Source organism: Leptospira interrogans, assembly GCF_900156205.1.
GTDB lineage: Bacteria > Spirochaetota > Leptospiria > Leptospirales > Leptospiraceae > Leptospira > Leptospira interrogans.
On the sequence record NZ_FTNA01000005.1, the window covers coordinates 115,343 to 173,013 of the forward strand.

Annotated in this window: 43 protein-coding genes and 3 tRNA genes (2 of these 46 running past the window's edge); 29 read left to right on the forward strand and 17 right to left on the reverse strand. The window is 34.6% G+C overall.

Annotated features, from left to right (window positions below; translation table 11 throughout):
• The 3 genes from BW942_RS06100 to BW942_RS06110 form a co-directional block, all read left to right on the forward strand.
• Nucleotides 1–1,194, forward strand: partial view of an apolipoprotein N-acyltransferase gene (locus tag BW942_RS06100; RefSeq protein WP_000499626.1) — the 3' portion only. 537 nt of this gene lie to the left of the window's left edge; 1,194 of the gene's 1,731 nt are visible here — the last part of the coding sequence; its start codon lies off the left edge, out of view; it ends in the stop codon at nt 1,192–1,194.
• The gene (locus BW942_RS06105) at nt 1,194–1,964 is read left to right on the forward strand and encodes a ribonuclease H-like domain-containing protein (protein ID WP_000944038.1); all 771 of its coding nucleotides are present in this window, start codon (nt 1,194–1,196) and stop codon (nt 1,962–1,964) included. Before BW942_RS06100 ends, BW942_RS06105 begins: the two co-directional genes overlap by 1 nt.
• Nucleotides 1,965–2,454: 490 nt before the next feature.
• On the forward strand, nt 2,455–3,186 hold the full coding sequence (locus BW942_RS06110; RefSeq protein ID WP_000576674.1) for a hypothetical protein: 732 nt from the start codon (nt 2,455–2,457) through the stop codon (nt 3,184–3,186).
• A 460-nt stretch (nt 3,187–3,646) separates the two neighbouring features.
• Here BW942_RS06110 and BW942_RS06115 read toward each other — a convergent pair whose 3' ends face one another.
• Nucleotides 3,647–4,168, reverse strand: a complete 522-nt coding sequence (locus BW942_RS06115; RefSeq protein ID WP_000353680.1) for a DUF1564 domain-containing protein — start codon at nt 4,166–4,168, stop codon at nt 3,647–3,649.
• A gap of 1,543 nt (nt 4,169–5,711) precedes the next feature.
• Nucleotides 5,712–6,149 carry a dUTP diphosphatase gene (gene dut / locus BW942_RS06120; RefSeq protein WP_000689546.1) on the reverse strand — a complete coding sequence of 146 codons (438 nt, stop codon included), beginning with the start codon at nt 6,147–6,149 and terminating at the stop codon, nt 5,712–5,714.
• A 402-nt stretch (nt 6,150–6,551) separates the two neighbouring features.
• Between dut and BW942_RS06125 the strand changes: the two genes are divergently transcribed.
• Nucleotides 6,552–7,502: a hypothetical protein gene (locus tag BW942_RS06125; RefSeq protein WP_000682355.1), complete on the forward strand. Its 951-nt coding sequence runs from the start codon at nt 6,552–6,554 to the stop codon at nt 7,500–7,502.
• Nucleotides 7,503–8,924: 1,422 nt separating this feature from the next.
• On the opposite strand, the gene BW942_RS06130 is transcribed toward BW942_RS06125, so the two are convergent.
• Nucleotides 8,925–10,058, reverse strand: a complete 1,134-nt coding sequence (locus tag BW942_RS06130) for an aromatic ring-hydroxylating oxygenase subunit alpha (protein ID WP_000036619.1) — start codon at nt 10,056–10,058, stop codon at nt 8,925–8,927.
• Between the two features lie 605 nt (nt 10,059–10,663).
• Nucleotides 10,664–12,673 (reverse strand): 1-acyl-sn-glycerol-3-phosphate acyltransferase, encoded by a 2,010-nt coding sequence (locus BW942_RS06135; protein ID WP_002970210.1) that lies wholly within the window; start codon nt 12,671–12,673, stop codon nt 10,664–10,666.
• Between the two features lie 306 nt (nt 12,674–12,979).
• Here BW942_RS06135 and BW942_RS06140 point away from each other — a divergent pair, with 306 nt between their 5' ends.
• From BW942_RS06140 to BW942_RS06155, 4 genes are all read left to right on the forward strand, one after another.
• The gene (locus BW942_RS06140; protein WP_001075198.1) at nt 12,980–14,014 is read left to right on the forward strand and encodes an ATP phosphoribosyltransferase regulatory subunit; all 1,035 of its coding nucleotides are present in this window, start codon (nt 12,980–12,982) and stop codon (nt 14,012–14,014) included.
• 37 nt (nt 14,015–14,051) lie between these two features.
• Nucleotides 14,052–15,329, forward strand: coding sequence for an adenylosuccinate synthase (locus tag BW942_RS06145; protein ID WP_001111751.1), 1,278 nt, complete (start codon nt 14,052–14,054; stop codon nt 15,327–15,329).
• Between the two features lie 73 nt (nt 15,330–15,402).
• Nucleotides 15,403–15,475, forward strand: a tRNA-Lys gene (locus BW942_RS06150).
• A gap of 17 nt (nt 15,476–15,492) precedes the next feature.
• Nucleotides 15,493–15,567: transfer RNA gene (locus BW942_RS06155), tRNA-Glu, on the forward strand.
• A gap of 1,413 nt (nt 15,568–16,980) precedes the next feature.
• Here the strand turns inward: BW942_RS06155 and BW942_RS06165 are convergent.
• The 3 genes from BW942_RS06165 to miaB are packed head-to-tail and all read right to left on the reverse strand — an operon-like array spanning nt 16,981 to nt 21,090.
• Nucleotides 16,981–17,808, reverse strand: a complete 828-nt coding sequence (locus BW942_RS06165; protein WP_000078824.1) for a hypothetical protein — start codon at nt 17,806–17,808, stop codon at nt 16,981–16,983.
• Between the two features lie 40 nt (nt 17,809–17,848).
• Nucleotides 17,849–19,744, reverse strand: a complete 1,896-nt coding sequence (locus BW942_RS06170; protein WP_000651423.1) for an LptF/LptG family permease — start codon at nt 19,742–19,744, stop codon at nt 17,849–17,851.
• Nucleotides 19,741–21,090 (reverse strand): tRNA (N6-isopentenyl adenosine(37)-C2)-methylthiotransferase MiaB, encoded by a 1,350-nt coding sequence (miaB, locus tag BW942_RS06175; RefSeq protein WP_000114512.1) that lies wholly within the window; start codon nt 21,088–21,090, stop codon nt 19,741–19,743. Before miaB ends, BW942_RS06170 begins: the two co-directional genes overlap by 4 nt.
• Nucleotides 21,091–21,189: 99 nt before the next feature.
• Here miaB and BW942_RS06180 point away from each other — a divergent pair, with 99 nt between their 5' ends.
• From BW942_RS06180 to BW942_RS06225, 10 genes are all read left to right on the forward strand, one after another.
• The gene (locus BW942_RS06180; protein ID WP_000290363.1) at nt 21,190–21,819 is read left to right on the forward strand and encodes a molecular chaperone DnaJ; all 630 of its coding nucleotides are present in this window, start codon (nt 21,190–21,192) and stop codon (nt 21,817–21,819) included.
• Complete coding sequence (locus BW942_RS06185; RefSeq protein WP_000849664.1) at nt 21,788–22,432, forward strand: hypothetical protein; 645 nt, start codon at nt 21,788–21,790, stop codon at nt 22,430–22,432. The genes BW942_RS06180 and BW942_RS06185 overlap by 32 nt, the downstream gene beginning before the upstream one ends.
• A 1,208-nt stretch (nt 22,433–23,640) precedes the next feature.
• Nucleotides 23,641–24,813, forward strand: a complete 1,173-nt coding sequence (gene sucC / locus BW942_RS06190) for an ADP-forming succinate--CoA ligase subunit beta (RefSeq protein WP_000690686.1) — start codon at nt 23,641–23,643, stop codon at nt 24,811–24,813.
• Nucleotides 24,814–24,825: 12 nt separating this feature from the next.
• Nucleotides 24,826–25,701, forward strand: coding sequence for a succinate--CoA ligase subunit alpha (sucD, locus tag BW942_RS06195; protein ID WP_000279904.1), 876 nt, complete (start codon nt 24,826–24,828; stop codon nt 25,699–25,701).
• Nucleotides 25,702–25,987: 286 nt separating this feature from the next.
• Nucleotides 25,988–27,565, forward strand: coding sequence for a TolC family protein (locus BW942_RS06200; protein WP_000428155.1), 1,578 nt, complete (start codon nt 25,988–25,990; stop codon nt 27,563–27,565).
• Nucleotides 27,566–27,586: 21 nt separating this feature from the next.
• A complete protein-coding gene (locus BW942_RS06205; protein ID WP_001231967.1) occupies nt 27,587–29,020 on the forward strand; it encodes an SH3 domain-containing protein in 1,434 nt (477 codons plus the stop codon).
• A gap of 38 nt (nt 29,021–29,058) precedes the next feature.
• A complete protein-coding gene (locus tag BW942_RS06210) occupies nt 29,059–29,301 on the forward strand; it encodes an FmdB family zinc ribbon protein (protein WP_001143646.1) in 243 nt (80 codons plus the stop codon).
• A 12-nt stretch (nt 29,302–29,313) separates the two neighbouring features.
• Nucleotides 29,314–30,162 carry an LpxI family protein gene (locus BW942_RS06215; RefSeq protein WP_000517126.1) on the forward strand — a complete coding sequence of 283 codons (849 nt, stop codon included), beginning with the start codon at nt 29,314–29,316 and terminating at the stop codon, nt 30,160–30,162.
• On the forward strand, nt 30,116–31,411 hold the full coding sequence (gene lpxB, locus BW942_RS06220) for a lipid-A-disaccharide synthase (RefSeq protein WP_000212586.1): 1,296 nt from the start codon (nt 30,116–30,118) through the stop codon (nt 31,409–31,411). The genes BW942_RS06215 and lpxB overlap by 47 nt, the downstream gene beginning before the upstream one ends.
• Before the next feature lie 587 nt (nt 31,412–31,998).
• Nucleotides 31,999–32,205 (forward strand): hypothetical protein, encoded by a 207-nt coding sequence (locus tag BW942_RS06225; RefSeq protein ID WP_000828866.1) that lies wholly within the window; start codon nt 31,999–32,001, stop codon nt 32,203–32,205.
• 37 nt (nt 32,206–32,242) lie between these two features.
• On the opposite strand, the gene BW942_RS06230 is transcribed toward BW942_RS06225, so the two are convergent.
• Complete coding sequence (locus BW942_RS06230; protein ID WP_001049451.1) at nt 32,243–32,725, reverse strand: SRPBCC family protein; 483 nt, start codon at nt 32,723–32,725, stop codon at nt 32,243–32,245.
• A gap of 50 nt (nt 32,726–32,775) precedes the next feature.
• On the opposite strand from BW942_RS06230, the gene BW942_RS06235 reads away from it, so the two are divergent.
• Nucleotides 32,776–33,108 carry an ArsR/SmtB family transcription factor gene (locus BW942_RS06235; protein ID WP_000915472.1) on the forward strand — a complete coding sequence of 111 codons (333 nt, stop codon included), beginning with the start codon at nt 32,776–32,778 and terminating at the stop codon, nt 33,106–33,108.
• Between the two features lie 308 nt (nt 33,109–33,416).
• Here the strand turns inward: BW942_RS06235 and BW942_RS21670 are convergent, their stop codons facing one another.
• From BW942_RS21670 to BW942_RS06260, 5 genes are all read right to left on the reverse strand, one after another.
• Nucleotides 33,417–33,626, reverse strand: coding sequence for a hypothetical protein (locus BW942_RS21670; RefSeq protein WP_001982247.1), 210 nt, complete (start codon nt 33,624–33,626; stop codon nt 33,417–33,419).
• 573 nt (nt 33,627–34,199) lie between these two features.
• Nucleotides 34,200–34,604 (reverse strand): hypothetical protein, encoded by a 405-nt coding sequence (locus BW942_RS06245; protein ID WP_001193047.1) that lies wholly within the window; start codon nt 34,602–34,604, stop codon nt 34,200–34,202.
• Nucleotides 34,574–36,766 carry an LIC_12586 family protein gene (locus BW942_RS06250; protein WP_000124996.1) on the reverse strand — a complete coding sequence of 731 codons (2,193 nt, stop codon included), beginning with the start codon at nt 36,764–36,766 and terminating at the stop codon, nt 34,574–34,576. Before BW942_RS06250 ends, BW942_RS06245 begins: the two co-directional genes overlap by 31 nt.
• 17 nt (nt 36,767–36,783) lie before the next feature.
• Nucleotides 36,784–37,434, reverse strand: a complete 651-nt coding sequence (locus tag BW942_RS06255) for a tetratricopeptide repeat protein (RefSeq protein WP_000143803.1) — start codon at nt 37,432–37,434, stop codon at nt 36,784–36,786.
• Between the two features lie 2 nt (nt 37,435–37,436).
• On the reverse strand, nt 37,437–39,461 hold the full coding sequence (locus BW942_RS06260; protein WP_000777808.1) for an ATP-dependent helicase: 2,025 nt from the start codon (nt 39,459–39,461) through the stop codon (nt 37,437–37,439).
• A 505-nt stretch (nt 39,462–39,966) separates the two neighbouring features.
• Between BW942_RS06260 and BW942_RS06265 the strand changes: the two genes are divergently transcribed.
• The 4 genes from BW942_RS06265 to BW942_RS06280 all read left to right on the forward strand — a co-directional run bounded on the left by BW942_RS06265 (nt 39,967) and on the right by BW942_RS06280 (nt 45,325).
• On the forward strand, nt 39,967–40,545 hold the full coding sequence (locus BW942_RS06265; protein WP_000808789.1) for an NUDIX hydrolase: 579 nt from the start codon (nt 39,967–39,969) through the stop codon (nt 40,543–40,545).
• A 1-nt stretch (nt 40,546) separates the two neighbouring features.
• The gene (locus BW942_RS06270) at nt 40,547–41,803 is read left to right on the forward strand and encodes an MFS transporter (protein WP_000195122.1); all 1,257 of its coding nucleotides are present in this window, start codon (nt 40,547–40,549) and stop codon (nt 41,801–41,803) included.
• A gap of 139 nt (nt 41,804–41,942) precedes the next feature.
• Nucleotides 41,943–44,597, forward strand: a complete 2,655-nt coding sequence (locus tag BW942_RS06275; RefSeq protein WP_000339879.1) for a M1 family metallopeptidase — start codon at nt 41,943–41,945, stop codon at nt 44,595–44,597.
• The gene (locus BW942_RS06280) at nt 44,594–45,325 is read left to right on the forward strand and encodes a hypothetical protein (RefSeq protein WP_000635866.1); all 732 of its coding nucleotides are present in this window, start codon (nt 44,594–44,596) and stop codon (nt 45,323–45,325) included. Before BW942_RS06275 ends, BW942_RS06280 begins: the two co-directional genes overlap by 4 nt.
• A 331-nt stretch (nt 45,326–45,656) precedes the next feature.
• On the opposite strand, the gene BW942_RS06285 is transcribed toward BW942_RS06280, so the two are convergent.
• Nucleotides 45,657–45,738, reverse strand: a tRNA-Leu gene (locus BW942_RS06285).
• Nucleotides 45,739–46,284: 546 nt separating this feature from the next.
• On the opposite strand from BW942_RS06285, the gene BW942_RS21410 reads away from it, so the two are divergent.
• From BW942_RS21410 to BW942_RS06320, 6 genes are all read left to right on the forward strand, one after another.
• Nucleotides 46,285–46,572, forward strand: a complete 288-nt coding sequence (locus tag BW942_RS21410; protein WP_001068366.1) for a hypothetical protein — start codon at nt 46,285–46,287, stop codon at nt 46,570–46,572.
• 1,502 nt (nt 46,573–48,074) lie between these two features.
• Complete coding sequence (locus BW942_RS06295; RefSeq protein ID WP_000224794.1) at nt 48,075–49,025, forward strand: fumarylacetoacetate hydrolase family protein; 951 nt, start codon at nt 48,075–48,077, stop codon at nt 49,023–49,025.
• Nucleotides 49,026–49,765: 740 nt separating this feature from the next.
• Nucleotides 49,766–50,290: a hypothetical protein gene (locus BW942_RS06300; protein WP_000953879.1), complete on the forward strand. Its 525-nt coding sequence runs from the start codon at nt 49,766–49,768 to the stop codon at nt 50,288–50,290.
• A gap of 111 nt (nt 50,291–50,401) precedes the next feature.
• Entirely contained in the window at nt 50,402–51,487 is a 1,086-nt protein-coding gene (locus BW942_RS06305) for a carboxylate--amine ligase (protein WP_000827077.1), read from the forward strand.
• Between the two features lie 628 nt (nt 51,488–52,115).
• Complete coding sequence (locus BW942_RS06315) at nt 52,116–53,450, forward strand: adenylate/guanylate cyclase domain-containing protein (protein WP_001022333.1); 1,335 nt, start codon at nt 52,116–52,118, stop codon at nt 53,448–53,450.
• A gap of 125 nt (nt 53,451–53,575) precedes the next feature.
• On the forward strand, nt 53,576–54,439 hold the full coding sequence (locus BW942_RS06320; RefSeq protein ID WP_000286976.1) for an alpha/beta fold hydrolase: 864 nt from the start codon (nt 53,576–53,578) through the stop codon (nt 54,437–54,439).
• A gap of 1,007 nt (nt 54,440–55,446) precedes the next feature.
• Here BW942_RS06320 and BW942_RS06325 read toward each other — a convergent pair.
• From BW942_RS06325 to BW942_RS06335, 3 genes are all read right to left on the reverse strand, one after another.
• On the reverse strand, nt 55,447–56,178 hold the full coding sequence (locus BW942_RS06325; RefSeq protein ID WP_001106690.1) for a hypothetical protein: 732 nt from the start codon (nt 56,176–56,178) through the stop codon (nt 55,447–55,449).
• The gene (locus tag BW942_RS06330; RefSeq protein WP_001173226.1) at nt 56,178–57,068 is read right to left on the reverse strand and encodes a hypothetical protein; all 891 of its coding nucleotides are present in this window, start codon (nt 57,066–57,068) and stop codon (nt 56,178–56,180) included. Before BW942_RS06330 ends, BW942_RS06325 begins: the two co-directional genes overlap by 1 nt.
• A 144-nt stretch (nt 57,069–57,212) precedes the next feature.
• Nucleotides 57,213–57,671, reverse strand: partial view of a hypothetical protein gene (locus BW942_RS06335; protein ID WP_000257955.1) — the 3' portion only. Its footprint extends 411 nt past the window's final position; 459 of the gene's 870 nt are visible here — the last part of the coding sequence; the start codon falls outside the window, past its right edge — the gene reads right to left on this strand; it ends in the stop codon at nt 57,213–57,215.

A 57,671-nucleotide genomic window follows, 5' to 3' on the forward strand; every position in this document is an offset into this window, starting at 1 on the left:
TTCATATCATCCACTTTTTTAATATTAGTAAATTATTATAAATATAAAAATTCAAAAGAATTCAAAACTTCGATCGCAAGTTTGATCTGTATCGCGTTTATATATAGATTCGGTCTTTATCGGATTGGATATATAAACCAATCACAAAATGAATTAAAACCTAAAAATCTCTCCGTGCTTATGATTCAACCGGACACCTCTCCAGGCACAAAGGACTTAAAAGCAGACGCCTCTTATTTAAGCGCTACAATGAGTAAGGTATTTTCCTTAGCCATACCTACTTTCGAAAATTCACCTTCTTTGATCGTAATTCCGGAATCCGCGATTCCGTTTCACGGTACAATCGATTCCGAAGAAAATCGGAAAGAAAAAATATATTCTTCTACAATGGAAGGTATCATTTTATATCTTTCAAAACATACAGGAGCCGACGTTCTATTTAACGAATTAAATCTGGATGAAAACAAACTCAGAAATCAGGTTAGTCTTTTTAAAAACTTAGACGGCAAAACCGAGAGATACAATAAAAGAAGGTTACTTCCTTTTGGAGAATATCTACCGATGGAAAAAAATTTTCCTTTTTTACGTTCTATCTTTCAAGAAACTTCCAGATATGTGCCGGGAGAATTTCCAAAACTTTTAATCGGAAATAAGATCCAAAATCAAAGATCGTTCTTACCTCCCGAAATTTCTAAATTGAACGAACCAAAAACGTATAGATACGAATTTTCATCCATTGTAGAACATACAAATAAAATTAGAAATTTAGAATATTCTTATTCGATCCTTCCTTTACTTTGTTACGAAGCTATGTTTACAGAACTTGTTTTGGATTATTTTCAAAACGAACAAAAACCGGAAGTTCTAATCAACATCACTAATGATTCTTGGTTCGATTCTGAATTAGAAGCCTATCAACATTCCGGGGCCGTTAGACTCAGGGCGATCGAAACCGGCTTACCTCTGATTCGCTCCGCAGTCTCTGGAATTTCGGAAGTTTGGGACGCACGCGGAATTCCAATGATCGTTCCAATCGGTTTTCACGAAACCGGAACCAGGGCGTTTTCTATCCGATTAGATGCTATCGAATCTACGATTTATACCAGATTTGGAAATTCTTTTCTATGGATCTTCTGTATTTTAATTCTGATTTCTCGTCTTATTTTCGTGTCACGAATAGAAAGGAAAAGTTAATGTTGAGACATACCTTCTGTCATCTTCCCGGAATCGATTCCAAGGAAGAAAAAAATCTTTGGGAAAAAGGGATCTACGACTGGAAGGATCTGGAAATATATCTGAAAACCGAACCGGCCCCTATCCGAAATTTGATCTTAGACGCATTAGAATTTTCTAAAAAAGAATTAGAGAGAGAAAATTTTTTTTACTTCTTTCACGTATTTTCCCCAAAACACCACTGGAGACTTTTTCCAACAATTCGGAAAAAACTTCTCTACATGGATATAGAAACCACTGGCTTAGGAAACGACGATAGAACTACAGTCATTGGTACTTTTGATGGATACGAATATCGTTCTTATATTCGAGGTTTTAATCTAGATTTTTTTTTGGAGAATCTAAGTCAGGATCAAATTTTTGTTTCTTATAACGGAATTGCATTCGACGTTCCTTTTTTAGAAAGGGAATTTAACGTACGTTTCCGAAATAACCATATTGATATTATGTTTTTCTTAAGATCCTTAGGAATCAGAGGGGGACTCAAAGGGTGCGAGAAAACGTTAGGTGTTCATAGACCAGAAACCGCTGCAATCACTGGAATAGAAGCAGTAAATCTTTGGAAACAATACGTAGATTATGATGATATGGACGCGCTTAAAATTTTAGAAGAATACAATCGGGAAGACACTGTAAACCTTGAAATCTTATTTATAAAAGGATACAACTTAAAAATCAAAGAAACTCCTTTTTATGGGGAAGTAATTCAAGAGCCCTTACAGCTTCGATAAGTTTATATTCTTATTATAAACTGAAATCTTTATAAAGACTTAAGTTCGGTAACTCCAATGCGTAAGGAATCGATGCGAAAAAACTCAGCAGAAATGCTCCCTCAAACTAAAGACGATTGTTGCATCCTATTCCCTGTATGCAATTTATTGACCAGAGCGGAAAAGCCTGGTCCGGCTGCTATAGCAGCTGGATTCGCTCTGATTTTTTTACGTCCCTGCCCACATTATTGAGTAGACTATACAAATAGAATTGTCTGAAATTCTGTCTCTTAAAACGGGATTCGTTTTAACTTTTATGGTATTTTATTGTGTAGAAATCAGTAACAAACAATTTTGGTGAACAACAAAAAGAGCCATTTACCTTATAATTGATAAACGACATCTAAATCAAAATTCAAAAAACAGAAAGTATCTAGAATAACTGGACTCTAAAGAAAAAAACATAGCCAGCCTTGAGGCTTTTTCCAATTTAGTATTTTCAAAAATTAATTTGATTTTTTTACTCTCTACCTCTATGATAAACTCAATTCAAAGCGTAAATATCTTTCTTCGAAAAATGTTTTACATTTTTATTTTTTGTATTTTTCCCTTCGCCGCGTTCTCTCAAACTAAAAACGCTGATAAACAAGAAGCCATCCCATTTGCACAAATCAATCCAGAAACTAAAACAGATCTAAGTTCAAAACAAACACCTAGAAGAGTTGATCAAAGGAAAGGTTCTTGGAGTTTTCAATGGGGTTATAATCGAGATTCTTATACACAAAGCGATATTTCTTTTCATGGCCCTGGATACCACTTTACTTTAAAAGACGTGGTAGCAAGAGATAAACCGGAAAAATTCAATCCATCCGTTTATCTAAATCCTAGCCTTTGGGAAATTCCACAATACAACTTCCGTTTAACTTATTATTTTTCGGATAAATTTTTTATAGCGTTTGGTCAAGATCACATGAAATATGTAATGAGTCGAGGACAGGCCGCCAATATCTACGGTTATATAGATCCACTCGTAATTCAAAAAGCTCATCTTGCAACTTCTCCCGAATCTTCGGTTTATCTTTATTTATTTCCAGACGCGTATAAAAAATGGGAAGGTTATCACAATGGAGAAACCGTCAATATAACTCCTGACTTTTTAAAATTCGAACATACGGACGGATTAAATTTTCTTTATTTAGATGTAGGTATGATTCAACCTATATGGGTTTCGTCTAACGGATAAAATGCACTCAGTTTTGTTTCATCTATTGGTGGTGGGCCGATTGTTTGCAGAAGCGATGTTCGTCTTTTTGGAGAAGGAAAAAATAACCATTTTCATACCTCCGGTTACGGGGTTTCAGGTTACGTAGCTGCTCGTGCAGATATATTTCGATCCGTTTTTTTCGAATTCGGTGGTAAAGGAGGATATATAGATCTTCCTAATATTTTTACGAACGGGCATTCCAAAGATAGAGCAAGTCAAAACTTTGGTTTTTTAGAACTGGTCATTTTTGGTGGAGTAAATTTCTAAATCCTTTGACCATACAAATAAACTTTATAAATAAGAATTTATATATTTAAAATCTCTTATATAAGAATATTAGATTTTAGTAGTACAGTTTAAATTCTGTGCTTAATACAAACTTTCTTTTAACTTATAGTAAATTTTTATGGAGAAATTAGATTTTTTTACATTGATTTTTCTATTCTTTTAAATAGTACGGATATTGATTCGTCATTGGATTTGGTTCAAATTGTAATTCTCTCGATATGAAGTTTTGTCTCCTGTCAATCTTCCAAATCATTTTGTAAGTCCAGTGAAAAATAGGAACTCCCCGGTTCAAAGTTTTTACAAAAAAATCCCCTTGTTCATCCAGCCAGAGCATATAATTAAAAAGATAACACCTCGAAACACCATGAGCCGCGGCCAGCACACCTAAAGTTGCCCAAACACCAGAATGAACTCGAATACTCAATTTTTTCATCTTACCTACACCCCGATTGTATTTGATTTTACCTGCCTTATTATGAAGCCGCTTCATCGACGCGATTTGTTTAGAATATTTTCTCAATAAAAAAGGAAGTTTATTACGAAGTGCTTTTTTCTCTTGCAGATTCAAACGATTCCAATAAACACCTGGAACCAAAAGAGAATCCGTTCCGACAGAACCTTCTATCAAGGAAGATTGAATTTTTTGACCGTCATCTAATAAAAGAATATCCATATTAGAAAACGGTTCTTGGATCCTTCGACGTGGAACAATTTATGAAAAATTTTTTAAAGAAAATAAAATATTTTAACATGAATTAGACGTAAGTAACTAAAAATCTATCTACTAAAATTTCAAAAGATATAAACTACAATATTTTAGAAATTCCTAATGAACGATTAGAATTACTCAGATTACGCCACATACGACTATTTGCAAACTTTCCAGCAATTTTTTTCAATATCAAATTTTCTTAATTTTTAGACATTGAGACAAATTTTAAGTTTTTATAAAATTGAATCCTTACGTCAAAATGTAGGAACTACCACAAATTACGGTTTTACGGATAAATTTTCAGATAGGAACACACTACTTTAAGAAAATTATCTCTGATTTCCCTACAAACTCAGATCAAATGTAGATAAAAGCTGATCCTTTTTTCAAGTGATTTATATTTTAAAGTTTTATTCAAAACTATAAAATAGAGAATTCAATCTTTTACACTGAAACGGTGCTTTGTAAATAAAATTCACAGTTTTAGTTTTATAGAATTAATCATTTTTTAATCTTTGTAAAGTGCAAAGGTCGCACAACGGTAATTTTATGCAAAAATTAGATTGGACAACGATCCTTTTAAGACTTTACAAAAATTCCTTAAATGAAAATCACCAAACATTTATTTTACGAAAAAATCAGAAATTCATCTTTGGGAGTCTATAAAGTTTTTCTAAAATATAATTTCTAACTTAGAGTCGGTCTAAAAACCTCAAAGAATTTTACCCGATCATTCTTTAGAAATTTTTAATAAAATGCAGTATTGTGAAACTCAATGCATCACTTCTATGATCGCTCTGCAGATCGCATTTTGACAATTTGCAAACTTTCAGCAGTTCGAATCTCGTTAAATTTTTGTAGTAGTTCCCACATTCTTGTGCAACTCAATCTACACTTTCTAAAGGCCGTTCGAAAAACTTAGAGTCTCGCTTCTTGAACTCAATAAAACGCTTCCTAAAATGCCGATCCTTAGAGAGGTTCCAGATCGCGTTTAAACTCAGCAAAACGCTTTTCTAAACTCAAATCTCGCTCCCAACCATCACCAACCCCACAAGTATTTGATCTCAATATAAATCTGTCGGAATTACGACAAATCCTCTGTAAAACTAGTTCCCACTCCACAACGCGACCCATAGGAAAGCGTTGTGCTGAGTTTTCCAACGCCGACCCATAGAAAAGCGTTGTATTGAGTTTTTCCTATTTTTGGGTGGGGTGGTAAGGTTCGGAAAATTTTTCTCTATCAGAAAAACATACTTTTTACAAGTAAAAAAACTCATTCTTGTCGGAACACTTGAAAAATGTGCGTTTTTGAGCCCAGAACGGCGACCCATAGGAAGCCCGTTCTGTTGAGTTCATTCTGATTCTAAAATCCTATCCAACTTGTGGGTTGGTTATGGCTCCCAACGGGTCACGAGATAGGTCACGTTTTAGGCGTTTGAAGTAACCAGCAAACGGGGGCGATGTTTATTGGGATAAGCTATTAATAAATCAATTTGAATACAGTTTAATGTCCGGTAGAACCAAAACCGTTTGCACCTCTTTCCGTCCGATCTGCAAATTCCGAGACTAACTCCCAATCCGCATACCAAGTTTTACGGATCAGTAATTGAGCGATTCTCATTCCATGTTCAATTATAAAAGAAGAATCTCCTAAATTCAAAAGAGGAATCATCAATTCACCTCTGTAATCACTATCGATAGTTCCGGGTGAATTTGGAATTAAGATTCTATTTTTTGTAGAGAAACCAGATCTAGGTCTAATTTCAAAATGAAACTCTTGAGGAATGGCAAAGGAAAGACCCGTAGGAACTAAACCAACGTTACCTGGTTCTAGAACCAATTTGGAATCTAAACAAGCATGAATATCATAACCAGCCGCCTGTTTTGTCTGTAATAAAGGAAGCTCGGCGTTTGGTCTCAGTTTTTGTACAAAAATTTTCATAGATGAGGATACCCCATTTTTACCTTATAAAAAAATAGGACAATATTTTAAAAAACTATTTTCGTTTTGAAAAAATCAGAAATAAAATGAACCAATTCATTTCTAGAATTCGTTCTAAAAAATTCAAAATCAGCCACTACCTTGTTTATAAATCGTTAATAACAAAACGAAGTAATTTCTACATTTTGCAGTAATTAAAAAAAATGTAAGAGTTCCTACATTTAGAGTCTCGCTTCTATAGGCGCTCGAAGTAACTCAGCGTCTCGCTTCTATGGGCGCTCGAAGTAACTCAGCGTCTCGCTTCTATAGGCGCTCGACAGGCCTTAGAATCACTTTTAAATCCAATCATCTTTCCTGAAAAAAGAGATTGCGCTCCAACAAAGAATCTATAGGAATTACAACGTGAAACATCCAAAAATGAACCTCTTGGGAGCGCTTTTACTTAGCTCCTTATTCTTAAATCCTTTGAATTCCGACCCTACGTTAGGCAACTGTGAAGTATTTCCAACAAATAATATTTGGAATACTCCCGTAGATACACTTCCCCTGCATCCTTTTTCAGAATCTTATGTTCGAAGTATTGGAGCACAAAAAAAATTAAAAGCGGATTTCGGCTCTGGGCTTTGGGAGGGAATGCCAATTGGAATTCCATTTATACTAACGTCTGGTGCCAATCCTGTCCCAGTATCTTTTGAATATACTGATGAAAGTGAACCTGGACCGTATCCAATTCCACATAACGCACCTATAGAAGGTGGAGAAACAAGCGACGGAGACAGGCACGTTCTAGTTGTAGAGCAAAAAACATGCAAATTATATGAATTGTATTCCGCAAGGAAAAAAGGAAAATCTTGGACTGCTGTGTCTGGTGCGGTCTTTGATTTGAAGTCCAATCAACTTCGTCCGGCTAACTGGACTTCTGCGGACGCAGCCGGACTACCAATTTTACCTGGTTTAGTGAGATACGAAGAAATAGCTTCTGGAGAAATCAAACACGCAATTCGTTTCACCGCTAAAAAAACACAAAAAGCGTATCTATGGCCTGCTCGTCATTACGCTTCTAAAATCACAGACAAAAACGTCCCACCGATGGGAACTCGTTTCCGTTTAAAAGCAAGTTTTAACATAGACGGATTTAGTAAAGAAAACCAAGTAATTCTACGTGCATTAAAAAAATATGGAATGATACTTGCCGACAACGGATCAGATTGGTTTTTATCCGGAGCTCCAAACGAAAAATGGAACAATGATCAACTTCATAAACTAGGTAAGGTTTTAGGAGATCAGTTCGAAGCAGTAGATTCAGAAAGTTTAATGATTTCGACAGATTCCGGAGAAGCCAAACAAAACTAATCAACGTGAAATACGAATCTATATAAAATTACTACTCGAACACATGAATAGAATACTTGGGTTAGATTGTTTCAAAAATTTGAATATTTTGGTCTTGCTTTAAAATGCCGTAAATCCCGAATTTGCAGTGTTTTTTAAGTACCACTATTTTTTTCGTAAATTCGGCCGTTAATAACTTGGCACTATTTTCATGCGTCCGGGTAGTAATCTTTACTACAACACATCGTTTCAGTATAAAACATTAGGAACTTGTTTCAAAACCTAGAGATTATAAAAATTTGGCGATAAGAAAATAATTGGGCAGTTCGCAAGCATTCGGATATAAATCAATCTGTAGAAACTCCAATATTTTATTAGAAATTCCTAAAAGATTATCATCTAGATTTTGGGGCAAGTCCCAAAAACTGCTATATGATTCCTAGTAATATAAGAAAATTAGAAAAAATTTTCCAAAAATAGAGATTTCTAACTTTTTAAAAACTAAGAATAGAGTTGTTGAAAAATAATTTTCTTTCGTTTTTTTCATTAAAACGAATAGGTAAAAATTTTTGTAAATATGAGTTCTCAATAATTATAATATAAAACTTTCTAATATTCAATTTTATTATTCTATAAAAAAAGAAGACCCTTTGAGTTTTTTTGTATTAGAGTTGTTGAAAAATTAATTCGCCATCGATTTCCGTTGTATGGAAACTGTCGATTGAACTAGTTTTGTTAAACTCCACTATAGAATTTTTCAACAACTCTATTAATTTTAGACATATATTTTTCATGAAATTATTATAATACTCATTCTTATAAAATTGAGTATCTAAATGTTTATCACAAAGTGTCGTTTTATGTAGATTCTATATAATCCAATGCAAAAATGGTTGAGGTGTAGTCAATTAAATTGTAACTAAAAACAAAATATTGTATTATATTTCTTTCATATAGTTAATTGACTGAAGCCGAAAGTGCAGTTGTAAGCCATCTTAGCGAATGTGAGTTCAACGTAAAGAACCATGATTTATCTTTCTGAAAAAAATTAGAATCTGAGCTTTGTAGATTTATCTCTAAAATGTGGGAACTCCCACAAATCACGATTTTAACGTGAGTTCGACGTAAGGAAATCCATGGTTCATTTTTCTAAAAAAGTTGTAATCTCGATTCCTAAAATGTGGGAACTCCCACAAATCACGATTTTACGAACAAACTCTGAAATTGTAGGCGTTCCTATTTTTAGAAAACTCTTTCTCATTTCTTAAACCGAACTTACGTTAGCTATGAAATTTGCAAGCTGCAACGATACCCAAAAAACTCAGCGAATGCCTCTCTAAGAAGCGGCATTCAAGAAATCGTCGAATTAATTTTTTTATTCGCCAAGATTTTCTTAAGTCGAATTCACGTTAAAGTCATACTGTAAAAACAAGTAAGAAATATTCAAATAAATGCATTTGTTAAAGAATTATGAAAATGAAATATACCAGGTTCTAAAGAACTAGGTTGAATCCATTCATTTTGTAGAACTCCGGTTTGAATTTCAGGCGCTAATCCCAAATCCTCCGAAGTAGTACGAAAGAAAAATTCTCGATTTTCTTCCCAAAATCGCATAGTGCGAGAAGACTTAGGTTTTTCTGGAATCAGAATGGCTCTAAGACAAAAAGTACGATCCGGTGAAATAGGTTGAAACTGGATGATTCCGAAATGATCTCTAAAAAGAATAAGAATCGTAGATGGAAAAAGAAAATAGGTGATGATCAAATCTTTTCGAGTTGGTCGAGAAGTATTTTTATAACTTCGATTAGGAATTAGAATTCTTGCATGTTCCCCAATAGGATCCATAATAGAGACGTTTTTTTCGACCACGGATGCCACCGAATTTTTATGAACCGTAGAAATATGATACGATTCCAAAAAGATCTCCACTCCTATTTTCCAATTGTATGCACCTTCTTCCGATTGAATTGCAAAAGGAATATAAGAATCCAATTCGTAAACTTTCCATTCTTCCCAAAGTGATGAAAGCGAATCTAGAACGTTCTCAGTAAACCCGGAAAAGATAAGACCCGCTTTTTCAAGAACAGGAAAGGAATAAAGTTTTTCTTGAATTGTTTCACATTCTTTGGTTAACAGATCTCCGTTTAGATCGTAAGTCCATGAATGATAAGGACATACAATCTTTTTAGCTGAACCAGTTTTTCCTCTAGAAACAAGCCTTGTTCCACGATGTAGACAAGAGTTCCTATATAACCGTAAATTTTTATTCTCATTTCTCAAAACAAGCCATTCACGATCTAAAAATTTTCCAGAAATAAAATCGCCCGGATTAGGAACTTGATCACTAAAACTTACTAAATAAGGACGTTTTTTAAGTAGATCCAATTCTTGTTGAAAAAGAGTAGAACATTGATACCGATTCGTTAAAAATTTAGTTTGAGAGGATGTTTGTAGAAATTCCATTTCAGAAATTTCTGGAAGTCCAATTTCACATTGTTTGCGCAACCGATCCAAAATCGTATTTGAAAAAGGTAAATCTTTCGGTCTTTGAATTTTTTTCGTACTGATTTTAGACATGTTTTTTTAGTAAAATTATTATACTAATTTTAAGAACCGATTTTTGAAAATAGCGATTGTTTCGCAAAACGAATCTCATTCCTTAAGAGAAAACAAGTGTAATTTTCAAAAAACAGAATTTTTTAATCTGCGAATATTCTATCTTTTGAATAAAATCCACAATCTTAAATTAATATTTTAAATCCCAGAGAGATTCCTATCTTATCATTTGATTATAAAATTTGAATCATCCGATTAGATTATAAAGTCGATTAAATTAAAGAAGAAATCGATGATCAAATCAAAACATTTAGTTTAACGTAAACTCAATATAACAGCGTAATTTCTACGTTTTCTGAATCAGCTGTTAAACCTATACCCGTCTCGCCGTAGTTCCCCACAGATTCAGTCTCAATTACAAATTTTCAAACATTCATTTTATGTAATTAGAGTTTATATGAGTTCCTACATTTTATTCTTACAGAAAAGTCAGACTTTATAAAACGAATCTTTTACATTAAAATTAGGCATAAATCATTACCGTAAATGTAGGAATTTCTGTTTTTAAAAATTTTTTCCGAGAACTCACGTCCCTTTTCAAAATCTCTAACAAATGAAAAAATGTTTTAAACCCTTGCCAATCTGCCTTCCAACATCTCAATGATTTGATTTACATCCTTTTTGTTGATTACAATTTCGTAAGCTGCAGAAAGAACCGGAGTTTCAGCAGAAATTTTCATAAGGTTGGGCATTACTTTAAGACCATAAAATCCATTCGACATTTTTTCAGAGGAAGAACCATAAGCAATGTCGTATCCTGTTTTTCTGTCCTTTGCATCTGTTCCAAAACAAGAAAGCATAAAATCGGTTAGACCAGAAAGACCCAAGAAAGTTTCGGGCTGACCTCCCATCTTAGTACCAATCGTAGTCATCTCTGTAAAAAAACGATTCGATAAGCGAAAAAGAGAATTATCTACGTTTCCTCCAAGAGTCTGAGTGAAATAACCTTCTACAATTCCCATCGCAAGAGCATATATCGTCTTAAGAGCTCCACCTAACTGAACACCTTTGACATCCGTAGGAATTCTAGCAGGTCTCGGAAAAATATAACCCGTAGTGAAAAGTTTCTGAACTCTTGGAATCAGAGTCGCGTTAGACGCCGCTATCTCAAAACCGGAAATTTTTCTCTCCATGATCTGATCCGGATAACAAGCTCCAGCAATCACACCTAAACGATCATCTTCTAAACCAAAAGCGTTTTGCACTTCATCTAAAATCAAACCAGTACTAGTAAAACCTTTTACCACATTAAAGAAAGGAGCCTTGTTTCTATTTAAATAAGGTTGAATTTCTGGATAGACGTTGATGAGCTCCCAAGGATTTGTACCTTGAATAAATAAAGTAGCCGTTTTTAAAACTTCCACATCGGAAGTAAAAACTAAATTAGGAGGAAGTTTATAAAGAGGATAATACTTTAATTCTCTTCTTTCGGTGTTACATTGTTCCGTATACGTCTGATCTGGATGATATAGATAAACTAAAACATCTTTGTTGGCTAAAAGGGTAGCAACCGCAATTGACATACTACTAGCGCCAATCACTACAATTTTTTCTTCTGGTTCCTTAGGAATTTTAATCAGAATATTTTTACCAGGAACGTCACCTTTATAAAGATTTCTGTAAGTTCCGTGTTGATGTTTGTTTAGATTAGAACCAACAAGAAGAGCCAGGTTATCGATCAAAAATTGTTTTTTATCTCCATGTTCTGGAAACTGAAGTTGTTCCACTTCTTTTGGAAAAGAATCCATCTGTTTGCGAGAAAGTTCTCCAACTAACACAGGTTTGCCGATCACGAGTTTACCGTTCACCTGATTAAAAAGAAGACTCGTAGTAGGAAGAATTTTATCAGTTTTTTCCAGAGAAATAGGAATAATAACTTTATTTGCGACATAGTGATAAACTGTTTCCACAAAAGGCATCAACCTACCGTCTCTGGATCTGGTTCCTTCTGGAAAGATCGCAACTATCTTACCTTCCGATTGAAGTTTTTGAGAATGTCTAAACGCTCTCATGTTGATTTTAGTCATTAAATCGGAAAGACTAGGATTATCTGCCATATCTCTTTTAGAACAAACCAAAAGAGTACCGAACATATACAAACCGAGTCTAGTAAAATCAGGTTCATACGCTAGTCTTCCAGCGATAAAAACGAGTTGTTCGGCGATCGACTTTCCTTCGGGAGAACAATTATATAACTGATGAAAAATTGCAGGAGCGTCTAGATGAGATAAATGATTGGAAATTAGAGTGACTGGATATTTACCAATCAAAGGTTTTACCGCTTTTAAATTTTCTACACCTTCAACGGTAAATTGTTTCATGATCGGAGAAAGAAACTCCATCATAAATTCTCTAGATCTTTGTTCAGGAGAAGTATAAACTCCTACGGATTCTAGAAGATTCGGTTCTTTGAATACTTCCATAACCGGAGGCATAGGAGTCACAGAAGAAAGGTATAAAAATTTCTGAAGAATTTTCTTGGCTTCGTCTTCCGTCATTCCGGAACGTTTGAATAAATGAATATTTTCAAAAAATTCTTTCTGCCATTTACCTACGCTGGATTCTTTTTCAACCATCGTATCACACCTGTCCCAAAATAAATTCTTTATAATAGCCTCTAAGAGACTTTTGTATTCCGATCTATTTTATAAAATCGAAATTTAAATCATTTGCGGCTAACTCTGAGTGAAAATCAATTTTCGAGTCAGATAATAACCAGTTTTAGAATTCAATGAAAAACCCTTTTGAAAGAGTTTACTTACATCTTATACCGGTTGTATATCATTCGTTTGCGGGGGAATTGTCATTCTATTTTTTTAAAAAGGTTTGAAATCTGACGTCTGAGTTTTGAACTGTATTTTGGAACTGAAGTTTTCCAAAACATGAATCAAAATCTTCCAGAACCTAATCAAAAAAAATGGATCCCAGACGGATTTCATTTTCTTGGCCCCGAAGATAGCAAGTACAGAAGGACTTTACTTGAAACCATATCCGGTGTTCTTAAAAAAAAAGGATACTCGGAAGTATTTTTACCTGCATTCGATTATAGCTCCACTTTCATTCAAACGGTTTCGGCCCCGGATTCATCTTCCCTTTTCCGAATCAGAGATCTTTCCGGAAATGAAATTTCTCCCAGCATCGATCTGACCGTTCAAGCGGTCAAAGGAATGGCAGGTTTTTCTCACCAAAGAGAAAATCAAAACATCTTTTATATTGGAAGAGTTTTCAGAGAAAGTACAAAAGGAAGTGTAGCTCGTAAAGAAATACTACAAATTGGAGCGGAATCGATCGGTGTTTCCGGAAAGGAAAACACATTCAAAATCTTAGAGGAACTGGACGAAATCATTTCTTTACTTCCTCTTGAAAACAAACTGACTCTTGTTTTAGGAAACGTAAATCTGTTCCAATCTATCGTTCAAGAATTTGAACTCAAACAAAATGAAATCGAGATTCTTTCTAAATTACTATATCAAAAAAACGTAAACGAGATCCAGAAAATTTTCGGAGAAAAAAAGAACCATACCGATTTGATTCGTTTGTTAAGCTCCTTGGTTTTAAATTTTGATCTAAATTCTTTGAAAAATTCTCTCAATATAAATTCACTTTCTAAGAATCTTCAAAAAAGCTTAAGTTCAATTCTTGAAGAAACATACTGGATTTTTAATTCTTGGGAATCTAAAAAAAGAAGGATAGACCTCTGTATCGATTTTTCTCTTTTGAGAGATCTAAACTATTATACCGGTTTTGTTTTCCAAGGTTATCTGCAAGATTCTCCCGATCCAGTTTTAACCGGAGGAACCTATGATCATCTCTACGAAATGTTTTCCGGGGTACAAAAAAACGCGAGTGGTTATGCACTCATGGTAAATACTTTAGAATCCTCTTTAAAAACTCCTCTTTTCAATCTTTCATCATGATACGTATTCATACCAAACATTCATTCGAGGAAAAATTATGCCCGCATCGTTAGTAGTAGGAACCCAATGGGGAGATGAAGGAAAGGCAAAGGTAATCGATTTTCTTTCCAAGGACACGGACATCATCGTTCGTTATCAAGGTGGAGCAAACGCGGGACATACGGTTGTAGTTCACGGAAAAAAATACGTGTTTCATTTAGTTCCTTCGGGAGTAATCTACGACCAAACCATCTGTGTAATCGGGAACGGAGTTGTTTTAGATCCTCTTTTTTTCATAGAAGAATGTGACCGCCTTCAAAAAGAAGGCTTTCCAGTCTTCGACAAACTCTTGTTAAGCGACGCTTGTCATCTTCTATTTCCGTATCATTCTCAGATCGATTCCGCAAGAGAAACTACACTCAGTCAAGAGCACAAAATCGGAACCACTAAAAAAGGAATCGGGATCTGTTACGCGGATAAAATGATGAGGACCGGATTGCGAGTAGGAGATCTTTTAGACACTTCTTACCAAACCCGTTTGAAACATTTAGTGGACGAAAAAAACAGAGAACTAGACAAACTCTACGGAATGCCTCCAGTCTCTTATAACGATATTAATGAGGGTTTAAAATTTTTTCTTTCTAAAGTTAAAAAGAATATTATCAATACTGCATATTATTTAGATACGGAACTAAAAAAAGGAAAACGAGTTCTTTTGGAAGGAGCCCAAGGTACCGGTTTAGACGTAGATTTCGGAACCTATCCTTATGTAACCAGTTCTAATCCCACAACGGGAGGAGCTTTAATTGGAACTGGAATTCCGTTTCAACATTTAAAACACGTAATTGGAATTACAAAGGCATATACCACGAGAGTCGGAGAAGGCCCCTTCCCTACTGAACTTTTAGGAGAAGCTGGAGAAAAACTTCGTCAAAAAGGAGGCGAATTTGGAGCGACTACGGGACGTCCCAGACGTTGCGGCTGGTTTGATGTAGAAATGCTAAAACATTCCGTTCGGATTAACGGAATCACTTCGATCGCTTTGACAAAAATAGATATTCTTTCCGACTATGATACAATTCCGGTTGCAACCGGATATAAACTAAATGGAAAAACTTTAGATTGTTTTCCATCTCAAGGTTTGGATAAAGTGGAAGTCATCTATGAAGAATTTCCAGGATGGAAATCCGACATTTCAGGCATCTGCGAATTTCAAAAACTTCCAGAAAAATGTAAAAATTATATTTCTGCTTTAGAAAAATGGATCGGAGTGAAAATCAATTTGGTTTCAACTGGTCCCGATAGAAAGGATACGATTCACGGAGATTCTTTTTAAGAATCGAAGTTTTTTTAATCGTTTTTGATTGACCCACGATACTCGATAAATATCGTGTATTTCGTAACGCTTCGAGTCGTTAGCTCAGCTGGTAGAGCAATTCCCTTTTAAGGAATGGGTCCGGGGTTCGAATCCCCGACGACTCAAAGATAAGTTCTTATTAGCCGCCATCGTCTAGTGGTTAGGACACAAGATTTTCATTCTTGGAACAGGGGTTCAATTCCCCTTGGCGGTACCACTTCTCAATTTTTCTTTTTAAACCGTCCTTTTCAGAAAATAAAAGTATTTTAAAAAATTCTAATTTTCTAAACTACGCTAAATCAACTCGTTATCACAAAAGAATCCCAGTCTTTAAATATTCTAAATGTAGAATATTTTATAAATTTAATATACTTTAAATTTATAATAGAGTTGTTGAAAAATTCCATAGTTCAGATTAACAAAACCGCTTCAATTGTTCGTTTCCATAAAATAGAAACAAATGGAGAATTAATTTTTCAACAATTCTAATACTCATTTTATGTATGAAATAACAATCCAGTTTACTATAAGATAAATTTCAAGTAATAGAAAATTTTTAAAAGTACAAATTTATTTATGAAAATAACTAAATCTTGTTTTTTTTAGTTTCTAAAGATTAAAACAAGGAGTTTCCACAATTTAGCCTCATTACAAATTTTTAAACAACGTGAGTTTGGCGTAAAAAACCATGATTTGTTTTTCTGAAAAAATTGGAATCTGAACTTTACGGATTGATTCTTTAAATGTGGGAACTACCACAATATATAAAATAGAAGTTTATAACAATTGAATCTATCGTATTTAAGTGCGGGAACTGCCACAAAACTTAGGTTTTATCTGTAAAATGACGTAGGAACCACTGCAAGTCACGATTTTACGAACAAATTCTTAAATTGTAGGAACTCATACTTTTAGAAAATTCTTTCTCGTTTTCTTACACCCTGCTTTACTTTAAATATTTATTTTTTATAGTTAGAATTCAGTGGGAGTTCCTACATTTCAAAGTTCTACCGTAAAATATAGATTTGTGGGAGTTCCCACAAATATTTTTTACTAAAAAATGAAACTTTTTATAAAATAAATCTCTTATATAAAGCTTACATTAATTCAGAGTTTGTCCCAAATCCTACCTTAAAAAGTTAGGGATGTTTGCTAAATTATTTCGAGCGCCTACATGAAATTGAATTTCACAAAAATGTAGGAACTACTACATTTTATTAAAAATTTCTAAAGAATAATCGCATAAAATTCTTTGAGGATTTGGAACAAGTTCTTAGTATGAAACATAATATAAATGGCAAGTTAGAAACTACTACGAAAATGCGGAGATTTTTACACACTGCGTATAACTCGAAATTTACAACTTTTCTTGGGACAAAATCACACTCTAACTTTTAGAACAAATTTATAGAACTTTTAAACGTTTTCGTAAAAGTCTTATTGGTTATTTAAAATCATATAATAAAGTATCTAAAATTTTAATCTAAAAACAGAAATTTGTTTCAAAATTTATATATTTTTATACATAAAATCAAAAAACAACATCTTTATTCAAAAAATAGAATATTATAATTTAATAAATATCTGTTTTTTCGACAAATAAAACTACGTTTTATTTGTGGAAAACTAACTACATCCCTAAACGTTTTTTCAGATTTCGATTTTCTTCGATTAAATCTTTGATCTCTTTTTCCGTGTATGCAAAAAGTCGATCCTGGGCTTCTAAAATTTTATCCAATTGAATCTCTTCAATATGAGAATAATTCAGTGCTTGTTCCGTTGCTTTTTTAAAATCAAGAGCATCTTTTAATTCCTGGGTTTTCATAGAATCCAAAATTTCAGAAACTTTCAACCGTTCGTGTAGAGCCAGCAATTCCTTATTCTTGAGTTCATTGACTCTTTCCAAAGCCTTGTTGATTTCTTCGTTGTTCTTTTTGACCTTGGATTCAAATTCTAAAATGGCCTGTAATGCCTCGTTGGCTTTTGTTGCGTCTTTATATTCTTTTTGAGCCAGTTCAAAAACGCCTTCAAAAAATCCTATGTTCGTCAAACAACTGTTACCGATTTCGTTTGCGGCGAGTTTATAAAATTCAGATTGAACGGTTCTATCTAATATAAGTCTTAAATTTCTAGGATGAACCGGATGTTCTAACACTTCAATTTTACCGTTCTCTGGAACCACTCCCTTAATTTTTTCTGCCTCATCAGAGTAAATTATGATCAGACTGGCGTAAGGATGAAGTTCAAACTTTCTAATAGATTCTCTAACCTGGTTCCATTCCTCTAAATTAACGGAAAGAAAGAAGATATGAATATCTGCTTTCAATAAATCGATGGCACCTAAACCATCTAAAGCCACTTTACTCAACTCTATGTTTACGCGAGGATGTTTCCAAATTTGGATCGGGAATTCCTTCCCTGAAGTAATATGCCAAATGATCGCGTTTTTTTGACTCATTGTATTCATTCTAACACTAACCTGGAAAATAATTCCAGGTTCAGGGACCTCTTTTTATAATCTTTTTTATCTTTCCCCATATATTTGAACTTTCTAATCTATCTGTCAATTTTGATTTTAGATCTGAAATTTTATCTAGAATCTTTTGAATCGGTTTTGGAAGATCCATATCTGTTCTTTTAATCATGATGTTGATACTTAAAAGAGCGATTAAAATGTTAGCACTCCAAGGACCAATCCAATCAGGAATTTTATCGTTATAAGAAATCGTACTTCCTAAAGTGAAAAACGTAAAATAGATCATTAAAAAAACGACCGCAAGTGTAAAACTCATCCCCTTTCCAGAACGTTTGACTACAAGCCCCAAAGGAAAAGAGATAAAGAAAAAAATCAAACAAGAAATAGGCATCGCAATTCTTCTGTGAATTTCCACATTAAAATCAGTTAAAACTTTTTTTCCCTGTTGCATCAATGCCATCAACTGAGTCAAAACTGAATATTGTTGAGTCATCTGATCCGGAGTCAAAGTTCCGTTAGCCGCTCCCATAGCGAGTTCGATTTTCATCTGCTCCACCATTTGTTTTAGTCCAATTAAACCTTTGATCTGAACTCCCATCTCTTGTAAGGTTTCGAGTCCTGGGATTTTTTCAAGTCCCTCACTTTCTATATTATTACGAATTTGAAATAGAACCGGCATAGAAAATGTTTCCGGCTTTACGTTTAATTCCAAAGTTTTTTTCTCTTTTCCTTTAGGAATATTATAATCCATTTCTCCATTCCTAAAATCAGTTATGGAAAATGTTTTTCGATCATCACTCCATTCCAAAATCCAACCATCTTTAAGACGAATTGATTTTTCATATTCCCCATCAGGACCGAGTTTTTCCACGAGATTTCCTTTAGCAGCGTTGATGATCTGGATGATTCTAGAACCGCCCATAGGAATCATTTTTCCACCAATATGAAAGTATTCGTTTCCTTCCAAAAAAATTTCCCATTCACGAATCTGAACTCCTTTGAGTTCTCCTGTATTCGAATTCATTCCCTCGGTATACATGGTCCTAGCTCTTTTTTCAAAAAGATCTTGGGTTTTATCTCCACTAAATTGCCCTGGAGTAATAGCAAGAAGAGGATTGTATGCAAGAATCCATTTGTTGAATTCATTCATCTTTCTGGTATTTTCTGGAGAAAGATAAAAATTTAGATAACCGACTAACAAAGCCATAACGAAACCAAATGCAAGAAAGTTAATATAGATTCTAGGGAAACTGACTCCCGCGGAACGAATCGCAGTGATCTCAGAATCTCCAGAAAGCCTTCCAGCCGCCATGATTCCACTCATAAGACAAGCCATAGGAATGGTCATAGGAAGAGTGTTTGCAAGAAGATAACCAAAATAATCCAAAAGACGAAATGGATCGACTCCCTTTCCTACAAACAAACCGATCATCTTTTGAAGCGCAAGAACCATGTATACCATAGTGAAAAACGCAAGAGATACTAAAAACGGAGAAAAAATTTCCCTCAGAATATACCGATCTAAGATCGGAATGACCATGTAAAATTTACGTTTGTCTGTATGAACTGTAAAACCAGGAGGAAGATCTTCCACACTACTCAAACGAACGGTTCTTAGATCTTTTCCAGAGTTTGCTACACCCGAATTGTTTTCGTTTAAGGAAGGATTGGGCGAAGATGATGAAAAAAAATTTCCTTCCTTTTTAGTTTTTGTATCTTTTTTGTTAAACGAAGAATCTAATTTTTTTTTGGAAGACAGACCCATATCAGAAAAATCTGAATCGTTTTTAGATTTCGTTGTTGGTTTGTTAGGCGAGTAGTTCTGATTTTTCTTAGAAGAATTTGTTGTTTGTTTTGAGGACGCACGCGTCGTTGACTTTTTAGCAGAAATCTTCTTGCGATTGTCGCCATCCTTCAAGCAAGGATCCTACCTTTGAGAGTAGCGCTGGTTGCGCTTTCGATTTGGACAGAAACCGTAGAACCGATCATACCGGAAACGTTTGTTTCTTGCGGAAGAGGAAACACCGTCATTCTTCCACAAGGAGTTCTTCCACAGAGTTGTTTTTCCGACTTACGGGAAATGTTCTCAATCAAAATGGAATATACTCTTCCGATCCGGGCGCGGTTCTGTTCGTGAGAAATCGAAGTTTGTAAATCTACCAGTTTTGTAAGTCTTGCAGACTTCACTTCTTCGGGAACGTTATCCGGAAGCTTTCTTTGAGCCATCGTTCCTTCTCTTTCAGAATACTTGAACATAAATGCCATATCAAATTGGACTTCCCGAACGACCGCAAGCGTATCCTCAAATTCCTCTTCTGTTTCATTCGGAAAACCTACGATGATGTCTGTTGTAATTCCCACATCAGGAACTATATTTCTAATTTCTTTGACTACATCTAAAAATTCTTCTTTGGAATAAGAACGTTTCATCTCTTCTAAAACTCTAGTGTTTCCAGCTTGCAAAGGCAGATGAATGTTTGGACAAAAACGTGGATTCTCAGACATCAATTGAAGTAAATGGGTCGGAAAATCCTTTGGATGGGGAGAAGTAAAACGAATTCTTTCAATGGAAGTTTCATCTAAAAGCATTTGGATCAAACCCGCAAAATCAGTATCTTGTTCTTTGTAAGAATTTACGTTTTGTCCAAGAAGAGTTATCTGACGAATCCCCTTTTGTACTAGATCTTGAACTTCTCGAACAATACTTTTAGGATCTCTACTTCTTTCTCTTCCTCGAGTATAAGGAACCACACAAAAAGTACAAAAATTATTACAACCTCTCATAATCGTAACGAAGGCTTGAATTCCGTTAACTACCCTAGGTTCTATTTCGTCGTAGGTTTCGATTTTAGAAAGTCGGGTTAGAGAAATCGAGTTTTCTCCTTTCCGAATTCTTTGGATGAGCTCTGGAAGACTTCTATAATTGTCCGGTCCTACGACCAAATCCAGAGGAAGTTCCTGATGAAATAGGTCGTCTCCCAAATTCTGAGCCATACAACCTAAAACCCCAATCACCAGATTCGGATTTCTTTTTTTCAAATATCCTAAAGATTGAAGGCGATTGTAGATTTTTGCATGAGCGTTTTCCCGAATCGCACAGGTATTTAAGAAAATAATGTCGGAATTCTCCGGGTCGGAAGAGGTAGAATACTCTGCGTCTCTCATTAAACTGGAAACGATCCCAGAGTCATATTCATTCATCTGACAGCCATAAGTCTCGATATAGACTTTTCCTGACTTTTTTTCCTGTTCCAGAACACTCATAGAACTGAATTTCTGCTTGCAGGACGGACTGTAAAGGGGTTTTCCATAGATAGGAAAATCAGGATTTTTAGAAGCAAAATCCTACGTTCCAGAATTTTTATGGCAGTAAATACAAAACCGGATTACTATCAACTTCTAGAAATTTCTCGGAATTCCGAGATAGAAAAAATCGAATTCGCTTTTCGAAACTACCTAGAAAAATTAGAATCCGATCCTTGGAACCCATCTAGAGAATTGGATCGGGAAGAAGGAATTAGAGCTTACTTAACTTTAAGTTCTCCAGAAGCCAGAGAAGAATACGACAAAACACTAAATTATGAATTCCTACTTTTAGATACTACCAAGGTTCCAGAAGAATTCGAATCATTTTATAACATTCAAAAATTGTCCGAAGGAGAAGAAACCAAGGAATTCTATTCTCGCTTTTTAGAATTCAAAAGAGATTTAGAAACTACTCTAAAGAATCTAAGAATCACAGTATTATTTTTTCTAAGTGCATTTTCTCTCTTAACGATTTTCGCCCTTTTTATGGCATTGGCACAAAAAAACCATTTTCTTTCTCCTAACCTTGAATTGTTTTATAGAAAGTGGGGAATTCTTTGTTCTTCCGGAATTCTATTTTTAGGATATGCAATCTTTCGTAAAATCCTAAGTTCGAAAAAAACTAGAATCGCCCCAAACCGGAGAACCGCATCCATTGAAAACGATAACCAAGAAAAACGATCCTAAACATCTCGCCGAAGATGAAATTTCCTACTATTATTCATTACTCCAAGAAGAATTAACCGAGTTCGATTGTGGAGAATTATGCAAACCAGACAACAACGGAATTCCATTTTGTTGTATTGCGGATAACGCAGTTCCTACTTTATACGCTTCCGAATTTTCTATGTTAAAAAAAAGAACCGACCTTTGGAAAGTTTGGAAACCGGAAACGGAAGTGGATAAGAAAATGCTTGCGGAGTATGATTCTAAAGAAACTCTATTTTGTGAATGTAAGGGAATCCAATTTTGCGAAAGAGAAAATCGCTCTATCAGTTGTAGAACCTTTCCGCTAGAACCTTATTTAGATACCAGAGGAGTTTTAGTTGGTTTAGTGTTTATGAAAGAATTTACAGGCAAATGTCCACTTACATTGAGAGCCAAAGACATTCGTCAAGAATTTATCGACTCTCATTTTATCTTCTGGGAAAAACTTCTTTTTCGTTTGGATTCAGAATACGAAACGTTCTGGAATTCCTCCAAATCTTATAGAAGATCCAGGGCACAAACCGGCAAAAAATTTCCGATTTTTTTTCCAAGCCATCTACAAGGTAAAAAATACTTGGAATCCTATCTTTGAATTTCTTTTGCTCAAGAACTACATAATAAAGAATCTAATCTTAGTTTACATTTTAATCATAAAGATTTTGAAAAATGAATTCTCCATTGGATTCCTGTTCCATAAAAACGGCCAATTGAAACAGTTTTGTTAATTGCCGTTATAAAACTCTTCAACAGTTCTATTATAACTTTTTATAGTTTAGTATTTTACTATATTCTGTTTTAATTTTTTATAATATACATCTTACTCTAACTTACAATTAGAGCTAAACCAGTTGAATGATTAAAATTCACTACCATTGACCTCCAAAAATTTGAATCTAAAACAAAAGGTACCGATCTGACTGAGTTCGAGAAAACGCCTTGTTGGATCACAATACGAACTATATGACACAAATGTGGGAACTATCACAAACACTGACTTTACGGATCAATTCTCAAAATGTGGGAACTACCACAAACACTGACTTTACAGATCAATTCTCAAAATGTGGGAAATACCACAAACACTGACTTTACAGATAAATTCTCAAAATGTGGGAACTACCACAAACACTGACTTTACAGATAAATTCTCAAAATGTGGGAACTATCACAAACACTGACTTTACGGATCAATTCTCAAAATGTGGGAATTACCACAAACACTGACTTTACAAATAAATTCTCAAAATGTGGGAACTACCACAAACACTGACTTTACAGATAAATTCTCAAAATGTAGGAACTCTTACTTCTGGTAGATTGCCAAGAATGATCTTACTCTGCAAAGTAAATGAGGCTTCACTTACTTTGTCCCTTACCCTAATTTAAAAAGTCGGAACTACTATTTTAGAAAAGCTTTCCATAACTCGAGGTGGCCCGAACTTTTTTGATTTCAAACAACTAAAGTCGAAAAATCAATCCTATACTCTCAATCTTTTAAAAACTTTTCTTCCGATTCGATCGTTAAAAAATTAAATTTCTACTGTTTCTTTTTTAGTAAAAACGAACAAATAATGCCTTTTTGTAAATAAGTGTATCGTAGTTTTTAAATGGGATTCCAAAATAAAAAAAGAACCGTTTTTCATTTAGTAAATTGAAACACCTGACATCTTCTAAATTCCTAAGAATCGGAAAGAGAAAACCCAAGATTCAATTTTTTACTGACACCAAAGTTCGTACCGAAAACAGTATCTATTTCGAGTAAATCATCATCTTATAAAAGCACTGAACTAAGGTTAATTCATGAAAATTCACGAGTATCAGGCAAAAGAAATCCTGAGAAGGCATAAAGCCAACGTTCCTTTTGGAGTCGTAATTGATAAAAAAGAAAACGCTTCCAAAGCCCATGACGAAGTTACCTCTAAAACAGGTGGTTCCGTCGTAGTCGTAAAAGCTCAAATTCACGCCGGAGGGCGGGGAAAAGGTGGCGGAGTCAAGGTAACTAAAACCAAAGAAGACGCGATCGCAGCCGTAGATAAAATCTTAGGTATGCAGCTCATCACTCCTCAAACCGGACCGGAAGGAAAAAAAGTCCTTAAAGTATATCTGGAACAAGGAATCGACATTGCTAAAGAATACTATCTGAGCATACTACTCGATCGTTCCATCCGCAAAACCATCATTATGGCATCTACAGAAGGTGGAATGGAAATCGAAGAAGTAGCGGAAACTCATCCGGAAAAGATTCTAAAAATTGCAATCGATCCTGGAATCGGACTCCAAGTAAATCAAGCCAGACAGCTTGCATTTGAACTTGGACTACCTGCAGAATCTCACAAATCTTTCCAAAGTCTTCTCGCGGCGATTTACGAAGCTTATATCAAAGAAGATGCTTCTCTGTTAGAAATCAATCCACTGATTCTCACAAAACAAAATGAAATCATCGCTGGAGATTGTAAGATAGATTTAGACGAAAACGCTCTCTACAGACACGCGGACAACGCGGCCTTTAGAGACATCACCGAAGAAGATCCTCTCGAAGTTCAGGCTTCCGAGTTTAACCTCAACTACGTCAAGTTAGACGGAAACATAGGTTGTATGGTCAACGGAGCGGGACTCGCTATGGCGACGATGGACATCGTAAAACTCGCAGGTGCAGAACCTGCCAACTTCTTGGATGTAGGTGGTGGAGCCAACAAAACCACAGTAACCAACGGATTCAAAATTATTTTAGGAGATCCAAACGTAAAAGGAATCTTCGTAAATATTTTTGGTGGAATTGTTCGTTGTGACATGGTCGCCGAAGGAATTATAGAAGCAGCAAAAGCAGTGGATCTCAAAGTTCCTCTTGTGGTTCGTCTTCAAGGTACCAACTCGGAACTAGGAAGAGAAGTGCTCAACAAAAGCGGACTAAAAATTACCGGAGTAGACGATCTCCGAGAAGCGGCAAGCACCATTGCCAAACTGATTGGGTAAGAGAGAATATACATGGCAGTATTAGTAGATGAAAATACAAAAGTTGTAGTTCAAGGAATCACCGGTAAAGAAGGCTCGTTCCACGCGACTCAGATGCTCGCTTACGGCACCAAGGTCGTAGCTGGAGTCACTCCAGGTAAAGGCGGAAGCAAATGGGAAGACAAGGTTCCAGTTTTCAACACAATTAAGGATTCCATTAAAAACGAAGGCGTAAACGCAGCAGTTATTTTTGTTCCCCCCGCATTTGCAGCGGACGCAATCATCGAAGGAATTCTCGCGGAACTTCCTCTCGTAATCTGTATCACGGAAGGAATACCGACCCACGATATGCTGAAGGTTTACAGCGTACTCCGAAATTCTAAAACAAAACTAGTAGGCCCCAATTGTCCCGGAGTGATCACTCCTCGTGCAAAACAAAAACTCGGGATCATGCCAGGTTTTATCCATAGTCCAGGTTCAGTGGGAATTGTATCCCGTTCCGGAACCTTGACTTACGAATCCGTGGCTCAGATTACAAAACAAGGGTTGGGACAATCCACTTGTATTGGAATCGGTGGAGACCCAGTTCCAGGAATGAACCATACCGAAGCGATCAAACTTTTAAACGAAGATCCGGAAACCAAAGGAATCGTAATGATCGGAGAAATCGGCGGAACCTCCGAAGAAGAAGCTGCCGAATATATTAAAAATCACGTCAAAAAACCTGTAGTGGGATTTATCGCCGGCCAAACCGCACCTCCGGGCAAAAGAATGGGACACGCGGGCGCAATCATCAGCGGCGGTTTAGGAACTGCTACTTCTAAGATGAAAGCAATGCAAGAAGCAGGTATTCAAGTCTGCCAATCCATTGCAGAAGTTGGAGAAAAAATGAAGAAGGCCCTGGGTTAATTTTTGTCCAATTTGAGACTTTTAAAAAGAAACAAAAGGTTGGAAAAGATTTTTTACCCTTTTTAAATGGTTCTCAAAGATAGAAGCGATTCAAAAGGGTAAATAAAGTGAAGTGGTCGGTATTCCGACCCCTTACTTTGTATCTTAGCTTGACAGTATTTGAGGAAGTAGGATTGATTCTTTCTAGAGTGGTGTAAAACTAAAGTTTACTGGATCAAAAGCAGAAAACTAGGTCCAAATTAGGAACGGTTTACAAAAGTGTTTGAGAGAAAGTAAGGAGATTCAAATGGAAAATAAGTTTAAAAATTGGAAACAAAGAATTCTAAAATTTCAAAGATTGTCACTATTTCTTTTAGGTAATTTGATTCTTCTATCTTCCACACTTTTTGCGGAAAGTTCCACTCTCAAACTCACTACGGAAGAAACCGTCAAACGCGCGTTAGAAAGTAATTATAACCTTCAAAACCTTCGTTATGAACTTGCAAAATCAGATACAAATTTTCTAAAAAACGATTCTAAGTATTCTTGGAGATTAGTAGCAGACGGAAGATCCAGCCAATCCATTCTTCCTTTTAACCAAGCAAACTTCTTTACAGGAACAAAAATTTCAGACGATACGATCAAAGGTGGAATTGAAAAGGTCCTTCAAACCACTGGGACTTATTTCAAAATAGAAGCTGGAAGCAGACGATTCGACTCGAACGCATTTGAAAATCCTTCTACCACACCAGCCGGATTTAGTTCTTTAGGAATTCCTCCTCTTTATACTGGATTTGTAAGAGCTACTATCAGCCAAGACTTACTAAAAAACTCATTTGGATACAAAGGCAGAAACGAAGTTAAGATTTTAGAATCCCAAGCAGAAATCGTTAAAAACCAAGTATCACAACAAATTTCATCAGTAATCGTAGAATCACTCGTAGACTTCTGGGACTATTCGATCAAAACACAAGCCGTTAAAACATACAAACAACTCGTTGAAAACACTAGAAACATTCGCAATCTTACTGCTCGTAAACAAAGCCTGGGACTTTCTGAAAGTTTTGAAGTCAACCAATGGAACGCCCTCCTAGCTCAAGCACAAAACCAATTAGAAACCGCTCAAGTTCAAAAAGAAGAATCAAAACGCAAACTTATCCGCTCTTTGAAAATTCCGGACGATACTACACTTTCCGAAGAAACTAATCTTTTAGAAGAACTAACCGAAAAGCCGGAATATACAAAAGATTTAGAATATGCTTATAAACATAGAGCAGATTTTTTAAACGCTCTCAAACAAAAAGAAATCGCGGAAGCAGCCTTAAAAAATGCAAATAATGATCGTCTTCCTACTCTAACTCTTTCCGGAACTGGTGCAAGTCAGGCTCAGAATATCATTTCTCCCCAAGACAATTATAACGATACCAACCAAGGAATCACAACCGCGAAGTATAAAGAATGGACCGGACAAGTCAATTTTGTTTATCCAATCGCGGATAAAGGAATCTATGCAGGTGTTAGAGACGCAAATATAGGAATGCGTCAAGCAACTCTCAAAGAAGAAGAACTTAAAAACGAAGTAAGAGACGACGTAAAAACTAGAATCGAAGCTTTAGAAGCAAGTCACAGAATTTATAAAAACAATATCGTCACTGAAAGAGAAACCGCAAACTACTACAATGGGGTTTTGAGAAGTTTCCGTCAAGGTAGAGCAGACGCAGTGGCCGTGAAAAACGCGTTAGATACACACGTTCAAGATCAACTCAGACTGACTCAAGCAAAAGTAAACTTTAACATCGATTTGTTGCGCTATTATCTCGCTAAAAACGCTTTGATGGAACGTTTTCAAGTAGATAGAGATAAACTGATCCCGCATTTAGATTGATTCCAAAGCCGAGGGTACGAATTGAGAAAGAGTTTTTTTGTAGTCCTCGGTATTATCTTCACTTCCATATTACTCGGTTTTTTTGTTTGGAAAATTCTCACTCGTAAAACCGATTCCGTTTATAGAAATTTTTCTAAATCGAATTGGGAAGACGTAATTTTAGAAGTTCTAAGTAAAAAAGATCCGGACCTAGAAGATTATTCTTATGCTTCTATGTCTCTTGCGGAATTTAACTTCCATCTTTTAACCGTTCCTTCCGAAAAAAGAGAAAAAGTAGCTTCCAGGTTTGCAGAAAAATCAGGACTAAAATTTTTTAAAAGAGAAGTAGGAGGAAGAACGATCTTTACTTTCGAAGACAGATTTTTTTCTTTTTTACCCGAAGGTTCGTTTCTCAAAACGAGAGCACTTTGTAAAAAACTATTTCTAGGTGCGGAATACGAAACTGTAGACGTTCTTTCCAGATATTTAGTGAAACTAATTTCATCTAACCCACTTCCACTTTACAACGAATACAATCAGGCCTTGCTCAAATCTCTTTCCGTTGGTTCTGCAAAAGAATTGGATGAAAATGGCAGATCTAAACTTTCTAAATTACTAGAATACTTTTCTGGAAAAGAAGACTCTCCGTTTAACGGTAGCAAGGCGGTAATCGAAGGGAAAAATCTAAACGTTAGAACCGGCCCCGGAACCGAAAACCCGATTTCGTTTCAGTTCAAAGGTGGAGAAATCGTTTTTATACTCGATAGAGACTCACGAACCGAAACCATAGCCGGTAAAAGAGGAAGTTGGAACCAAATTGTAGATCTGAGAAACGGAAATGTGGGTTGGATCTTTTCCGGTTTTTTAAAAAACATTCCTTCGGATCTTTCTATCTCTCAAACAATGGAAGAATATTTTCGTGCTTTAGACCGCTCTCCGGTTTGGGATTTTGAATCTTGGAAAGAAGCCTCCCCTCCAAACGGATTTCAGGGCGAGTATCACCCCACCGAAAAAATCGCGTTAGATGGAGACTCCGGAATGGTTCTACATTCTTCCAAAAGTAAATATGATCTAATTTGCCGGTCCGTAGACGAACCTTTCCGAGATTTGGAATTTTACGTTTCTTTTTTAGAAGGAAACGAAACGATTCCCGTCTTTACATTGTTAGCTGGTTCTCCTGGAGATTTACGTAAAACTTTCGAAATAGAAATGGACAAAGAAAGTATTTCTATCAACCGAAACCGATATATTACCGGAGACAATTTTTCCAAAAGAAGATTTCGCCTAAATATTCAAAACGGCTCTTCCGGTTTCCAAGCCGGTTTAATCGTTTCCGAAAAAATGGCCCTTTCCGGTATCGATTCCTTGAATACAATAGACCCTACTTCCGGAATACGATGGAGACTTTGCCTTCCTATGTCGAGGGAAAGTGGAGATTCTAGTTTGAGCGTTTTTCAATTTAAATTTATTCCATGAGTAATAGTATTTTAGAATATTCTAATAAAGGATAATCCATGCCGACATACGACTATAAATGCAAAGCCTGCGGTCAAATTTTTGAACAATTCCATTCCATGAAGGACGATCCAATTAAAGATTGTCACCTCTGTGGTAAAAAAGGGGAAGTGGAAAGGATGATTTCCAACGGTTCGGGAATTATTTTTAAAGGAACCGGTTTTTATGTGACCGATTATAAAAAGAGTAGCTCTGGAGAATCTTCTTCCACAACTTCTCCCGCTACTTCCTCCTCGGATTGACGGGTTTTTAATTTGGGAAAACTAGGTATTCTTGCCGGCGCGGGAGAACTCCCTCATATCGGTATGAAAGAAGCTCTCTTGGCCGGTGAAGACCCTATTTTCTTTTCCATCATCGAATCTGATTTTCACGTTGGAATGTACGAAGATCGAAATATTCCAATTCATATCGTAAAAATTGGAACCCTTTTGAAGTTATGCAAACGGCACAACGTGGATCGATTACTTCTTCTAGGCAAAGTTAAAAAAGAGATTATATTCAAAAATTTGAAATTTGACCTTAAAGCAATAGCACTTCTAGCTAGAATGATTAACAAACACGATTATTCTATTTTTAAAACCGTTGCCGACGAGTTTGCTAAAGAAAAAATCACGATTATTTCTCAAAAGACTTTTCTTCAATCTCTATTTCTCCCAGAAGGTAGGTTTACTAAAAAACCTTTGACCCAAAAAGAATTGGAAGACATCGCCTTTGGAATGGATTACGCCGAAAAGATGGCTGGTTTAGATATAGGTCAGACAGTAGTCGTTTTAGATAAATCAGTTCTTGCCGTCGAAGCGGTAGAAGGTACAGATCTTGCAATTTGTAGAGGTGGTTCTTTTGCTAAAAAAGGAAAGGCGACCGTTTGTAAAAGTTCCAAACCCAATCAAGATCATCGTTTCGATCTTCCTACAGTTGGTGAAAACACTTTAAAAACGATGTACGAAAACAACTGCGGAACCTTAGCACTTCGAACGGGTGAAACGATCATTGTTCATCCAAAAGAATTTATTAACCTTGCAGAAAAATTTAAAATCAATATTTTGAGTATCGGAAGTGGCAACCTTAAAAAAATCAACTCTACAATCCAAAAAATCCGGTAACCAACCGTCTCGGGCTGTAGTTACGACCAAAAAAGAAGATCTAAAAATTCTAATGTTGGCCGGAGAGCATTCCGGAGATCTTTTGGGTGGTGAACTCATTCGAGAACTCAAAAAGAACTTTTCCGATTTGGAAACTTTTGGAGTAGGCGGAGAAAGAATGATCGAAGAAGGTTTTACCTCGATCGAGTCTATGGAAGAACTTTCGATCATCGGTTTTTCCGCCATCCTTTTTAAATATAGATTTTTAAAATCCTTGATCGGAAGATTGATCAACCTCGCCGTCGAAAAAAATTGTTCTCACGCCATCTTAATCGACTATCCAGGTTTTAATCTTCGTCTTGCCAAAGAGTTGAAAAAACTAGGAATCACAGTTATCTTTTATGTTTCTCCACAACTCTGGGCTTGGAAGTTCGATCGAATTTATACGATCCGAGATAACATTGATTTGATGTTGGTTTTGTTTCCTTTTGAAAAACAAATCTACGATCGTTACGGTGTTCCTTGCGAATTTGTAGGTCATCCCCTTGCAGTTCGTTTGAGAGAAAAAATCCGTAAAGAAGCAGTCATTCCAGAGCCAGAAGACAAAACTCAATTTCATTTTACAATCACTTTGATGCCCGGTTCCAGAAGTGGAGAAATTAGAAGAATCTTAAATGATCTTTTACAATCCGCGGGCCAACTCGCAGATCATTATGAAAACAATAATAAGAAAATTCGTTTCCTTTTACCGAATATCAACCAAAAAGAAGAAGTTTTTATTTTAGAAAAAATAGAACTCGCTAAGTCTAAATTTCCAAACTTAACAATTGAATATCTATTTGACCGTTCTCTTCGTGCAATCGAAATTTCAGACTTAGTTTTAGTCGCTTCTGGAACTGCTACATTAGAAGTTGCTTATTTCGAAAAACCAATGATCATACTTTATAAAGTTAGCATGTTCACTTACGTAATCGGTTCTCTTTTTATCCAAACTCCTAATATAGGTCTTGTAAATATTCTTTCCGGTCAAGAAATTTGTAGAGAACTGATTCAGGCAGAATGTTCTCCGAATAACATCGTTGAGGAAACCCTGGCACTTTTAGAAAACAAAAAGTATAGAAATAAAATAATCGAAGACGTTCGCAAAGTAAAAGAAGCCTTAGGTAGCGAAAATTCATCCAGATACGCTTCCAGAGAAATTACAAAATTAATTAAAGGAATTGCAAAAAAAACGGGACAAGAACTCGGAAATCCAGAACAGCAAATATAAATTTATAATTCTAGTATATTCTAATAGTCTCATACTTAATTTCAATCTATTAACTTTACATCAATTATTTTCGTATTGTTTACAAACTTACATTAGTTAACGTGAATTTGGCGGTTAAAATCCGTTTTATTCATAGACCAATTTTTTTGTAAAAAAATAGATGGAGAACTCTCGCAAAGCAAGTAGTGGATTTATCAGTTAAACTTTGAAAATTGTGGGACTATTAGGAAATACAAAAAGAATATGGTCCAATCAGATTTTTGTAGTTTTGCGACCATCATCAAAACTTAAATCTCATTTTAACGTGAGTTCGGTTGAGCAAAAATTTTCTAAAAGTAGTAGTCTTACAATTTTAGAATTTGTTTGTAAAATAGTGGTTTGTAGTAGTTCTCACATTTAAGGAATCGATCTGTAAAGTTTAGATTTTAATTTTTTTTAAAAAATCATGGGCTCCTTACGTCGAACCCACGTTAGTTAGCAAGCTAAGTCGATATATAAAATTGATTTAGAAAAACTGAAAAAGAATTATCGACGTCTGCATCAAATAAAGATTTGACCTGAATTAAAAAAATTAAAAATTTAATTTTATGAAAAGACAATACCAACAAGCCTTCGCAATTGTTCGCGTTGATTTCTATAAAGACAAGTCAGACCACAATCTAGCAAATTGTATCACTGTAAAAAAAATCGTCTGGGATTTAGAAACCGCTAAAAGCGAAGTAGATAGATTGAATTCTATCAATTCACCCGACAGCAATTATTTCTGGCAAACAACAAGAGTGGAGGCCAAATAAACCTTAATTTATAGAAAATGGAAATTCATATAATTTCTTAAAAAAATCCTTTTCTCAAATTAATCCCATATTCTAAATACGCTTTCAAACAACAGCTCATATTCATCCAACCTTGACAATTCATATAAGAACCGTCTAATGCAGCCTGGGATTCTCTCCATCCTGACTCCGTAATTTTTACAAGTGTATTGTTTGAATCTAAGGATTCAAAGATCATTTCTGTACGAGTCTTGTATCCACCGGTAGTTAATAATTCATTTTGACTTTCATATCCCCCTTCGTGAGCATCCCATTCTAATACAATTTTAGAATTCATTTCCACTTCTTTGACAAATACACGAACTCCTTCTTCCGAAGGAAAATCCTCAAATTTCCAAATCACTTCGGTTCCAGGTTTTAAAGGTCCGCTGGCACCTCCGGTAGTAAAATAACCGCTTAATTGTTTTGGGTCATACACAGCTTGAAAAACAACTTCCAAAGATTTTTGAATTTTAGTTTGTACCGTAAATTTCAAATTCATATAATTTCCTCTTGAAAAATTAGATTTTTAATATGTTATATTATAACAACATGTTAAAACTAGACAAGCAAGATTCTGTTTTTAAGGCGCTTTCGGATCCTAAAAGAAGGGAAATTTTGGATCTTCTTAGTATAAAACCAAAAACGACTGGAGAAATCTGTTCCCATTTTAAATCCTTAGATCGATGCACTGTGATGCAACATTTGAAAGTTTTGGAACACGCTGGACTATTAATCGTAAAAAAAGTAGGACGGATTCGATGGAATTATTTAGACCATGTCCCCATTCAGGAAATTTATGATCGATGGATTAGTAAGTATGCCCAACCATCCTTGGAAAAACTAACTCGATGGAAAAATGAATTAGAATCCATAATAGACTGATTTCAGAATCACGTAAAAATCAAACTTTACAGTAAAACTTTGAAAATGTTGAAACTATTACAAATCATAATTTCACAATAAAATTCAGAAAATATAAAAATATTATAAATAGCTTAATCAACAAAAGCTATCTGGCAATCCAGTAAAACATTGATATTTTTCAATATACTCAAATTCATCCGTTAAAATTCTACATTCACAATCAAATCGATATTGATAGGATATATAATTAGATTCTGATTTATGTGCGTGCTTATCAAATTTTTTGCTATTTTTAGATTCAACAAGGTTTTGAATGATTTCCACGTTTAAAAATGCAAGATAAACGCAACTCTTGTAAGAGACATACGATCTAATTCTTCCGAAAAGAATATTTCAATTTCTTCTAAAATATTTGGGGGTTGAATAAGATCATCGTTAAAAAAAGATTGCTGTGTTAAAAAATCATATTTTAAAACACCACTTCCCAGTCGATTCAGCTCGGTAGAAGAGTTGATCAATCTCCAACCGCAAAACATCCGACAGACGGTAAACGTTGTATGTTTTAACCTTTTCCTTTTCATAATAAAATTTCACAAAGCTAACACATCAAAAGTAAAAAATTCAACAATTCTAAAAAGACAAACCGTAATTTGATACGGAATTTTATTTAAAAATCTCTAAAACTCACGATTACTAAATTTCTTATAAAATTGAAAATACCGTAAATTTCTATTACAAAACCCTGTTTTAAATCAAAATACAAGTGCTTATCTTTATTAGAGTTGTTGAAAAATTCCATAGTTCAATTAACAAAATTGCTTTAATCGACCGTTTCCATGAAATAGAAACAGATGGAGAATTAATTTTTCAACTATTCTATTATATAATTCCAAGTAATAGTTCTGTAAAATATTCAAAGCCTAGAAATGTGGGAACTCATACAGAAACTATAATGCTAAAGATTTGTAAACGTTCCATATTCGGGATAACGCGAAAGGGATCGATGCGAGAGAACTAAAGCAAAACGCTTCCGAATACAACTTTGCTCTCTATGATCGCGAAATAGGACGAGTTTTTATAAAAGTTTTTTGAATACCAGCTAACAAATGTTAGTTATTTGCAGAAATCCTTTTTAAAACGACAAGATTGTCTCCCCAAAGACCTTGCCACGAATCTTTTTTCAACTCTCGAAACAAAAAGTAACCAATAGGAGTTTCTTCCCCTTTTCTTCTTAATTGTAACCCTTCCCCGTCTTCCATAAGATACAACTTAATTTCTGAACTTTCTTCCAAAAGAATAGCTTCTTTATCGTTAATAAATCGAATTTGTTTCATAGGAACGATAGTAGAAACTCTCCAAGTTCCAGTCAGATCAATTTTTGTTTTCGAATTTTTTATAATTAAAACATTAGGACTTCTGAATATAACAAGATAAATCCCGAAAACAAGTAAAGTTGTTAAGAAAGCTCCGAACGTAATTAGAATTATCTGTCTCCGACCGATTCCAGTTTGCATTCTCCGGATTCCTCCTTAAACTTTCTACTGATAAAAACATCGTTTAACATTCCGTTGGCGCTGATTCTTACTCGGTTGCCTTCCACGGCTCCATAACCTTTTAAATCCGCCGTTTCGTTTTTCCAAAAGATATTTCTATAATATGATAATGTAGGTAACAAATTATGTTCGTATCCGAAATCAAAAGGCTCTCTAAGATTTAAAGGAAGAGATCTTTTATCTTGAAAACGGGATCGATTAAATATTACGTTATGCGAAACATTTAAAGAATTATGAAGTGCTAAAAAATCGTCCCCAAAAAGACGAATCGTAGTATCTGAAGTAACAGTTTCCGGAATGACCCAAGATCCGCAGAAACCGTTTACGGATTCTTCCCAGGGCATTTCCGCAATTTTAATCCTGAAATCCATATATGGATTGTCCTGACCAAAGGTGAAATTTGCAAACGCCTCTAAAAATTGATTTCCTTCTCTAAAACCTTTTAAATCCAATCTGGAAAAAAATGGAACCACCTTACCGTTTAAAGTAAGATTCCCTAAATCCTTTTCACCAAAACGGAATGATTTCGATTTCCATTGAACTGTAAACGTAGTATACTCCATTAGATATTTGTAAAACGGTGTCCTGGTCCAGCGGACTTCCGGAATTAATTTTTCCTGGCGAGTTTTAATGTCAGTACGAATCCAATTTTTCCATAAATGATAAACGGGAAGAAAATTTCTCACAGAAATCCGATCCAGATCAAGTTCCCATTTCCAATCGTTGTAGAGTGGATAATAAAAAGTGCCATTACCTCGAATGGATTTTTTCCAACCGGTTTTGCCAATAATTCTAGTTCGAATCGGTTCTTGAAACAGATTTCCTTTTGCGTCAAACTCCAATGTATTTCCAGTTAGAATATTGGCCTTTGCTTCATCCAAACGGAAATCTAAAAAAGGATCTTTCCAATAAAAGCCAGAAAGTCTCAAAGAAACTTCACTTTTAATCCAATCCCCGTAATTACCGGTTTCTTCCCATTTACCTTTTAGCTCAAGCCCACCTTCTAAAATTTCCAGATCTCCCGGAAATTGAAAAATAGATTTCAATTCTCTAATATTTTTCCAATCCGCAAAAACCTCCCAAGTGGAAAGTTTTTTAGGATTCACCTTATACGTTATACGAAATATATTTTCTTCTTTTGTAAAGGTATGAACTTGTTTTTCACCGATTTCGTCTAACTTTAAATCCATTTCATGAATCAGATCAGCGTCTTTTAAATCTGGTATTTTTAAACCCAAAGGAAGTTCTTGTAAAATTTTACCCGACACATTGGTGAATCGGTTTTTACCTATTACGGAAACTTTCTTTCCGTTTAAAAGAATCTCATATTCGCCTGAAATTTTTCCGGAACTGGGAGCGATCTTTCCGAACAACGAATAAACTCCCCGAACCTTCTCGGCTTTTACATTCTGAAAACGAAAATTACTTTTGAACTCATCCGAATGAAACTTGGTTTCGAACGTTCCTTGAATATATCTGGAATATGGAAACGGAAATAAGGAATCACTAATGGAGACAGTGACACCTTCTGGCCGTTTGGTGATTACTATATCGATCCCTTTTAACGCATTTAGAATCTCTTCCCCACCGCGAGAAATTGTAATCGTAGTATTCATTAAACGAATTTCTGGGATATTAATTTTTTGGATATAACCTATAAGTTCTCCCGAAATCTGGTCCTGCAAATCTATATTGATCGAAGAATCCTTTACTACAATTCCTCGAACAAAAGGTTGCCCTTTCCACAAACCTCCAAGTCGAAATCGAATTTTATTGGTTCGAAATAAAATATGATTAAGCGCAAAGTCTTCTTCAGAAGAGATTCTAAAATCTTCAAATACGACAGCATTGGGAAAATCATATTCCACAACACCTAAGGTCACCGCCCTTCCTAGTTCTTTGTTGATAAAGTTTCTGGAAAGCTCCTTAACTCCTCTCAGATCCAGAAGATAATTCCGTACGTAATATCCAACGGACTCAACTAAGATCGTATAGATAGAAATCGTGAGAATAAAAAAGATGAGTGTGATTTTAGTTTTTCGGTTTTCTTTTAAAAAAAATAAAAAAGACCCGAGATAACGGATGAGATCACCGGGAACGAATTTTTTCCGAACCCGGGCCAATTTAGAATTGTGCTGAATTATCTTGGAAGAACCTGAGAAAGTTGCTCTTGGATTTCTTTCAGAACCGGACTTTCCGGAAATTTCTGAAGCCCTTCTTCCAGAACCATCTGACATCTTTTGAATTCCTTAATTCGCATAAAACTATTTGCGACGGTTTCATAAAATAGAATATCTTTTTCAAAATCTTTTTCTCTAGAAGCACGACCTAAAATGCCCAGAGCCAAGCCGTATTTTTCTTCTTGATAGAGTGCTTTCGCATACATCTTTTTACGATTTGTAGATTCATAGTTTTTATCTACGGACTCGGACTTTCTAAAATGAACGATCGCGTTTTCAGTATCATTGATTCCTAAATAAGCCGTTCCCAAATAATGATCTAGATGTTCTAGACTTTTGCCTTCTTTAGAATTTTGAATCTCTTTTAAGACAACCGTTGCTTCTTTATAAGATTCAATTTGAATCAATAACTTTGCCTTTTCCATCAACAAAGAAGAACGTTTTTTTTCATCTAATTGCGAAGAGGAAAGTTGAGAATCAATCGATTGAATTTTAGAACGGATCACTAATTCCTGAGAAAGTCCGGAATCCACTGTTTTCTGACTGCTAGTACAACCAGATATAAATAGAAACAAGGTTATTACAGTAATGATTGTTGTATTGAATGTCATACTTACGATCCTGTTTTCAATTTTTCCAGTTCGGCAAAAAAATCTTCTGTCTCTTGCTGTCGAACCTCATCATTGGAAACCCAGTCCATAGTCTCCGGATCGATTTCAGTTAGAAATCGGGAGGCTTGGGTAGCTGTTTGCTCCCCAAACTTTCGTCTATTTGCGGCACCTGTCAAGCATAAATGCTTTCTCGCGCGGGTCATCGCAACGTATAGTAGACGTCTTTCTTCATCCACGGAAGACTCTTCAGTTAATACTCTAGAGTTAGGAAGAATTCCTTCCTCCATTCCAGGAACATAAACCGATTCAAATTCTAATCCCTTGGATTGATGGATTGTTAACAACTGTACACGATTGTCTTCCTTATCCTCATCGGACGGATTTTCGTCTTCCATGAGTAAATTCAGTCGATTGATAAAATCAAACAACGTTGGTTTTTCAGGTGAATCGTGATTTTCCTCAAAGTAAGACATCATGTTTACTAGTTCAGATAAATTGAAAGTACGTGCCTTTGCTACTTTCTCGTCTTTTTCTTCGAGTAGAATCTCCTTTTCGATTCCCACTTCTTGGATAAATTCCCGGAACGCATAATACATCTTAGGCGCCGTGGAAAATTTTTTCTTAGTCCTTTCGATCAAGTTTACAAAATTGTAAATTTCTGACTGAATCTTTTTTTGTAAGTTAGGAATAAAATCTGGAGACTCACAAACTCTAAAAAGAATTTCGTATAAAGATTCTCCCATTTGAGAAGCCTTCTCGTGAATGAGTGAAATACTTCCAGGTCCGATCCCTCGTTTTGGATAATTTAAAATTCGAAGTAAAGAAGCATCGTCTCTTGTATTGGCAATCAATCGGATATAAGAAATCATATCCCGAACTTCTTTTCGATCAAAAAAATTGTATCCTCCCACGAGTTTATACGCTATAGATCTGCTTCTAAGTTCTTCTTCGAAGGGTCTGGTTTGAAAATTAGTTCTGAATAATATAGAAATTTGACTTCCTACCCTTGCGTCTTTAATCATCTCTTCTCGAATACAATCCACTACATAAGCAGCTTCATCCTTTTCATCCATCCTTTCCAAATAACGGATTTTTCTTCCGCCGGGTATGGAAGAGAAAAGTTCTTTTGATCTTCTAGAAAGGTTATTTTTGATAAGCGAATTGGCTCCTTGTATAATCACAGAAGTGGATCTATAATTTTCTAAAAGACGAACTACGTTTGCTTCCGGAAAATCTTTTTCAAAATTTAAGATCAGACTTAGATCTGATCCTCGAAACGCATAGATAGATTGATCGTCGTCTCCTACTACGCATAAATTCCGATTTTCTCCCATGAGAGCTCTTAAAAATATGTATTGAGTTTGATTGGTATCTTGAAACTCATCCACCATAAAGTATTGATACTTTTTATGATATTCTTCTCTAACCTCCGAAAACTCTCGTAGTAATATTCCCGGCAAAAGTATAAGGTCATCAAAGTCGAGGGAATTTTGTTCTTTTAGAGATTTCTGATAACTATCATAAACTAAGTTGGCCACCTGATCAGATTCTACAAGAGAGGAATCCAGATATTCCCTGTATGCGAGTCCCGAGTTTTTAATCCTGGATATTTTTCCGAGTATCTCCGATACTTTCGCTTTTTTTAATTCTACTTTATTAGCAATCAGTAATGTTGTTAAAAATCCTTCCTGATCATTCTGATTCATCAATAGGAACGGATGTTTGTATCCCAAAAGTCCTATGTGTTTTTTGAGTATGTTCAGTCCTAAAGAATGAAACGTGGAAAGTACGATCCCCTTGAGCTTTTGCCTTGGAATCATCTTTCGAACCCGCTCTTCCATTTCCCTCGCGCTTTTATTGGTAAAAGATAGTGCTACAATTTTTCCTGCGGGAACTCCCGCGTTTTCGATCAAATGCGCAATCCGGTTAGAGATTACCCTGGTTTTTCCAGAGCCCGCGCCTGCAAAAATTAGAATAGGACCGTCTACGTGACGAACTGCTTTTTCCTGTTCAGGACTAAGTTTCATAAAACATGTGACATAGTTCGGGAAAGAAGGATTCTGTCAATCATGTACACCCTTGCCCAACTCTTTGTTTTCTATTTCTTAAATCGAGTTTTATTGAAAATTTCTCTAACGTCTGATCGTTGTTATATTTATTTACTTTTTGGATTGTAAAAGATTATCTTAAAAATTTTCCAATTTGTATCCTTTTTTGAAACGATTTCTATCAAATTAAAATTCGACAGAAATCGATTCCGTTCTTTTTTTCGTATAAAAAACACACAAACTACTTTGATTTTTATATAAACGTTTTTGATTGAATCTACTTTCCATCTCTTAACTTGACAGTATGGACAGGGAAATTCTTATTTGGAATCAGAAGCTCAAATCATTCCGATCTTTTAAATCTATTTTGGAAAATAATCCATAAAATCTTTTTTATTAGAAAAATTGAATGTTTTTAAGTCGAACTTACTTCTTTAAATTGTAATCGAAACCTAAACTATCTAGTTTCGAAAAGGAAAATTTTATGAAACAGTTTCTACCGGAAGAATACGATCCTCATTCTAATCTATGGTCAAAAATCAATCGAAAAGACTTAGTAGACACTCCGATTTTTAAATTAGTTTCCTGGAATATAACTTCTCCTGATAAAAAAATTTCCAAAGACTTCTTTCATTTAGAATCCTTAGACTGGGTAAATATAATCGCACTTACTCCAGATAATAAAATCGTTCTAGTCGATCAATATAGACATGGAATCCACCGTTTCAGTTTAGAAATTCCAGGCGGGATCGCAGAAAAAAATTCTCTATTAGAATCCGCTCAAGCAGAACTTGTGGAAGAAACCGGCTACGTTTCTCAAGACTGGGAATATCTTGGTAAGGTCACCGGAAACCCTGCCATCTTAGACAATTGGTGTCATACCTTCATCGCTAAAAACGCACATAGACTACACAAACAAAACCTAGACGATAGCGAACAAATTGAAATTTTTGAAACTCCCATTGAAAATATTCCTAAACTGATAGCAGATCATATTCTTCATCACGGTATGGTGGTTGCCGCTTTCGGAATGTATTTTATCAAAAACCCAATCCGGTATTAATATGACTCAAACTCAAATCAAACACGACCCATTCCAAGCGTTGAGAATCTCCGATTTTCGTTCTTTTCTTTTTGGTAAGTTTACGGTAACTCTTTCCATCAGTATTCAAACCACAGTGGTCGGTTGGCAAATGTATCATCTCACAGGAAGTAATCTTCACGTAGGTTTTATCGGTCTTGCGGAAGCGATTCCTTCCATCTCTATGGCTTTGTTTTCGGGTCTTGTAATCGATTCTTTTCCTAGAAAAAAAATAGTGGTTTCGGCCCTTTGTCTTTTGTCGATCTGTTCCCTATTACTGCTTACATTAGTAATCCCTAATATAAATTGGATTTTGAGAGACTTTGGAGTTTATCCGATTTATGCCGTGATTTTTCTTTCCGGAATTGCAAGAGGTTTTTTAAATCCAGCCACTGCAGCGTTTCAAACCCAATTAGTAGATAAAGAAACCTTTCCCAACGCCGCCACTTGGAGTGGAATCGCTTGGCAGACTTCTTTGGTTCTTGGCCCACTTGCGGGAGGTGTATTGATTGTATTGGGACTTTACTTCGCGTATTCTGTGGATCTGATTCTGATGAGTTTAGGTTTGATCATGGTGTTATTCGTAAAAGGAAAACCGGTTCCTTCCAAGCCAGAATCGAGTGAATCTATCTGGGAAAGTCTAAGTGGAGGTTGGAAATTTGTTTCCACTCATCAAATCATATTGGGAGCGATCTCTTTGGATTTATTTGCGGTTCTTTTTGGAGGTGCAGTGGCCCTACTTCCTTCTTTCACGGAAAAGATCTTAGGTCAGAGTCCTGAAATTTTTGGCATTCTTCGTTCCGCTCAAGGAGTCGGAGCAGTTTTATGTGCCTTCTTTATTGCGGCCAAACCTCCTAAAAAACATTCGGGTTGGATTCTTCTTTCTTGTGTATTTGGTTTTGGAATCTGTATCATTCTTTTCGGGTTTTCCGAAGATTATAGAATTTCATTTCTATGTCTTGCGGCTGCAGGCGCCTTTGATATGGTCAGTGTAGTCATTCGTCATACCATTGTCCAGATGCATACTCCAGATCATATGAGAGGTAGAGTCTCTGCGGTGAATCATATTTTTATAGGCTCTTCAAACGAAATCGGAGAATTCGAATCCGGCGTTACCGCAGAATGGCTCGGAATTAGGCGTTCCATCGTAGCGGGAGGAATTTTAACTCTTTTAACTGTAGGGCTTGTAGGAGCGATTACCCCTCGCCTTAGAAAGATGCAGCTAAAGGATATTCTTTGAGGAATTATTTTTGTCGCGGAGTACTTCTACAAAACCTAAAATAGAAACTCTAAAAATAAAATTTCTACATAAAATTGTAGTACTTAAACTAAACCATATATTTGAATATTTTTATTTTCGAATATAAAAGAAGGAATCAATGGACGCACCTAACATACTTACTCAAACGGAAGCCATAGAAAGAGCCGAACAGGTCAAACAGATCGGTTATGAAATCCATTTAGATCTCAAAACGGGTTCTTCCACGTATCAGGGAGAAACTAAAATTTCGTTTTTTTATACCGGAAAGGGAAAAGGAAAACTCAAAATAGATTTTGTTACCAAAAAGATCGAAGTGTTTTTGTTAAACGGAAAAGATTTCTCCGATTATACAAAAACGGATTCTTTCTTAGATCTGCCGGTTAATTTTTTAAATGTCGGAATGAATGAAATTAAAATTCTTTATACAAATGATTACAATCATAGTGGTTCAGGGTTTCATCAATTCCAAGACCCTTCCGACGGTTCTGAATATCTTCACACAGACTTTGAACCGTTTGAAGCACATAGAATGTTTCCTTGTTTTGATCAACCCGATTTAAAAGCAACTTACGAACTTTCTCTGATCGGTCCTAAAGATTGGAAATACGTTCACAACACTCTGCCTATTAAAGAAAAAATTCAAAAAGAAAGAATAGAAATTCGTTTTCAAAAAACGGCGTTGTTTTCTACGTATTTGTTCGCTTTGATCTCCGGTCCTTATGAAGTCTGGGAAGATCGTTATAAAAATATTCCACTTAGGATACTATGTAGAAAATCTCTTTCTAAATATATGGATGCCGAAAATATTTTTGCGATCACAAAAGAATCTTTTGGGTTTTTAGAATCGTATTTTGATCTTCCCTATCCTTACGGAAAATACGATCAGATTTTCGTTCCAGAATTCAACATGGGAGCGATGGAAAACGTGGGCGCAGTTACGTTCTCCGAACATTACATTTTTAGAAGTCCTAGAATTTATTCCGAATATTTAGGCAGGGCCAACACGATCTATCACGAAATGGTGCACATGTGGTTTGGCAACTTAGTCACCATGAAATGGTGGAACGATCTCTGGTTGAACGAAAGTTTTGCGGATTATCTTTCCTATTATGCAATGTCCCATGGAAAATTATTTCCGGACGCCTTAGAACATTTTTATGTTCGCGAAGAATGGGCTTACAGAGAGGATCAACTTTCTACAACCCATCCTATAGCTGGAAGCGCCGAAAACACGTTAGACGCTATAAGCAACTTTGATGGGATTTCGTATTCTAAAGGAGCTTCGGTACTCCGCCAATTAATGTATTATATCGGAGAAGATTCGTTTAGAAATGCGATGCGAAAATACTTTCAAAAATTCAAAAATTCTAATACGATTCAAAACGATTTTTTAGACACGATGTCGGAAACGTCCGGCATTGATATTAGAAATTGGAGTAAGGAGTGGCTGGATACTACGGGAGTAAATACTCTTCTTCCGGTATGGAAAGAAAATCGTCTTTTCATTCGACAACTTCCTTCCGACACAAACGGACTCCTTAGAACTCACGCTCTGGAAGTTACCGTTTTTGCTCTGAAAGAAGATAAGATCGAAAAAAAATACGAACACCTATACGACGGACACATTTTTAGCTCCTTCAAAGCGGTATGGAAAGACAAGGTAGTCGTTCAAGGAGAAGAAACCATACTTCCCTACAATCCAATTGTAAAAACAGATTCTTCCGTTCCCCAAAATGCAAAGACTAAAAATTCGCCTATTTTGCAAACGACCTCCGATCCAAAAAATTCCTTCCTATCTGAGATCGTTGTTCTCAACACGAATGACCACGCGTATGCAAAAACGTATCTTCCAAAGGACGGAATTCCTCTCTTAAAAACGTCTTTCAACAAACTAAAAGATCGTTTTGCAAAAAGAATCCTCTGGGGTTCTCTGTGGCAGATGACGCGCGACGCTGAAATTTCGCCTAAGGATTTTTTAGACCTGGTATTTCTTCAAGGAATTTATGAAGAGGATCTTTCCGTTCGAAACAGCCACATTCTTACAAAGGCTTCTTCGATTGTAACCAGCTATCTTAAAAAAGAAAATAGAGAAGAATGGTCTAAAAAGTTAAACGATCTTTCTAAAAAATTTCTTTCTGATCCTTCTATCCAAGAAGAAGAAAAAATCGTATGGTATAGAATGCTGGAAGGGACTTCCAGAACCGCTGATCAACTTTCTTATCTAAAAGATCTTTTAGACGGAAAAATTATAATTCCCGGAATCAAAATCGATCAGGAAAGAAGATGGAGTATATTAACTAGACTTTCCGCGTTTGGCGAAAAAAACGCGTTAGTTCTCATTGCCAATGAGGAAAAATTAGACACATCCGATTTAGGAGCTAAAAAAGCATATACTGCTAAAGTCGCATTCCCGGATCCAAAGTCCAAAGCTGCGGCTTGGAAAGAATTTACTGACCCAAATACAAAATATTCTACGGATATGCTTCGTTATGGTATGAGAGGTTTTTATTGGGATCATCAGGAAGAAATTCTAAAAATTTACGAGGATCTTTATTTCCAGTCTGTGATTGGAATTTACAAGGACAGGGATTCTCACTTTTCTTCTGCGTTTGGAAATATTTTATTTCCAGGTTTAGAACCGAACCAATCTCTTGTTGATAAAACTAATCAGTTTTTGAAGGAACAAAAGGAAATTCCAGCGTTACTTAAAAAAGATTTAAAACAACACCGTGACGACCTAGTTAGAACCGTCAAAATTCTTTCTAAACAGTGATAGTAAAAATACTTTCAGCTTCCGCAAAGATTAGAATGAAAAATCTTATTTTAAAAACTAGGTTGAATCATTTTCGACATATTGTTCATTCGATTTTGATAGCGGCTATTTTAATTTTTTCTAAAGTAATTAACGCCGAACAGTTTGAAACGATAAAAATCCAAGGAAAAAGTTTTATCGGACGTTTAGACGCTTCCGGATTTTCCGTAGTGAATTCTAAAGGAGCTAAAATCCTGAATTTGCCGCCAGAAGAAACGGAATTCGTTCGATCTTTTAGATTTGAAGATTTTAACCGAGATGGTTATAAGGATATTTTTTTAGAAGATAGTCAGATGGGTATCGGTAGTGAGATTCTTTACCTATTCGTTCCATCCGCCGGTAAATTTAGAGAAATAACAAATTTTTTCAATTTCCCGAATTCGATTCATATTGAAGGGACCAAATATTTTTATTCTTTTAGCTCGTTAGGTTGTCTCGGTAAGGATTGGATCAGCGATTTGTTTATCATAAAAAATAATACCGCGACCCAAATCACTAGAATAGAAGGCGAAGGTTGCGTGATTGAAAACGGAGTTCATATATACGAATCTTCATCTCAAAAATCGAATTCGAAAAAACTCATACAATTCTTACCCTCAAACACGTTCGAAAGGTACAAAGACGGTGAACTCGGATTTTTAAAACAATACTGGACCAAAAACTATAAAAAGTATTCCCACAATGAATAATGTCATATAATACCCTTTCAGCGTCTCGTTTCTATAATCAATTGAAACTAAAAATAATATGATATATAACGTTTCCTGCATGTAATTTATTGACCAAAGCGTTGTATTTCGATTCAGAACGGCGATCTATAGAGAGTCGTTCTGCTTTAGTTCGTAAAATGATCAATTGAAATACGTGCCTGATTCTCTATAAATCATTCGACAGAAAGAAATATTGAGTTAGAGCACGGCCCCGACACCATCATGGCGGCCGGAGGATTTACATTATTAAAGTGTAAACTATTGGATTGGTAATTTATTATATGGCTACGATTAGTAAGAAAAATAAATTTGCGAGTAGAGGGACTCGAACCCCCACACATTTCTGCACCAGAACCTAAATCTGGCGTGTCTACCAATTTCACCATACTCGCGTGGTCTTTCCAATGTCTGTGAGTCCTCTTTAGAGTCAAGCGGTTTCCCTTAATTTATTAAATCCCAATTTCTAAGAGATATTTCTTTTAGAAATGATAAGTTTCAGCAAACTCAAATTTTAAAGAAATGATAAAACTAAAAATGTAAAATAATTTACTAAAACTAGATAGAACCTGAACCGTACGTCTTAAGATAGATTTGTCTCAAAATCTATTTCTCTAAAGATCAAAAATAAAATTCTTCTAAATCGTTTTTAAAAAAGCCGTATTTTTGTTTATAAGCTTTTTCTAATTATCAATTAGAAATTTATATGACCAATTTACAAAAATACAACGAATAAGAGTCAAATCTGATTTAAAAAATAAATAGAATTGTTGAAAAATTAATTCTCCATCTGTTTCTATTTTATGTAAATCGGCAATTGAAGCAGTTTTGTTAATCGCCACTATGGAATTTTTCAACAACTCTAATGAATTACAAGTCCATCCAAGACAAAATTCTTAAAATCTTATCAACCGATTTAGGAATTAGATCCTTAAGACTTTATGAATCCTATATATCTATCTTTCGTAAAACTTCAAATTATGCTTACTTACTACAATCAGATTGCAGACTATTATTTTAAGATGTTCTCCGAGCCAAATTTAACTCTATTTTTCTCAAATCCTTCCATAAATTCAATCGGTGATTTGAACAAATCTTCCATGGAGAATCGAATAAAATGGGAGAATATTGGAAAAACATTCTCCAAAATACTTAAGTTCGACGTAAGAAAATCTGGGCGAATCCGGCTTGCCACAGGCAGGCCGGACCGGGCTCTCAGCTCTGGTTAATAAATTGCATGCAGGAAACATAATACAACATATCGTATTTAATTCCAATTTATTAACCTCGCATCGATCCCTTTCGCGTTATACCAAATTCACATTAAATTAATGTGAACTTCCATATAAAGAAATTAGAAAAAACATTTCTATATAACGGTTTTTTATTTTTACTGATCTTTATAAAATTAAGTACCATGAATTTTTATCACTAAACCCTGTTGTAATCAAAAATGTTAGATATTCTATTACATAACTCTTAGTCAGAACCAGACTCCTTTCTTGGAGCAAACCTACACTTTTAAAAATTTCACAGTAAATCAAGACTTGTATAAGTTCCCACAAACTACGCCTGATAGTTGTATTTTATTGTAAAGTTTAATAATGATCTATCAAAAGCTTGTTCCAAAACCTCAAAAAATTTTACACGATAATTCTTTAGAAATTTTTAATAAAATGGAGTAGTTTTACATTTTTCAAATCATTCTTCCAGAATTTGTTACGAAGAAATTAAGTTTTATAAATAAATATCCAGAATTTGATTCACATTATATAAATTAGAATTTTATAATTGAATAATCTAGGATTCTACTTTAAGAGGGAACTTTTATAAGAATTTTGTTACAGAATCTAAAAGAAATCGTTTAGCAAGGTTCATTATAAAACGCAAGAGTTCCCATAGGTTATGTCATAATAACAGTTTATAGACCTTCGAACAGTCTTCATTGTTCTTAAACTTACTACAATCTTATAAACTCAGCGTTTAGTTTCTTAACAAGCATTCTGAAAACCAGCAAACATCTCTTGTTTCGGTTTTGGGACAGACTCAAAATCTAAAATAAAATTCTTTTTAATGTGAGTTCAGTGTAAAAAAAAATTTCTAAAAATATGAGTTCCTACAATTTTAAAATTTTTTCGTAAAATCGTGATTTGTAGTAGTTCCCACATCACTTTACAGACAAACCTAAGTTTTGTGGTAGTTCCCACATTGAAAAAATCGATCTGTAAAGTTCAGATTTCAAATTTTTTCAGAATCATGAGTTTTTTACGCCAAGCTCACGTTTCTTAAACAAATCGTTTTTTGATAACCTCCTCTTTTACAAGAGAAAGAAATAGCGGCCGCAAAGGTACAAATTTATGAATTAGAAAAAGCTTTATTGGCCTTTTTAGACATAAGAATCGCGAACCCAATCGAGGCATACTGTACAAATATCAAGTAAAACTATCAAATCGACTAACGGAGATAAATCGTTTGAGCGCGAACCGATCGTAATAGATCGGGAAAAACAGGTTCGCAAAAGCACTATAACATAAAATGATCGATTCTTAAAAGTCAAGAATATCTGGAACTAAAAATTTCTTAATTTTTGCAATGGGAGGGTTTTTTATAAAACAAATAAAAAATGTTGTTTAACTAAATATGTTCTTTACCAATTGTTATATTTTTAAATTATATTAATCACAAATATGGCATTTTTATAAAACTCTCACTATACGTTTAGGTATTTTATATGGCAACTAACTATATACGGTTTAAAAAAAAGAATTCAATTCAATGGGGAAAAATCGAAGAGGATAAAATTCTAACTTTGGACTGTGGTGATCTTTCTACGAAGGATTTTTTAGAGTTCCTAAAAAAAAAGAAAAAATATCCAAAACAAAAATTAATTCCAATACAAGAAGTTTCTGTTCTATCTCCTATTACTTCTCCCTGTCAGATTATTTGCCAAGGCGCCAATTACAGACAACATCAGATCGAATCCGGTCTCGATCCGGACGATAAAACTTATAATTTATTTTTCACAAAATCGGACGCATCTCTTTCTCCTCCAATCGGAAAAGTCATACGTCCTTCTCACGTAAAACTTCTAGATTATGAAATTGAACTCGGTTTTGTTTTTGGAAAATCTTTCGATTCCACATTAAAACTAAATTCCAAAAGTATTAGAGAATATATCGCAGCTTTTTTTATGGCAAACGATATTTCCGCTAGAGACGTTCAACTCCCTCAAATGCAATGGTACAAAGGTAAATCGTATCGAACCTTTTGCCCAACAGGTCCTTATCTTTCAGTTTTAGATCCAGGAGATTTCGATCTTTTAGATTCTTTGGAGTTAACTCTTCTTGTAAACAGTCAGATCAGACAAAAAGATTCCGCTTCCAATCTAGTTTTTAAACCTTTAGAAAGCGTTTTAGAATTATCACAATTTTGTAATATATCTACTGGAGACGTATTATTAACCGGAACTCCCTCCGGATGTGCACTACGAGCTCCTGGAAAACTCATTCAAAAAATTGCAAGTATTTTACCTGAAAAGGTAAAATGGAATCTTTTTATCAAAGGGCAAGAAAAAAGAACTCAGTATTTACGTCCTGGAGACGTGATCCGTTCTACCATTCGTAGTGTAGATCATAGAATTGACCTGGGAGAACAAATTCTCGACATAGTTGAAGCAGATTAGAAGTTATCTCAAAAAATATATTAGAACAATTGAAATCTGTGTTTTAAACAAAGATAAAGTATTTTTTAGATAGATTCCATGAATAACTATTAAACTCTATATCTACGACTACGGTTTTATCATTCATTTTAATAATCTCTATAAAACTGAGTACCATAAATTTTTATCACAAAGCACAGCTTAAATGTAAAATACTGGCGCTTTAGTAGAATTGTTAAAAAATTAATTCTCCATCGTTTTCCGTTGTATGGAAACGGTAAATCGAAACAGTTTTGTTAATCTACACTATGAAACTTTTCAACAACTCTATTCTACTATTATACAACTCTGAAATATTGCCACAAAAGCACATAAGAATAATACGATAAGTCTGTTTCAAGAGTTGAGGACGTAGAATTTTTTTAAAAAAGCAATACACTTTAAAATAGTATAACTGATATGAGACTCTACATTTTCGTAAAATCCGCAGCTCATTTTCAGTACTACTTTTATATCCCCTTATGGTAACAGAATTGATCCGTATAACTCCGTTTAGTTGATCTAAATTAGAATGAAAGGATTCAAGTTATAAAAATTTCTTTTTACAAAAGATTACCACGTTAGAGCAATCAAAGGTAACGCCATAATATCTAAGTTCACTTCGCATTTCAGATCGTTTTTTCTGATTTAAACTCCGATTAATTTTTTAAAATTCTTTCGTATTCTGTAACTTTAATCTTTGTTTTTCGAAGATCTACTTGATGTTATCTGTTCAATTCAAAAATATTCAATATACGTTCCACCAACTGACCGACCTTCTTTCTTCTATTGAAGAAAAAGAATATTCTAAAAATATTTCTCAACTTTCGGATTTAAGTGTGGGCAAACACGTTCGACACTGTATTGAAATTTTAGAAAATTTAATCCTAGGCATAGAAACTTTAAACATATCTTACGATCAAAGAAAACGAAACCCTCTTTATGAAAATTCTCCTCTGGCTGCTAGAGATAAAATTTTCGAACTACTAAGTAAATTAGAATCTATCACCGAAAACGAAAAAATAGAACTTACATATTTAGTCGATCCATATAAAGGTCTAGAAGAAAAAACTATAACTAATATTAAACGAGAATTTTTATATGTTCAAGATCATACAATTCATCATATGGCGATCATTAAACTTTACGCAGAATGTTTTTTACACAACGTTTCTTTTCCGGAAGAATTTGGTGTGGCATTATCAACTATTCAATTCCGGTCTCAAGACCAAAATTCGGATTCATAAAAACTAGTTTTTAAAAAGTAAAAGGTTTAACTTTTTAAGATAATTTTTTTAGCGTCTATATTAAAAAATTTTTATGCTTAACTCTAAAGTTCACAAATTCTAATCTTATTTATGAAACGTCTTTATCACACTATAAACCATAAAATAATTCTTTGGAAAATTTGGTTTAGAAAATTAATCCAACCTGAATTTTGGCCCTCTTGGATTTTTTATTCTCCTCTTGTTCCTTATATATTCTTTTTAACAATCCGTTACAAAGGACTAGGAACAATCTGTGCAGCCAATCCGGGAATTCCTTTGGGCGGTTTAGTAGGAGAATCTAAAGAACAAATTTTTAATAATTTAAATTCCAAACATAGTTTAAAATTTTTAAAATTATTCAGAGAAGAAAATAGATTCGATTTAATTTATAAGATTATCTTGAAAAATAAATTCAAATTTCCTTATATATTAAAACCGGATTCTGGCCAAAGAGGTTGTGGAATCAAATTAGTAAAAAACAAAAAAGAAGTTTTTGAATATTGGAATAATACCAACGTAGATCTGATCGTTCAGGAATATGATCCCGGTCCAAAAGAAGCAGGGATTTTCTATTATCGTTTTCCTTACGAAACCCATGGTAAAATTTTATCGATCACTAAAAAAACATTTCCTATTTTAGAAGGAAACGGAATCGACACTTTAGGAAATTTGATTATACGTCATCCTAGATTTCAATTTCAGTGGAAGATTTTTCAAGAAAGGTTTTTTAAAGAATGGGATACGATCCTTTCCAAAGGCGAAATAAAAAGATTAGCCGAAGCCGGAAACCATTGCCAAGGAACCCTTTTTACCGATGGTAGTTACTTAATCACCGAGGAGCTTTCTAAAAAAATAGATAACATTTCAAAAACTTTTTCCGGATTTTTTTTTGGTCGATACGACATTCGTTATAAATCCGATAAACAATTAAAACAGGGAAAAAAATTTTCAATCGTGGAACTAAACGGAATCACTTCTGAATCTACAAATCTTTATGATCCAGACTTTTCTATCTGGAAAATGTACAAAATTCTTTTTAATCAATGGAGTCTACTTTTTCGAATCGGTTTTGAAAATAATAATCTTGGGGTTCCAAAAGCAAGTTTAGTTGAAATTTCTAAGGCAATTTTTTATTTTTACGGAGGGAACCGCAAAGTCAATATTAGATCGGATTAATTTTTTTAAATATCTTTTATAGATTTAGATTTTTTCTTAAATTGATTTAAATTGTTTCTGATTTTTTTGATCTTTTATTTTTATCATAAAATTTTAGTAGATTATAATTTTTCTTAATAAAAATATCGGGTAAATTTACAATACTAACTCAATTTTTTTTAATTATTTCTAAAAATTAATTTATAATTTATGAATATATATAAAAAATTTAATATTATGATTTTTTACCACAAAATTCCGCTTTTGTGTAAAAAACGAGAGGGTTTCGTCGTTATATAATTCCAAGTAATTACAAAAGACTGGCTGGATTATAAAATATAATTTTGATATAAATCCAGTTTTTGAAACAGAATTTTAAAAACCTTACAATGTTTTTTAGCGTGTAAAAATCAGAACTTTACTGAAAAATGTGGGAACTATTACAATTCCCGAAGACAGTAGAATGATTCAAAAATTGATAGATCATATAATTAGACATAATTTGTAGGAACTTTCATAAAAATGGAGCGTTTTAAACAGTAGATTCTGTTTAAAACTTTAAACTAATGATAGATTATTTTAGACTAAAAAATTTTATTATAATCACTTTTAAATAATATAAAATTTAAATATTCAAAATTACTTATGAATGAATATAAAATTACAACCCAAAGAGGTAAAAAACGTGACCGATATAGCCCTTAAAATCATTTATTTTTTGTTTGGCGATCCTAAAAAAAATTCGCTCGAACATAGACTTTTCAACACGGTTTCATTTGTGAACGGAATTTTGAACATTTTTGGAGCGTTTTCTTCTTTTTATCTAGAAAACTTTTTAGCGATTTTTTTTCTCAACTTTATCTCCGGAACTTTACTAATAGGCATGTATTTTATTTCCAGAATAAAAAGTATCTATCATTCTCTGTTTTGGCCATTTAATCTTATCATTCTAATTTATCTTTCTTGGATGTGGTTTTTTAACGGCGGCTCTATAGGTGGTAATCATTATTACTTTATTCCCGCTCTTGTAATTGCAACTATACTTCTTAGAAAACATAACGTTTGGCTCGTTTATTTGATTTATGCAACCTCAACCGCTTTTTTATATGGTATCGAATTTTTTCATAGAGAATTAGTTAAATCATATTCTAATGATACAGAACGTTATTTGGATGCGGGTGGTAATTACTTATTTGTTCAAATCTTAACAGGGCTTTTAATTTTTATTCTTACTAGAAATTTGAATATAGAAAGAAAAAAATCGGATTCTCTTTTATTGAATATTCTTCCCGAATCCGTCGCGGAAGAATTAAAAAGAAATGATTTTGTGGTTCCAATCCGTTACGAAAATGTAACGGTTCTTTTTACAGATATGGCAGGTTTTACAAAGATCGCGGAATCTATGTCTCCAGAAGAATTGTTAAGCGAACTCGATCTTTTTTTCAGAGAGTTCGATCTCATAACCAAAAAACACGGTATGGAAAAAATCAAAACCATAGGAGATTCTTACATGGCCGCGGGTGGACTTCCTATCGTAAACAATACACACTCCATCGACGCAGTGTTATGCGGTCTTGAATTTCAAAAATTTATGCGCCTCAAAAAAAAGGAAAGAGAAAACAATCATCTTCCTTTTTGGGAACTTAGACTTGGAATCCATTCTGGTTCCGTAGTCGCCGGTGTAGTTGGAACCAAAAAATTTGCATACGATATTTGGGGAGATTCAGTAAATACAGCCAGTCGGATGGAAAGTTCAGGAATCCCAGGAGAAGTAAATATATCTCAGGAAACCTTTGAAAAAATTAAAGATTTTTTTATTTGTGATTATAGAGGTAAAATTAAAGCGAAAAACAAAGGGGAAATCGATATGTATCTAGTAAAAAAAATTAGAGAAGGTCTACATGATCCTGAAGATGAATTAAAACCAAACCAAACTTTTTTTAAATTTTATTCTCAAATTCAAAATGGAGAACTTCTCTCTTAAAAATAGAATTAATAATTTATAATATACATTTCTATAAAATAAACTTTTCATGAAACGATCCTATAAAAATCCTAATTTAGTATACAAATTTAATTTTATCTTTAGATATTATAGAGGTTCTCAATATGTATTCTAAATTTGTTTTTTTCCTATTTCTTTTTTTGGGAAGTTATTGTAGCATTCCAGAGGATTTTAAAAAAAAGCCAAAAGAAAGTTTAATCCTTCTCAAAAATTCTGGAATCAATTTCAAAGAGTTTAATTTTACGGTGGAAGGAAAACAAGTCTATGGGGTTGCATCAGGGTGTAATTTAAAAAATCAAAATATTTTAATATTTATACATGGTTCTCCCGGAGGTTGGCAAAATTATTATTGGTATTTGGGAAATAAAACTTTAAACAAAAAATTTTGTATTTTTGCCATGGACAGACCCGGTTTCGGAAATTCAAACCCAAACGAAGTGATTCCAAACGTGGAAAAACAAGCCTTTATCTTAGGAAAAACAATTCAATTTTTTTTAAATCAGTTCCCATTAGACAAAAATACTAAAATCATTCTTGTAGGACATTCTTACGGAGCCCCAATCGCTGCAAGAATCTCTATAGTTTTTTCTTACAAGATTAGAACACTCGTTTTACTTGCTGCACCTCTAAGTTCCAAAGAAGAAGAAATTCGTTGGTATAACCAAATTGCAGATTGGACTTGGGTTAAAAATCTTTTACCACTCAGTCTCAAAAATAGTAATGACGAAATGTTTCCTCTTAAATCTCAATTAGAATCTTTAGAAAAATTTTGGAAATTGATTCCCTGTAAAATTATTTTAATCCACGGAAAAAAAGATTCTTTAGTATCTTTTCATAATTTAGAATTTTTTAAATCTATATTTTCACCTTCTAAACTCACTACTATAGAACTGGAAAAAGAAGATCATTTTATTCCTTGGACTCAAAAAGTTTTTTTAGAAAAGATTTTTTTAGAGTCAATTGAATAAATTTAGTTTAATTACTATTAGTTCTTTTTTATAAAGTAACTTTTGTTTTGTGTTACCATCCTGTCATATATAATGAATACATAATTGTTTTTCCTTAATATTATAAATATTGATATTAAAAGACAGATGAACGGTTTATATAGGAGTTACTGCAAATATTTAAGAATATTTATAATTGTTTAGAAGCTCACAAATCGTAAAATGCAGTCTAATTTGTAAACTATTGTGTTTTATCTAAAATTTCTAAAAAATTATTGCTCAAATTTTTTGAGGCTTTGAGACAGACTCCAAATACTATCATTTATATATTTTGAAATTTTAAAATAGATTCTTTATAACACCAACTTGCTTAAAAAATTTTATCTAAAATTATCTGATAATACTAACAAAATATAAAAATTTATATAAATGTTACTCAAAGACTATTACAACAAAGTATCCAACCCGACAGTTTATACTGAATTAATGTGAATTCTGTAAAAGAAAATATGGGCAAATCTGGTTTTGCCGGACCGCGCTTTCAGCTTCAGTCAATAAATTGTATGAAAGAAACATTATACAATAATTTCGTCTTTAGTTTCAATTTATTATAGAACGCGCCCCATAGAAAGCATTCTGCTGAGTTCCCTAAGCCTCAATCGCTTTCTCATTGGATCATATCAAATCTACATAAAACGACTCTTTATGACAAACAGTCAGGGACTTAATTTTATAGAAATGAGTAGTTTTGAATTATTTGTATGAATTCTTAACTTAGAATAGATATGATTGAATCTCCGCATCTTTAAAACATCATAATTTATTAATAATCTAAAACAAAAAACGACTCTTAGAACTCGAAAGTATCAAAATTCTTCTTTGATCAAAGCTAAATAAAAATATATATTTACTGGAATGATCCAATCTATCAAGTTCAAAGAGCCATTCACAAGACACAAATCGGAAAAAGATTCTCGTTTAATCCGAAATACCATCCCTTACAACAAATATAAGTTTCTATATAATTCTCAACTCAAGTTCCATTCTATAGACAAATCCAAAAATTCTTGTGGAGCTAAATGTCGAATTTTTTCTTCCATTTCCCATTTTTTAGTATATAAAATTCTGCCTGCGTTAAAAAGATCTAACTCGATTAAATCCAATAATTCCGATAATTCTTCTACACTCAAAGAATGAAATTGGTCATTTGCATCTCTCCATTCCGGGATGGAGATAATCCGTTGTTTGTTATAAAGAGTTAATGTTTTTTGAATATTCTCTAAATAAGTTTTACCGGAATCCCAAAGTGTATTACGATAAACAACCTTACTTCTATAAGAGTCAAGTTTGGAATAAAAGGTCTGGCTATTTTTCTCTAACAAAGATTCTTTTTTGCGTTCTTGATCGATCATCCAACCGGAATCCGTATATTTTTGATACTCCACCAGATTTCCGGCAGAGTCCTTGAAAGGTTCTATCTCCGTTTCTATTTCCGAATCTATTTTATCTTCCCAGCTCTGTAGGATTCTCTCCTCTCCCGAAATTTTGTTGTACACTTTTTGCAGCGTAAAATCTTGCGCCACTCCGTCTTTAATTTCCGCAACAAACGTTTCTCTAATTTCTGGATTGTAGTGAAGAGAATATACGATTTCGTGTTGATTAGGTTTAAAGTTCCCCCAGGCTTTTTCTCCAACTAATCGATTTGGGTCTGTGTTGATCCAAATTACTTGTTTATTCAATTTTTCTAATATATAATTCATTATGCTACCCTCACTTTGTATTTTACCGCTATATATGCAGGAGTATTCTCATCACCAGCCCTTGGGGTCCCATTAGAACCGTCAGAGATTACTGAACGAATAGAGTAACCAGGTGATGCGCCATTTGCACTCGCAGAAGATGGTGTGTTTGGTCCCGCACCGCTCGAATAGGCAGTCGTGCCGCCAACCGTATTATTATTACTATTCAGCCATAGTTCATGGACATGCCTAAATAATTGATCTTGTCCCGCATATCCAACCGCACCTCCGTCGTAATTTCCACCAGCGGCTTTTGATCGCGACCCGTGGACGCCCGCGCCTCGTGCAAAGATCCCACGTCGATCTGGAATGTTATACGTAGTAGACCCATCTCCAAAACCATATTCTACATTTATAATCATCTCCCCCGTTTGAGAAGAGGTTAGATCTAAAATAGAACCAGTAGCGGTAGAAGAAATTTGAAAGTCATTTGTAGTCGGGTTGCGTACATAATAATTAACTAATGCACTAACTCCTCCCCCTGTAAAAGAAAACTTTACCAATTGACCCTCTATACATCCGTGATTTGCACAACTGATCCGATCCGTTGTGGGAACAATTCCAGTAATGGACCTTTTAACTAAATTCCAAAGAACAGAAAAACTGATTCTAGAAATAGATTGTCCGTTTGCTTCCTTAAAGTTAGAAGTAGAAGTTATGTTCAGATTGTCTTCAATGATTCCCCCCAAAGGAATTTGAGTCGCCAGAAAATTACTTTCTGCCAGATCGATACGATCTTTTAAATACTGATCGTTTTCGTATTGCCTATCTACTTCTTCATCGATTAGATCTCCATCTGCCGGAGTATTCTTACTCCAAATTCTAGTTTTTGCTGGATTAAATAGAGCCATCATAAACTCCCAAATATAACACTGACACAATTTGGATTTTACTGTACAAAAACCTAGGTTTTCTTAAATATTTAAGAAATTTTTGTTTTAGCTTCATAATCCTAAATAAGAATATTTTTAAATTATAATTTATGAATTTAATTTTCATAGAACCCTCACTTTGTATTTTACCGCGATGAATGCAGGAGTGGTTTCGTTGCCAGTTCGAGGTGTTCCGTTTGTGCCATCGGAGACCATAATTCCGGTTTGCGAACTCGCACCGGAATTCGATGATCCTGTGTTTAGCCAACTCGATCCACTACCAATTACTGCAAATGGTAATCCGCCGTTTGCAGGCGAAGCGTGAAGGTGAGGCTGCGTCTGATCCTGCCCCGCATATCCAACTGCACCACCGTCATAATTCCCACCAGCGGCTTTTGATCGCGACCCATGAACTCCTGCACCTCGTGCAAATATACCACGTCGATCCGGAACATTATACGTTGTTGAACCGTCTCCAAAGCCATATTCCACATTTATAATCATCTCCCCCGTTTGAGAAGAGGTTAGATCTAAAATAGAACCAGTGGCGGTAGAAGAAATTTGAAAGTCATTTGTAGTCGG

What these genes read in the sequence shown, in the direction of transcription:
- BW942_RS06105 (WP_000944038.1), top strand. Translation starts at nt 1,194, where the DNA reads ATGTTGAGACATACCTTCTGTCATCTTCCCGGAATCGATTCCAAGGAA.
- BW942_RS06115 (WP_000353680.1), bottom strand. Translation starts at nt 4,168, where the DNA reads ATGGATATTCTTTTATTAGATGACGGTCAAAAAATTCAATCTTCCTTG.
- dut (WP_000689546.1), bottom strand. Translation starts at nt 6,149, where the DNA reads ATGAAAATTTTTGTACAAAAACTGAGACCAAACGCCGAGCTTCCTTTA.
- BW942_RS06130 (WP_000036619.1), bottom strand. Translation starts at nt 10,058, where the DNA reads ATGTCTAAAATCAGTACGAAAAAAATTCAAAGACCGAAAGATTTACCT.
- BW942_RS06135 (WP_002970210.1), bottom strand. Translation starts at nt 12,673, where the DNA reads ATGGTTGAAAAAGAATCCAGCGTAGGTAAATGGCAGAAAGAATTTTTT.
- BW942_RS06140 (WP_001075198.1), top strand. Translation starts at nt 12,980, where the DNA reads ATGAATCAAAATCTTCCAGAACCTAATCAAAAAAAATGGATCCCAGAC.
- BW942_RS06145 (WP_001111751.1), top strand. Translation starts at nt 14,052, where the DNA reads ATGCCCGCATCGTTAGTAGTAGGAACCCAATGGGGAGATGAAGGAAAG.
- BW942_RS06165 (WP_000078824.1), bottom strand. Translation starts at nt 17,808, where the DNA reads ATGAGTCAAAAAAACGCGATCATTTGGCATATTACTTCAGGGAAGGAA.
- miaB (WP_000114512.1), bottom strand. Translation starts at nt 21,090, where the DNA reads ATGAGTGTTCTGGAACAGGAAAAAAAGTCAGGAAAAGTCTATATCGAG.
- BW942_RS06180 (WP_000290363.1), top strand. Translation starts at nt 21,190, where the DNA reads ATGGCAGTAAATACAAAACCGGATTACTATCAACTTCTAGAAATTTCT.
- sucC (WP_000690686.1), top strand. Translation starts at nt 23,641, where the DNA reads ATGAAAATTCACGAGTATCAGGCAAAAGAAATCCTGAGAAGGCATAAA.
- sucD (WP_000279904.1), top strand. Translation starts at nt 24,826, where the DNA reads ATGGCAGTATTAGTAGATGAAAATACAAAAGTTGTAGTTCAAGGAATC.
- BW942_RS06200 (WP_000428155.1), top strand. Translation starts at nt 25,988, where the DNA reads ATGGAAAATAAGTTTAAAAATTGGAAACAAAGAATTCTAAAATTTCAA.
- BW942_RS06210 (WP_001143646.1), top strand. Translation starts at nt 29,059, where the DNA reads ATGCCGACATACGACTATAAATGCAAAGCCTGCGGTCAAATTTTTGAA.
- BW942_RS06225 (WP_000828866.1), top strand. Translation starts at nt 31,999, where the DNA reads ATGAAAAGACAATACCAACAAGCCTTCGCAATTGTTCGCGTTGATTTC.
- BW942_RS06230 (WP_001049451.1), bottom strand. Translation starts at nt 32,725, where the DNA reads ATGAATTTGAAATTTACGGTACAAACTAAAATTCAAAAATCTTTGGAA.
- BW942_RS06235 (WP_000915472.1), top strand. Translation starts at nt 32,776, where the DNA reads ATGTTAAAACTAGACAAGCAAGATTCTGTTTTTAAGGCGCTTTCGGAT.
- BW942_RS21670 (WP_001982247.1), bottom strand. Translation starts at nt 33,626, where the DNA reads ATGTTTTGCGGTTGGAGATTGATCAACTCTTCTACCGAGCTGAATCGA.
- BW942_RS06245 (WP_001193047.1), bottom strand. Translation starts at nt 34,604, where the DNA reads ATGCAAACTGGAATCGGTCGGAGACAGATAATTCTAATTACGTTCGGA.
- BW942_RS06255 (WP_000143803.1), bottom strand. Translation starts at nt 37,434, where the DNA reads ATGACATTCAATACAACAATCATTACTGTAATAACCTTGTTTCTATTT.
- BW942_RS06260 (WP_000777808.1), bottom strand. Translation starts at nt 39,461, where the DNA reads ATGAAACTTAGTCCTGAACAGGAAAAAGCAGTTCGTCACGTAGACGGT.
- BW942_RS06265 (WP_000808789.1), top strand. Translation starts at nt 39,967, where the DNA reads ATGAAACAGTTTCTACCGGAAGAATACGATCCTCATTCTAATCTATGG.
- BW942_RS06270 (WP_000195122.1), top strand. Translation starts at nt 40,547, where the DNA reads ATGACTCAAACTCAAATCAAACACGACCCATTCCAAGCGTTGAGAATC.
- BW942_RS06275 (WP_000339879.1), top strand. Translation starts at nt 41,943, where the DNA reads ATGGACGCACCTAACATACTTACTCAAACGGAAGCCATAGAAAGAGCC.
- BW942_RS21410 (WP_001068366.1), top strand. Translation starts at nt 46,285, where the DNA reads ATGAATCCTATATATCTATCTTTCGTAAAACTTCAAATTATGCTTACT.
- BW942_RS06295 (WP_000224794.1), top strand. Translation starts at nt 48,075, where the DNA reads ATGGCAACTAACTATATACGGTTTAAAAAAAAGAATTCAATTCAATGG.
- BW942_RS06300 (WP_000953879.1), top strand. Translation starts at nt 49,766, where the DNA reads ATGTTATCTGTTCAATTCAAAAATATTCAATATACGTTCCACCAACTG.
- BW942_RS06305 (WP_000827077.1), top strand. Translation starts at nt 50,402, where the DNA reads ATGAAACGTCTTTATCACACTATAAACCATAAAATAATTCTTTGGAAA.
- BW942_RS06315 (WP_001022333.1), top strand. Translation starts at nt 52,116, where the DNA reads ATGAATATAAAATTACAACCCAAAGAGGTAAAAAACGTGACCGATATA.
- BW942_RS06320 (WP_000286976.1), top strand. Translation starts at nt 53,576, where the DNA reads ATGTATTCTAAATTTGTTTTTTTCCTATTTCTTTTTTTGGGAAGTTAT.
- BW942_RS06325 (WP_001106690.1), bottom strand. Translation starts at nt 56,178, where the DNA reads ATGAATTATATATTAGAAAAATTGAATAAACAAGTAATTTGGATCAAC.
- BW942_RS06330 (WP_001173226.1), bottom strand. Translation starts at nt 57,068, where the DNA reads ATGGCTCTATTTAATCCAGCAAAAACTAGAATTTGGAGTAAGAATACT.